The sequence below is a fragment of the Lactobacillus sp. ESL0700 genome (assembly GCF_029392095.1).
Classification (GTDB): Bacteria; Bacillota; Bacilli; order Lactobacillales; family Lactobacillaceae; genus Lactobacillus.
Genome location: NZ_CP113930.1, coordinates 806203 through 863873 on the forward strand (window position 1 = coordinate 806203; position 57671 = coordinate 863873).

General features: G+C 38.5%; 56 protein-coding genes, 2 tRNA genes, 1 other RNA gene and 2 pseudogenes (2 of these 61 only partly in view). 44 read left to right on the top strand and 17 right to left on the bottom strand.

Going from position 1 to position 57671, the window contains the following annotated elements:
* Together OZX63_RS03865 and OZX63_RS03870 are read left to right on the top strand one after the other, a co-directional pair.
* On the top strand, positions 1-408 hold the 3' end of the coding sequence (locus OZX63_RS03865; RefSeq protein ID WP_277144775.1) for an ABC transporter permease. 510 nt of this gene lie to the left of the window's left edge; the window shows 408 of its 918 coding nt (coding positions 511-918); the start codon falls outside the window, past its left edge; the stop codon is at positions 406-408.
* Positions 386-1189: an ABC transporter ATP-binding protein gene (locus OZX63_RS03870; protein WP_277144777.1), complete on the top strand. Its 804-nt coding sequence runs from the start codon at positions 386-388 to the stop codon at positions 1187-1189. The genes OZX63_RS03865 and OZX63_RS03870 overlap by 23 nt, the downstream gene beginning before the upstream one ends.
* Positions 1190-1336: 147 nt before the next feature.
* Here OZX63_RS03870 and OZX63_RS03875 read toward each other — a convergent pair whose 3' ends face one another.
* From OZX63_RS03875 to OZX63_RS03895, 5 genes are all read right to left on the bottom strand, one after another.
* Complete coding sequence (locus OZX63_RS03875; RefSeq protein WP_277144779.1) at positions 1337-2461, bottom strand: hypothetical protein; 1125 nt, start codon at positions 2459-2461, stop codon at positions 1337-1339.
* A gap of 100 nt (positions 2462-2561) precedes the next feature.
* The gene (locus OZX63_RS03880) at positions 2562-3008 is read right to left on the bottom strand and encodes a GNAT family N-acetyltransferase (protein ID WP_277144781.1); all 447 of its coding nucleotides are present in this window, start codon (positions 3006-3008) and stop codon (positions 2562-2564) included.
* 2 nt (positions 3009-3010) lie between these two features.
* Positions 3011-3730: an antibiotic transporter permease gene (locus OZX63_RS03885; RefSeq protein WP_277144783.1), complete on the bottom strand. Its 720-nt coding sequence runs from the start codon at positions 3728-3730 to the stop codon at positions 3011-3013.
* Entirely contained in the window at positions 3730-4461 is a 732-nt protein-coding gene (locus OZX63_RS03890; protein ID WP_277144785.1) for an ABC transporter permease, read from the bottom strand. Before OZX63_RS03890 ends, OZX63_RS03885 begins: the two co-directional genes overlap by 1 nt.
* A 1-nt stretch (position 4462) precedes the next feature.
* Positions 4463-5227: an ABC transporter ATP-binding protein gene (locus OZX63_RS03895; RefSeq protein ID WP_277144787.1), complete on the bottom strand. Its 765-nt coding sequence runs from the start codon at positions 5225-5227 to the stop codon at positions 4463-4465.
* Between the two features lie 181 nt (positions 5228-5408).
* On the opposite strand from OZX63_RS03895, the gene OZX63_RS03900 reads away from it, so the two are divergent.
* The gene (locus tag OZX63_RS03900; RefSeq protein WP_277144789.1) at positions 5409-5963 is read left to right on the top strand and encodes a GrpB family protein; all 555 of its coding nucleotides are present in this window, start codon (positions 5409-5411) and stop codon (positions 5961-5963) included.
* Between the two features lie 40 nt (positions 5964-6003).
* Here OZX63_RS03900 and OZX63_RS03905 read toward each other — a convergent pair whose 3' ends face one another.
* The 4 genes from OZX63_RS03905 to OZX63_RS03920 form a co-directional block, all read right to left on the bottom strand.
* Positions 6004-8784, bottom strand: a complete 2781-nt coding sequence (locus OZX63_RS03905) for an ABC transporter permease (protein WP_277144790.1) — start codon at positions 8782-8784, stop codon at positions 6004-6006.
* A gap of 15 nt (positions 8785-8799) precedes the next feature.
* Positions 8800-9501, bottom strand: coding sequence for an ABC transporter ATP-binding protein (locus tag OZX63_RS03910; RefSeq protein WP_277144792.1), 702 nt, complete (start codon positions 9499-9501; stop codon positions 8800-8802).
* A 28-nt stretch (positions 9502-9529) separates the two neighbouring features.
* Positions 9530-10342, bottom strand: coding sequence for a Cof-type HAD-IIB family hydrolase (locus OZX63_RS03915; protein ID WP_277144794.1), 813 nt, complete (start codon positions 10340-10342; stop codon positions 9530-9532).
* A 130-nt stretch (positions 10343-10472) separates the two neighbouring features.
* Positions 10473-12122, bottom strand: coding sequence for an amino acid permease (locus OZX63_RS03920; protein WP_277144796.1), 1650 nt, complete (start codon positions 12120-12122; stop codon positions 10473-10475).
* A gap of 227 nt (positions 12123-12349) precedes the next feature.
* Between OZX63_RS03920 and OZX63_RS03925 the strand changes: the two genes are divergently transcribed.
* The 10 genes from OZX63_RS03925 (at position 12350) to ssrA (ending at position 19506) form a co-directional block, all read left to right on the top strand.
* Positions 12350-13078: a YebC/PmpR family DNA-binding transcriptional regulator gene (locus OZX63_RS03925; RefSeq protein WP_277134054.1), complete on the top strand. Its 729-nt coding sequence runs from the start codon at positions 12350-12352 to the stop codon at positions 13076-13078.
* Between the two features lie 115 nt (positions 13079-13193).
* On the top strand, positions 13194-14168 hold the full coding sequence (comGA, locus tag OZX63_RS03930) for a competence type IV pilus ATPase ComGA (RefSeq protein ID WP_277144798.1): 975 nt from the start codon (positions 13194-13196) through the stop codon (positions 14166-14168).
* A complete protein-coding gene (locus OZX63_RS03935) occupies positions 14134-15138 on the top strand; it encodes a type II secretion system F family protein (protein ID WP_277144800.1) in 1005 nt (334 codons plus the stop codon). Before comGA ends, OZX63_RS03935 begins: the two co-directional genes overlap by 35 nt.
* Positions 15139-15148: 10 nt before the next feature.
* The gene (comGC, locus tag OZX63_RS03940; protein WP_277134058.1) at positions 15149-15496 is read left to right on the top strand and encodes a competence type IV pilus major pilin ComGC; all 348 of its coding nucleotides are present in this window, start codon (positions 15149-15151) and stop codon (positions 15494-15496) included.
* A complete protein-coding gene (locus tag OZX63_RS03945; protein WP_277144802.1) occupies positions 15471-15908 on the top strand; it encodes a prepilin-type N-terminal cleavage/methylation domain-containing protein in 438 nt (145 codons plus the stop codon). The genes comGC and OZX63_RS03945 overlap by 26 nt, the downstream gene beginning before the upstream one ends.
* A complete protein-coding gene (locus OZX63_RS03950; protein WP_277144804.1) occupies positions 15898-16176 on the top strand; it encodes a hypothetical protein in 279 nt (92 codons plus the stop codon). The genes OZX63_RS03945 and OZX63_RS03950 overlap by 11 nt, the downstream gene beginning before the upstream one ends.
* Positions 16160-16663, top strand: coding sequence for a ComGF family competence protein (locus OZX63_RS03955; RefSeq protein WP_277144805.1), 504 nt, complete (start codon positions 16160-16162; stop codon positions 16661-16663). Before OZX63_RS03950 ends, OZX63_RS03955 begins: the two co-directional genes overlap by 17 nt.
* A gap of 184 nt (positions 16664-16847) precedes the next feature.
* The gene (locus OZX63_RS03960; RefSeq protein WP_277144808.1) at positions 16848-17852 is read left to right on the top strand and encodes a class I SAM-dependent methyltransferase; all 1005 of its coding nucleotides are present in this window, start codon (positions 16848-16850) and stop codon (positions 17850-17852) included.
* Positions 17853-17894: 42 nt separating this feature from the next.
* Positions 17895-19079, top strand: a complete 1185-nt coding sequence (locus tag OZX63_RS03965; protein WP_277144809.1) for an acetate kinase — start codon at positions 17895-17897, stop codon at positions 19077-19079.
* Positions 19080-19138: 59 nt separating this feature from the next.
* Positions 19139-19506, top strand: a transfer-messenger RNA (tmRNA) gene (gene ssrA / locus OZX63_RS03970).
* Between the two features lie 467 nt (positions 19507-19973).
* Here the strand turns inward: ssrA and OZX63_RS03975 are convergent.
* The 3 genes and pseudogenes from OZX63_RS03975 to OZX63_RS03985 all read right to left on the bottom strand — a co-directional run.
* Positions 19974-20156 (bottom strand): annotated as a pseudogene (locus OZX63_RS03975) (site-specific integrase); the annotation flags it as partial.
* Positions 20157-20309: 153 nt separating this feature from the next.
* The gene (locus tag OZX63_RS03980) at positions 20310-21455 is read right to left on the bottom strand and encodes a hypothetical protein (RefSeq protein ID WP_277144813.1); all 1146 of its coding nucleotides are present in this window, start codon (positions 21453-21455) and stop codon (positions 20310-20312) included.
* A gap of 66 nt (positions 21456-21521) precedes the next feature.
* Positions 21522-21875 carry a hypothetical protein gene (locus OZX63_RS03985; RefSeq protein ID WP_277144816.1) on the bottom strand — a complete coding sequence of 118 codons (354 nt, stop codon included), beginning with the start codon at positions 21873-21875 and terminating at the stop codon, positions 21522-21524.
* Between the two features lie 240 nt (positions 21876-22115).
* Here OZX63_RS03985 and manA point away from each other — a divergent pair, with 240 nt between their 5' ends.
* From manA to OZX63_RS04005, 4 genes are read left to right on the top strand one after another with little or no spacing between them, the layout of a single operon-like run.
* On the top strand, positions 22116-23078 hold the full coding sequence (gene manA, locus OZX63_RS03990; protein ID WP_277144818.1) for a mannose-6-phosphate isomerase, class I: 963 nt from the start codon (positions 22116-22118) through the stop codon (positions 23076-23078).
* Positions 23079-23112: 34 nt separating this feature from the next.
* Complete coding sequence (locus OZX63_RS03995; RefSeq protein ID WP_277144820.1) at positions 23113-23508, top strand: hypothetical protein; 396 nt, start codon at positions 23113-23115, stop codon at positions 23506-23508.
* Entirely contained in the window at positions 23505-24236 is a 732-nt protein-coding gene (locus OZX63_RS04000; protein WP_277144822.1) for a response regulator transcription factor, read from the top strand. The genes OZX63_RS03995 and OZX63_RS04000 overlap by 4 nt, the downstream gene beginning before the upstream one ends.
* Positions 24233-25684, top strand: a complete 1452-nt coding sequence (locus tag OZX63_RS04005; protein WP_277144824.1) for a HAMP domain-containing sensor histidine kinase — start codon at positions 24233-24235, stop codon at positions 25682-25684. Before OZX63_RS04000 ends, OZX63_RS04005 begins: the two co-directional genes overlap by 4 nt.
* 48 nt (positions 25685-25732) lie before the next feature.
* Here OZX63_RS04005 and OZX63_RS04010 read toward each other — a convergent pair whose 3' ends face one another.
* The gene (locus tag OZX63_RS04010; RefSeq protein ID WP_277144826.1) at positions 25733-26593 is read right to left on the bottom strand and encodes an SPFH domain-containing protein; all 861 of its coding nucleotides are present in this window, start codon (positions 26591-26593) and stop codon (positions 25733-25735) included.
* 38 nt (positions 26594-26631) lie between these two features.
* Positions 26632-28824, bottom strand: a complete 2193-nt coding sequence (locus tag OZX63_RS04015) for an LTA synthase family protein (RefSeq protein ID WP_277144829.1) — start codon at positions 28822-28824, stop codon at positions 26632-26634.
* A 142-nt stretch (positions 28825-28966) separates the two neighbouring features.
* On the opposite strand from OZX63_RS04015, the gene OZX63_RS04020 reads away from it, so the two are divergent.
* From OZX63_RS04020 to OZX63_RS04040, 5 genes are all read left to right on the top strand, one after another.
* Positions 28967-29590 (top strand): VanZ family protein, encoded by a 624-nt coding sequence (locus tag OZX63_RS04020; RefSeq protein ID WP_277144831.1) that lies wholly within the window; start codon positions 28967-28969, stop codon positions 29588-29590.
* Positions 29591-29672: 82 nt separating this feature from the next.
* Entirely contained in the window at positions 29673-31016 is a 1344-nt protein-coding gene (locus OZX63_RS04025) for a glucose-6-phosphate isomerase (RefSeq protein ID WP_277144832.1), read from the top strand.
* A gap of 108 nt (positions 31017-31124) precedes the next feature.
* Complete coding sequence (locus OZX63_RS04030) at positions 31125-31655, top strand: ECF transporter S component (protein WP_277144834.1); 531 nt, start codon at positions 31125-31127, stop codon at positions 31653-31655.
* Positions 31656-31758: 103 nt separating this feature from the next.
* Positions 31759-33150, top strand: coding sequence for an MFS transporter (locus OZX63_RS04035; RefSeq protein ID WP_277144836.1), 1392 nt, complete (start codon positions 31759-31761; stop codon positions 33148-33150).
* Positions 33151-33374: 224 nt separating this feature from the next.
* Positions 33375-33560 carry a hypothetical protein gene (locus OZX63_RS04040; RefSeq protein ID WP_277134089.1) on the top strand — a complete coding sequence of 62 codons (186 nt, stop codon included), beginning with the start codon at positions 33375-33377 and terminating at the stop codon, positions 33558-33560.
* A 104-nt stretch (positions 33561-33664) separates the two neighbouring features.
* On the opposite strand, the gene OZX63_RS04045 is transcribed toward OZX63_RS04040, so the two are convergent.
* On the bottom strand, positions 33665-34675 hold the full coding sequence (locus tag OZX63_RS04045) for a serine hydrolase domain-containing protein (RefSeq protein WP_277144838.1): 1011 nt from the start codon (positions 34673-34675) through the stop codon (positions 33665-33667).
* A 99-nt stretch (positions 34676-34774) separates the two neighbouring features.
* Between OZX63_RS04045 and OZX63_RS04050 the strand changes: the two genes are divergently transcribed.
* The 3 genes and pseudogenes from OZX63_RS04050 to OZX63_RS04060 form a co-directional block, all read left to right on the top strand.
* A tRNA-Glu gene (locus OZX63_RS04050) sits at positions 34775-34846 on the top strand.
* A gap of 9 nt (positions 34847-34855) precedes the next feature.
* Positions 34856-34927, top strand: a tRNA-Gln gene (locus tag OZX63_RS04055).
* Between the two features lie 806 nt (positions 34928-35733).
* A pseudogene (locus tag OZX63_RS04060) lies at positions 35734-35874 on the top strand (cupin domain-containing protein); the annotation flags it as partial.
* Positions 35875-35927: 53 nt separating this feature from the next.
* Here the strand turns inward: OZX63_RS04060 and OZX63_RS04065 are convergent.
* Entirely contained in the window at positions 35928-37280 is a 1353-nt protein-coding gene (locus tag OZX63_RS04065) for a Mur ligase family protein (RefSeq protein ID WP_277144840.1), read from the bottom strand.
* 145 nt (positions 37281-37425) lie between these two features.
* Here OZX63_RS04065 and OZX63_RS04070 point away from each other — a divergent pair, with 145 nt between their 5' ends.
* The 18 genes from OZX63_RS04070 to OZX63_RS04155 all read left to right on the top strand — a co-directional run bounded on the left by OZX63_RS04070 (position 37426) and on the right by OZX63_RS04155 (position 51411).
* Positions 37426-38037 (top strand): thymidine kinase, encoded by a 612-nt coding sequence (locus tag OZX63_RS04070; protein ID WP_277144841.1) that lies wholly within the window; start codon positions 37426-37428, stop codon positions 38035-38037.
* 5 nt (positions 38038-38042) lie between these two features.
* Complete coding sequence (gene prfA, locus OZX63_RS04075) at positions 38043-39131, top strand: peptide chain release factor 1 (RefSeq protein WP_277144843.1); 1089 nt, start codon at positions 38043-38045, stop codon at positions 39129-39131.
* Positions 39124-39972, top strand: coding sequence for a peptide chain release factor N(5)-glutamine methyltransferase (gene prmC, locus OZX63_RS04080; RefSeq protein WP_277144845.1), 849 nt, complete (start codon positions 39124-39126; stop codon positions 39970-39972). The genes prfA and prmC overlap by 8 nt, the downstream gene beginning before the upstream one ends.
* Positions 39973-40977, top strand: a complete 1005-nt coding sequence (locus OZX63_RS04085) for an L-threonylcarbamoyladenylate synthase (RefSeq protein ID WP_277144847.1) — start codon at positions 39973-39975, stop codon at positions 40975-40977.
* An 85-nt stretch (positions 40978-41062) separates the two neighbouring features.
* Positions 41063-41692, top strand: coding sequence for a uracil phosphoribosyltransferase (gene upp / locus OZX63_RS04090; protein WP_277144849.1), 630 nt, complete (start codon positions 41063-41065; stop codon positions 41690-41692).
* A 119-nt stretch (positions 41693-41811) separates the two neighbouring features.
* Positions 41812-42525, top strand: coding sequence for a F0F1 ATP synthase subunit A (gene atpB / locus OZX63_RS04095; RefSeq protein ID WP_277144851.1), 714 nt, complete (start codon positions 41812-41814; stop codon positions 42523-42525).
* Positions 42526-42544: 19 nt separating this feature from the next.
* Positions 42545-42769 carry a F0F1 ATP synthase subunit C gene (gene atpE / locus OZX63_RS04100; protein ID WP_277132528.1) on the top strand — a complete coding sequence of 75 codons (225 nt, stop codon included), beginning with the start codon at positions 42545-42547 and terminating at the stop codon, positions 42767-42769.
* 46 nt (positions 42770-42815) lie between these two features.
* Positions 42816-43325: a F0F1 ATP synthase subunit B gene (gene atpF, locus OZX63_RS04105; RefSeq protein WP_277132530.1), complete on the top strand. Its 510-nt coding sequence runs from the start codon at positions 42816-42818 to the stop codon at positions 43323-43325.
* The gene (gene atpH / locus OZX63_RS04110; RefSeq protein ID WP_277144853.1) at positions 43325-43873 is read left to right on the top strand and encodes an ATP synthase F1 subunit delta; all 549 of its coding nucleotides are present in this window, start codon (positions 43325-43327) and stop codon (positions 43871-43873) included. The genes atpF and atpH overlap by 1 nt, the downstream gene beginning before the upstream one ends.
* A gap of 14 nt (positions 43874-43887) precedes the next feature.
* Positions 43888-45399 carry a F0F1 ATP synthase subunit alpha gene (gene atpA / locus OZX63_RS04115; protein WP_277144856.1) on the top strand — a complete coding sequence of 504 codons (1512 nt, stop codon included), beginning with the start codon at positions 43888-43890 and terminating at the stop codon, positions 45397-45399.
* Positions 45400-45409: 10 nt separating this feature from the next.
* Positions 45410-46372 carry a F0F1 ATP synthase subunit gamma gene (locus tag OZX63_RS04120; RefSeq protein WP_277144858.1) on the top strand — a complete coding sequence of 321 codons (963 nt, stop codon included), beginning with the start codon at positions 45410-45412 and terminating at the stop codon, positions 46370-46372.
* A gap of 23 nt (positions 46373-46395) precedes the next feature.
* Positions 46396-47835: a F0F1 ATP synthase subunit beta gene (atpD, locus tag OZX63_RS04125; RefSeq protein WP_277132537.1), complete on the top strand. Its 1440-nt coding sequence runs from the start codon at positions 46396-46398 to the stop codon at positions 47833-47835.
* Between the two features lie 11 nt (positions 47836-47846).
* Positions 47847-48284, top strand: a complete 438-nt coding sequence (locus tag OZX63_RS04130; RefSeq protein WP_277144860.1) for a F0F1 ATP synthase subunit epsilon — start codon at positions 47847-47849, stop codon at positions 48282-48284.
* A gap of 70 nt (positions 48285-48354) precedes the next feature.
* Positions 48355-48585 (top strand): DUF1146 family protein, encoded by a 231-nt coding sequence (locus OZX63_RS04135; protein ID WP_277144861.1) that lies wholly within the window; start codon positions 48355-48357, stop codon positions 48583-48585.
* Between the two features lie 82 nt (positions 48586-48667).
* The gene (locus OZX63_RS04140; protein ID WP_277132540.1) at positions 48668-49657 is read left to right on the top strand and encodes a rod shape-determining protein; all 990 of its coding nucleotides are present in this window, start codon (positions 48668-48670) and stop codon (positions 49655-49657) included.
* Positions 49658-49675: 18 nt separating this feature from the next.
* A complete protein-coding gene (gene yidD / locus OZX63_RS04145) occupies positions 49676-49969 on the top strand; it encodes a membrane protein insertion efficiency factor YidD (protein ID WP_277144863.1) in 294 nt (97 codons plus the stop codon).
* Positions 49970-49977: 8 nt separating this feature from the next.
* Complete coding sequence (locus OZX63_RS04150) at positions 49978-50205, top strand: DUF2969 domain-containing protein (protein ID WP_277132544.1); 228 nt, start codon at positions 49978-49980, stop codon at positions 50203-50205.
* Between the two features lie 12 nt (positions 50206-50217).
* Positions 50218-51411 carry an FtsW/RodA/SpoVE family cell cycle protein gene (locus OZX63_RS04155; protein ID WP_277144865.1) on the top strand — a complete coding sequence of 398 codons (1194 nt, stop codon included), beginning with the start codon at positions 50218-50220 and terminating at the stop codon, positions 51409-51411.
* Between the two features lie 64 nt (positions 51412-51475).
* Here the strand turns inward: OZX63_RS04155 and OZX63_RS04160 are convergent, their stop codons facing one another.
* Positions 51476-51937, bottom strand: a complete 462-nt coding sequence (locus OZX63_RS04160) for a universal stress protein (RefSeq protein WP_277144867.1) — start codon at positions 51935-51937, stop codon at positions 51476-51478.
* Positions 51938-53535: 1598 nt separating this feature from the next.
* Between OZX63_RS04160 and OZX63_RS04165 the strand changes: the two genes are divergently transcribed.
* Positions 53536-57671, top strand: partial view of an SLAP domain-containing protein gene (locus tag OZX63_RS04165; RefSeq protein WP_277144869.1) — the start only. The gene runs 10273 nt beyond the window's last position; the window shows 4136 of its 14409 coding nt (coding positions 1-4136); the start codon lies at positions 53536-53538; the stop codon falls past the right edge of the window.

Sequence of the window (57671 nt, forward strand, 5' to 3'; positions counted from 1 at the left end):
AATCCTGAAATGAGTGCTGCTAACGGTATTAAGACACAAAATATGAAAATCTGGGGTTACATGATTTCTAATGGCTGCATTGCTCTTTCAGGTGCACTATTAGCTCAAAACAATGGCTTTGCTGACCTTAATTCTGGAGTCGGTACACTTGTTGTTGGACTAGCTTCAATCATTATTGCTGAAGTATTAATTCGTAATTTAGCAATTGGTGGGCGAATGCTGACATTGGTCATTGGTGCAATTGTTTATCGTTTAATTTTAGCCTTGGTTTTCCAAATGAACGTTGAACCTTCAGATGCTAAACTCGCTTCAGCTTTAGTATTAATTGTTTGTTTGGCTCTACCTAATTTTAAATTATCGCGCAAAAATAAAGGGGAGAATAAAAATGTCTCAAGTACTGAAAATTAAAAATTTACACCAAACCTTTGAACGAGGAACTGTCAACGAAAATCGTGTATTACGTGGAATTAACCTTGAATTAGAAGCCGGCGATTTTGTAACAATTATCGGCAGTAATGGTGCAGGCAAATCTACGTTGCTTAATAGCATTGCGGGAACTTTACCCATTCAAGAAGGCCAGATCATTTTAAATGGAACCGACATTAGTAAATTACCCGTTACTAAACGTGCCAAAAACATCAGTCGCGTCTTTCAGGATCCCAAGATGGGAACAGCTGTCAGATTAACGGTTGAAGAAAATCTGGCTTTAGCAATGAAGCGCGGGCAACATCGCGGCTTTCGTGCAGGTGTTAAAAGACAGGATCGGCAGTTTTTTAAGCAGCAACTTTCCCAACTTGATTTAAATTTAGAAAACCGCTTAGATGCCGAAATTGGTTTACTGTCTGGTGGTCAAAGACAAGCAATTACGTTATTAATGGCAACGTTGCAACGACCAGATTTAATTTTACTTGATGAGCATACGGCAGCACTTGATCCGCGAACCTCAATTACGGTAATGCAATTAACTGAAAAATTAATCAGTGAGCAAAAGCTAACGGCATTCATGGTTACGCATAATATGGAAGATGCCATTCGTTATGGTAATCGGCTTATCATGCTTCATCAGGGTCGCGTGGCATTAAATCTTGCCGGAGAAGAAAAGAAAAAGATGACGGTGCCCAAACTGATGGAACTATTCCAAAAGCACGTTGGTTCAGAATTAAAAGATGATGCAATCTTGCTTGCTTAATTAGTTGTCAATAAAAGTATTCATAAAATTTGCTTAATTAAAAAAAAGGTCTTTGCTAATTGCTGCGCAACACAGCTTTTAGTCAAAGACCTTTTTTAATTATTGGATTTGCCTAGTTTCAGGCATTATTATAATTCTTTAAAACTATTATAAAAAATGACTTTCTTTAAACCAAGAAATGAATTCCTTAAAATAAGGCAAAGTGAAGGTTACAAAACCTCTTTGAGCCGTATCAATTAACTGATCATCTTTAAGTCGCGCTCTATATACAGACAAGTAATTTTTACTCTTATTTAGCTTTTTTTGTATCCAATTGATAGGAACACTATTATTAGAATATTCTGCCATTGCATTAAGAAAATCTCGATCTGTACTAGAAATTTCAGTATATAGTTGTTCGTATGAATTATGGTAGAGATCGTTTTGCGTACGCTTTATTGTTTGTTTAATAACTTTATTATCAATAATGTTTTGGTTACTTTCACTTAGTCGCCATGCATAATAACCAACTGTTTGAAAGGCATAAGGATAACCGCCAGCTGCTTCAGCCAGCCTATCAATATCCATTGGCGCAATTTCTTTATTACCAGCTTTGAACGCTTCTTCATAACTATTAATAACTGTTTCTCTATCGAGCTTTTCTAAGTAAATTCGATTGCTACGATATAAAAAAGTTAGCACTTTGTCTTTTTGTAAATCTGAAACTCTACTTGGTAAGCCAGTCATAATTAATGCTAGGTTTAGCTCCTCACCAATCAGTATCTGATAAAGTAGAGCAAAAGCCCGAACATCATTACTTATTTCAATTTCATCAATTCCTATTAAAACAAAAATCTTTTGTTTTTTAAGCTTCAAGAGCATTTCTTCTAAGATTCCCTTATAATCCAAAGTTTGCTCGTTTTGCTCACTTCTTATGGTAAATCCGATGCCTGCAAAATTTAATTGAGCAGAGAAGCCTTTAAGCACTTGTTCCCAATCGATTTTTCCAATTTTTTGTAAACCTCTAATTAGCTGATTGAGAAGGTTACCTTGGCTTAATGAAAGCTGAACAAAATACCAGCCATCTATCTTTTTAAGTTGATTTCTGACATTAATTAGAAAAACAGTTTTTCCAGCTCCACGAACGCCATAGACAAGAGAAGTTTGGTATTTTCCATCCATATTTTGTAGAGCGGATAAATAATCATTTAAGGTTTCATCTTGATCTAAAACCATTGGCGGCTTTCTACCAAAACCAGGTAGAAAAGGATTCTTGATAATTTTTTCTGGCATAAAAATCAATCCTTATTTGTTTTATACTTTTTTTATACTTTGCATTTTTATTTTATACTTTTTTTATACTTTTAGCACATATTTAAATGGCATACTGTTTTTAATTGAACTTACTTGGCAATTTTTTTGAAAAGCGTTTCTGAGTTTTATCAAAAGAATAACCGATTTTAGCATAAAATTGATGCGCGCCAGTTCGATTAGTACTCGAATTTAAGCGAATTGCTGTAATCTGCTTTTCTTTGGCATATTCTTCAACTGCAGTCATTAGTGCGGTGCCGATACCGCGGTGTTGTGCAGCACTGCTTACCGCTAGCGCCATAATATTGAGCATGGGGTCAAAGTAAGTTTCTTGATAAAGTTCCGCGTGAACATAACCTGTGATTTTACCTGTGTGAGCATCTTCTGCAACTAAAATTAAATGGTGAGGATCAGCGAGCAAGTGTTGCATGCTGGTCTGCGTCTTAATTAGCGGATAGTCATATCCGAGTTGCTCGTAATTTATTTTTTGAATGGCTGAACTGTCTGTTATTTTTGCATGTCGAATCATTGTTAGTACCGGTGTCCTTTAGTTTGCCGAATTTGTTTAAGCTGAATAAGATAGGCGATTAAACCGATAAATAGCCAAATAATAATTGTGAAATAGCTTGCTGCGAGGTTACCTTGTCCAGTTTTAATTAAGTTAACTGGCCCGTAAAAGGGAAATAGCACAGCGATTTTCGCTAGCCAAGCTGGATAAGCTGTAATGATTACCAAAATGCCGGAGACAAGTTCAATTAATGAACTAAACAGATTTTGGGCAAAATATGGGTCATTCATCTGCCACGAAATTGTCCAAGCCGTAAAGCCTAAAATAATGCCATCAATGCAAAGCAATGGTAATAGTGTTAAGGCGCGAGTGATAATCGTTAGCGGTGCGCCAAAGCAGAAGGCCAGAAAGAGGTTAATTATTGCTAGTAAATAGCCAACAATCAAGGCTACGATTGCTTTACTGAGCCAATAGCGCGGGCTAAAGGGACGCTGAGTAATCATTTCAAAATCGATGCACAAGTTTGCATCTTTAACTAGTAACTCATTCATTGTTTGCAAGGATAGTCGTGCGGCATCAATTGCAATTGATGCAATGCCCACACTCCAGTTAAATGTCCCCGTGTATTGCGTTGTAATTAAGACTAGCAATAGGAGGTCGATTAGCGGCGTTAAGAAAAAGTAAACTAGTTTTGTGCGCCAGTTATTTAAGAAAGATAGTGAAGAAAATTGGGTAGCAATCATTAGATAATCTTCAGAGCTCCTTTCTTTCTAGCCAAAAAGTTGACTCTTCTGACAATAACATTAATCAAAAGCAGCCATAGACCTAGACTAACGCTGTACGCTAACCAGTTAAAAGTGACTTGTCGAGTCAATGTCGCAATTGGTGCGGTAATTGGAATTAGCCATTGTGAAAAATTAGTAATGGGTTCTAGGATTTTGCTATCGCCAAATAAGCCAGCTAGTAGAACAATTGGTGTTCCGATTAATGTTTCGTAGACCATTGCATCGGCTGTTAGTGTTAAAAACGAAGCAATTAGCATTCCCATGATGGCCGCACCAAGCCATAATAGAAAAATAATCAAGATTAGTTGTAAATTAACGCTGCCGGTAGCAACGCCAAGTATTTTGGCTAACAAAAAGCTGAGTGGAAAGGCACACAGACCATAGGCAGAAGCGGGCAATAGGAGTGTGATTAGGGATGCACGCTCATCGTATTGATTATTCAATAAATAAGGTAGTGTTCCCTTATATTTTTCAAAACTGATGCAGCCAGCGACTGTTGTACAGGATGACCACATCCCAAAAATGCCGCTTTGCAGCCACAACATGGAATTATCCAAGTTGTGATTGGCGTAGGCAATGGTGTACTGCATTAAAAAAATCGCGGTAGTACTGGTAATTGTCAACCAAACAAAGTATTGGTCAGACAGATAATCTTTAACGTGAAAGAGGAATAAACGAATAAAACGCATGTTACTTCCTCCTTAACTGTGGTGCTAAGGCTAAGTAGGATTCTTCTAGCGTTGCTGGTCTGTCAATGTGACTGACTTTTGACAAGTTAACAATATCGTTAACACTGCCAGTGGCAAAGACTTTACCACCGCCAAGTAAAACAATGTGGTCAGCCAAGGTCTCAACCTCGCTCATTGTATGACTAGTTAGTAAAATACTGATTCCGCTATTTGCCAAATATTTAATTGTGTCACGAATGCTCTTAGCAATTTCAACATCAAGCCCACTTGTCGGTTCATCAAGTAAGAGTAAATTAGGTTGACCTAAAAGTGCTCGAGCGATATGCAATCTTTGGGTCATCCCTTTTGAAAATGTGCCGGCCTTTTTGTCAGCCACATTCGCTAAGTCTACAATTTCTAAAACGCGTTTAATTTCATCTTTTTGCTGGCGATAGGGGATTTTGGCTAAGTCGGCAAAGAAAGCCAGGTTTTGTCTAGCAGTTGCGTTGCGATAAAAGCCCAATTCGCCACCAAAAGAAACGCCCATTCGTGGTCGTCTTTTTGCAGTAGTAATTTCTTGGCCATTAACAAATACCTGCCCAGAAGTAGGAATTAAATAGCCGCCAATAATTGATACGGTGGTGGTTTTGCCAGCACCATTAGGTCCTAAGAGCGAAACAATTTCGCCTTTAGCAATTGTAAAAGAAACGTCAACAAGTGCGTCAAATGACTGTTGTCCGTTTTGATAAATCTTTTTTAAGTGTTTAACTGATAATATATTTTCCAAAAATTATTCTCCGTCAATTAAGTTGTAATTTGATCAATCACTAAAAAGGAAGGTGTGATTATCGATCGGATGATTACAGGTTAATTTGAAGAACAAATTGATGTAACATTAAGTCTATGAGAAAAATTATAACATAGTTTTATTTTTGTGCTAGATATTTTTAATAAATAAGGAGGAGAAGATGACATCATTTAAGTATTTGCAGCACGTAACGATTGGTAAAGTTAAAACAAATCAGCCAATTAAATTAGTTGATTATGATTCTACTTGGCCGCAGAAATTTGCACAGGAAGAAAAAATAATTAAACAAGCCCTTGGCAAGACAGCTTTAAAAATTGAGCACGTTGGCTCAACTTCGATTACTGGACTTGCTGCTAAACCAATTATTGATATTTTATTGATTATTTCAGATCCTGCGGATGAAGCAGCTTATTTACCTCAATTAGAGCAGGTTGGTTTATTTTTACGGATTCGCGAGCCGGAACAAGAAGAGCACAGGATGTTAATTGACCAAGACGAGCAGTTTCACGTGCATGTATATGGACCAGATAGCAAAGAAGCACATGATTTACTGGCTTTTCGCGATTGGCTGCGCAGTAATCCCGCTGATCGATTGAAGTATCAGCAAACTAAACAAGAGTTGGCCCAAAAAACTTGGACGACTGTTCAAGAATATGCCGATGCCAAGGGTCCCGTAATAGCAGAGATTAAGCGGCACATTGACCAAAATTCATAAAAAAAGAAGGATTTCTTATTTCAGAAATCCTTCTTTTGATTTAATCAACAGACTTTAGAGCTGCCAACATGTCAAGATTTTTTAATTTATGATTAACAATAAAGCCGAGTGCAATCGTAATTACACCGACAACGCCTAACGGCCAAAGGAAACTATCGGTAGACAAAGCAGGGTTAAACATTACATTGGCTGGCGGCACAACATAGAGAATGTATTGGTAAAGCAAGTCACCTGTCAAGTAGCCGACCAAAATTCCGATACAAGTCAGCAATATTGTCTCGCGATAAATGTACATTGTCACTTCATTATCATAAAAGCCAAGCACTTTAATAGTTGAAAGTTCACGGATCCGTTCGGCGATATTGATATTAGTTAAATTATACAAAATTACGATTGCGAGCAATCCCGCTACAATTATCAAGACAAGCATAATCATATTCAGCGATTGAACAACGACATCAAGTTCCTGACTGATTGCGGTGTTTTGAACGACACCGCTCACACCGTTTAATTTCATAAACTTGGCGGCCATGGTGCGGGTATTTTGGCGTGAGCCGTTTTTGAGAATGACAAGGTTGGCATTAGGCTTAAACTGTCTGCCAAAGATACTTTGATAAACCGCTGGCGTCATTAATGCAAAGTGTCCCATGTACATTTCTGTAATTGCAGCGACTTTCATTGTGCGCTGGTGATTATCTTGGTCGGTTAAGGTAATGCGCTCGCCAGCTTTGACTCCTAATAAGCTAGCTAGTCGCTCTGAAATCACAATCCCTTGATTAGTCAATGAAATTGGCCGTTTAGTTTGGCGCTGGTCTAAATGCAGATACTGGTGAAATTGTTTCTTATCTTGCGGCACAATCATTGTAATATCCTGTGTGTCGCCGTTTTTGCCAGCAATTTTAGTCAAGGATTGATAATAGATTGGCATTTCTTGTTTGACACTGTCGGCTTTGAGTTGGCGATTTAACGTTGTCTTTTCACTAGCAGAAATCGGCGATTGTTGGGCAACAATCAAATTGTAGTGAATTAGGTCGTTAAATTGGCGATCATTCATGTTACTGATTGAGTTTTTAACAGCAAAACCAGCAAAGAGTAGCGTGGCAGAGCCACAAACACCAAAGATGGTCATGAGCATGCGCTTTTTATACCGAAAAATGTTGCGTGCGGTGACTTTATGGGTGAAATTAAGATGCTGCCAAATAAATGGGATTTTTTCTAATAAAATTTTGGAGCCAGCAGCAGGTGGCTTAGGCAACAAGAGTGCTGCTGGCTTTTCCTTAAATTCATTTCTAGCAGTTAAGTATGCTGGCAGAACCGAGCTGACCCAAGCAAGAAGGAGCGCGATTAGACTGATTTGCCAGTGAAAATGTTCTTCAATTGGCGGCAAGGTTAGCGACTGGTAATAAGCATGGTAAACAATTTGTGGCATTAATGTATGTCCCAAATAGACACCAGCAATCGTCCCGAGCGTTCCCGCAAGAAAACCGTACAGAATGAATTTGTTAATAATGACGTAATCGTCATAGCCGAGAGCCTTCATGGTACCAGAGTTGATTCGTTCCTCATCAATGAACCGGTTCATCGTTGTGAAGGTGACTAGTGCAGCAACAAAATACAGGAAAATAGGGAAGACTTTGGCAAGGTCCTCGACCACTTGTGCCACCGTGCTGTACACAAGATCGCCTTCGCCGCCCGGTATTTCGCGGCGGTTATAAACGTGATAGGTGGGTGCTGGCAATTTAGCGAGCAATTTTTGCGACTGCTTAATTTGACTCTCGCCAGTTGCCAATTTGATTTTTGCTTGGGCAGCAGCGTGAGTTAATTGTTGCTCTTTTTTCTGTAATAGTTGCGCTTTAGCAGTTAATTCCTGTTTGGCCGCAGCTAGTTGTGCTTGTTGAGCGGGCGTAAAATTGTTAATTTGGCTAGCTTGAGCTGTAAGTTGTGCTTGCTGCAGCTGTAGTTCATTTTTAGCAGTAATTAAATTTTGTCTTTCAGTTTGAATTTTAATCTTAGCAGTCGTGATTTTAGCAGTTTGCGCCCTTAATTTTTGCTGAGCTGCGGCAACAATTCTTCGCTTGCGTTTAGGAGCTTCAGTCTTTAATGTGTGTTCAAGCGTGCGCTTGTGGTCGTTAAGGCGAGTGGCATAAAGCTTACCATAAGAGTCAATTCCGCGCAGGTTGTGATAAGTTAAATTAGCTGTTGTATAGATACTCTGGTCAAAATCAGCGGGCAGAACAACGGCGTATCCCTTTAACTCACCCGTGCCGCTATTGCTTTGACCAAGATTGACATTAGATAATATTTGGCTGGAGCGAACAAACCCAACAATCTTAAATTGGTGTCGCCGCAACATTTTTGTACCTAAGAGACTCTTTTTTTCGGTAAAAGCAATTGTCTGACCTAGTTTGTACCGTTTTTGAAAGTGAGCGGCAATGGCAATTTCGTTCTTAGCTCGTGGCAAACGACCAGAGCGCAGTTCGTAGCGACCAATCTTTTGCGGCTTTGAAAAAAGGCGCCAGCTTTCGTGGCTATTTTTTAACACAGCGTCTGTCATGTAGCCGAATTCGACAGTTTGGCTGCCAGCAGCGTGCCGGATTTTCTTAGTATCTTGTTTGTCTAAGCCATAATTGCTGATAACTGTTAGGTCCGGTGTCTTTAGCGTTTGGGCATAATGATTTCCTGTGTCGCGCATATCCGGCCCTGTGACCATCAAGCCCACGAGGGCGAAAGCGCCAATCATCATTAAGCCAAAAATCGATAAAAATTGTCCTTTAGTATGCTTAATTGACTGCCAAAAATCTTGCCAAACCACTTTATTCATCGTGATGCGCCTTCTTTACCATTTAACATTGGCGATTGCTTCAGGGTGGGGATTTTGTTCAATTTGTGTAACTTGGCCATCATGAAAATGAATTACACGGTCAGCGATTGGCGCAATGGTGCTGTTGTGCGTAACAATAATCACGGTTGCGCCTTTTTCCCGGCTCATATTAGCGATAATTTGTAAGACGCTCTTCCCAGTTTCATAATCTAGGGCACCAGTTGGCTCGTCGCAGAGCAAAATCTTGGGGTTCTTAGCAATTGCGCGGGCAATTGCGACGCGTTGCTGTTCACCACCAGATAGTTCGGCGGGAAAGTTATTGATGCGCTTTTGCAAGCCAACATCAATCAATGTTTGCACTGGATCTAATGCGTCCTTAACGATTTCTGAAGCAAGTTCCACATTTTCTTTAGCTGTCAAATTTTGAATTAGATTATAAAATTGAAAAACAAAACCAATATCATTTCTGCGGTAAGTGGTTAATTGCCGTTTGTTATACTTGGCGATATTTTGGCCATCAATGATGACGTCACCGCTAGTGTTGGTGTCCATCCCACCCAAAATATTAAGAATGGTGGACTTGCCGGCACCAGATGCCCCCAGAATAATCGCCAGTTCACCTTGCTCAACAGAAAAACTAACATCATTATTGGCCAATACTTCCGTGTCACCAGTTTGATATTTTTTAAAATTATGTCTTACCTCAATGTAGCTCATGTAAATTCACTCCCTGAAAGAACAAAATTTATTTTAAATATTCTTCTAAAACCTGCAGTACACCCATGTCATTATTGCTTGGAGCTTCGTACTTGGCAATTTTCTTTAGCTTGGGATTGCCGTTTTTCATTGCGTAACCAAAGCCGGCGAGTTCAATCATCTCTTTGTCATTCATGCCATCACCAAAGGCAATTAGTTCCTCTGGTTTAACGTTGAAATAACGCAGAAAATATTTGATGCCTTGTCCCTTGTTGACGCGATTAGGCATGACGTCAATGTTATCGAAGCCACTTGTTGTGCAGTGGATTCGCTCGCTGCTGTTTTGGTTAAACCTTGCTTCAAGTTCACTGGCTAAGTTTGCATCGCAGTTAAGGGTGAGTTTAGTCAGATTGTCGCTAGTTGGCAAGTCAGTTAAGTCTGCGACTTCAATGACATTTGGATAGAAAAAATGCATTGAACTTTTGAATTTTGCGGAAGCTTGTTTACTAAGATATGAACGCTCAAGTCCGCTAGCAGTAATTTCGGTTGCTGGGTAATTTTTTTGGATAAAACTGATTAATTTAATCCCCGCTTGATAAGTAAAAACGTGCCGTAAAATAATATTGTTGTCCTGCGTTAAAATGGAGCCATTGTCAGCGACAATATCAATCCGGTCTAAAAAGCCATAAAAGTCTTTTTGCAGGCGAGATAACGGTCGCCCGCTGGAAGCAATGAAGTGGATATGATGCTTGCGCAATTCGGTTAGAATTTTATCAAAACGTTGGTGGTCAAATGTCTTTTCGTCATTTACAAAGGTGCCGTCCATGTCAACGGCAACGGCCTTAAAAGGAATCTCTTTCATGTTCTTCTCCTTAATTATGTCTTAAAGTTATTATATAGTAGTTGCGATAATATTTTAATTGATATTGACCATTCTTTTGCAAATAAAAACAGCCCCACATTCAGTGTGAGGTTGTTTTTAAAATATTTAATTAATCTTGCGCATTATTTGGCTTTTTTCTACCAACTAGCCAGCAAAGTAAAACTGCTAAGATGGCTTCAATCACAATAATGATAATGTTTAAGCCTAATTTCAATTGACCCAAATTCATCATGCCAATATTGTGACCGCCAAGGTAGAGGTCAAGAATGATTGAGCCGATAATCAGGACAAACATTGTAATCCATTGATTGCGGCTGAAGGCAATGCCATATTCTTCTTCGCGACGTCTAATACTTGGCAAAATCACGCCAAGACCGATTAAGACGACAATTGCGACAATATTAATGATTAATTCATACCACCAATAACTGCTGAATTGTTTAACGTCTAGCGGGGCAATTCCTAAAACAGTTGCGACAGCCGTAACTATTAATAGGAAGAATCCTGCGAGATAAGCCAATTTATCGTTTTTGATAAAGACATAGTCAGACGAAAACTTCTTGGAGTTTTTTCTAATTCGCATGAAGGAATAGAAAATCCAGCAGGTAACACCTGGTGAGATGATACCGTTAAGGTTTAATAACCAGTTAAAAATGTCATTCATGTCAGGTAAGAAAATACCAAGTAACATGATAAAAGCTGACAGGGCAACAGTTAAGATATAACCGTTGATTGGCAAACCATTTTTGTTCTTTTTGCGTAAGAACTTCGGCATGTACTTGTCACCGGTATCAGAAATTAACATTCTGGTCATAGCATCTAGTAAGACGGCTAAAAGAGCAGCGTTATAAAAGACGGATGTCCAAGACCACAGGTAGAGTAGACCTTTACCAAGGCCATATTGTCTACCAACCATGTCGAAGACGTAGTATTCACCGTTCATCTTCAAGTCATTTGGAATATGATTGGCATTGAAATAAATACCAAGAGCAAATGAACCAAAGACAGTTAAGAAGATGGTCATGATTGCTAGGGCAATCATTGCTTTAGGAAAGTCGGATTTCGGCTTCTTCATTTTAGTAACGTATGGCGCAACTAATTCACAACCGTTGAGGGCATAGATTAACATGGCAATGGTAGTCCAGTAATGCATGTCAAACTTAGGAATAAGTGAGTGCCAAGTGAAGTTGGTAGTTGCCATGTGACCGCCGGATTTGCTTAGCCCAACAAAGGCTAAAAAGACAAACATGAAGGTCATAATCAGCATCATGCCACCGCCAATTGTTGATAATACTTCCATTGATCTTGAGAAGTAGTGTTCAACAATAATGAAGATAATGAACATGGCAAAAGTCATCAAAGCAAAGTTCTTGTTTGAAATTTGGTCCTGAAACTTGCCGGAGCCAGTAACGGCCCAGCCAATATCGACGATAATTGTGTTAGCCGAATCAACTGCATAAGGAATTGAGGCTGCCCAGTATGTCCAAGCGGTAAAGTAGCCTAAAAATTCGCCATCTGTTCCGCGGACCCATGATGATAGCCCGCCACCTTCCTTATTAAAGACTGATCCTAACTGACCAACCATTAAAGAATATGGAATCACGTAAAAAATACACATGATAATCCATGAAGTGACAACAGGCATTCCCTGATTTTGGAAGTTGTACATGATATCGTCTAAGCCGATAACAGTACAAAAAGCCATCAGAGTTAATACCGGCCACGAAATATATTTCTTGTTTGAACCTATTTCATCCACTGAGATTATCTCCTTTAAAAATAATTAACGTGTTCTATTTTACCATTATTACAGTGTCTGACTAGACCCAAAATAAAGATATTTAGTTAGAATAATCTTAAAATAATTTAATTTGAGAATAATTTTGGCAAAAAGTTAGCTGAAATTGCTGCTAGTATTGAATTTTGTGCTGCTGTGAGTTAAGATTATTATCGTTAATAACTACAAATAAAGAAAGAAGGATTCTTATGTCAGGACATTCAAAATGGCACAATATTCAAGGCCGCAAGAATGCGCAAGACGCTAAGAGAGGTAAAATTTTCCAAAAACTATCTCGTGAGATATATATGGCTGCAAAGAATGGTGGTCCTGACCCCTCAGGGAATCCTAACTTGCGGATGGTAATGGATAAAGCTCGTGCTAACAACATGCCTAAGACTAACATTGACCGCGCACTTAAGAAGGCTGAAGGAAATTCAGACGAGCATTACGATGAGATTACTTATGAAGGCTATGCACCAGGTGGTGTTGCTGTCTTTGTTGAAGCTTTGACTGATAACAAGAACCGGACAGCTTCTTCAGTTCGTGTTGCTTTTACGCGTAATGGTGGTTCACTTGGTGCTACTGGTTCAGTTGCTTACATGTTTGACCGTAAGGGTTACATTGCAATCGACCGGACAACAACTGATGCCGATGAAGACCAAATGTTACTTGACGTAATGGATGCCGGTGGCGATGACTTGCAAACAAGCGATGAAGTTTACGAGATTTACACTGATCCTAAGCAATTGGCACAAGTTCGTGATGCTTTAGAAAAGGCTGGCTACAAGCTTGCCAACGCTGAGTTAACGATGATTCCTGAGAACACTACACCAGTACCAGAAGACAAGAAGGAACAATTTGCTAACCTTGTTGACGCCTTAGAAGACGATGATGATGTGCAAAATGTTTACACTGCCGCTGCTGATGAAGACTAGGGTTAACATAAAATAACGATAAATCACTCAATTTTTTGAGTGATTTTTTATTTACAAAAAATTTTTCACCTCTTTTGCGTATGTACTTGTAGAGTGCAGGCAAAGGAGGTTTTTTATGCGAATTAAGGAAACGGTCAACTCGTTAATTGAAGAAGCAATTGCCAAGCACGCCAGTGACATGTTTTTCCTGGTACATGATGAGCAAATGGTGGTCAACTTGCGGACAATTGCTGGGATTAGTCAAAAGGCCGTGTTTACATTAAATGAAGGGAAAGAAATTATCAACTTTCTCAAATATGGCGCGCAAATGGATATTGCGGAGCACCGCAGGCCACAGGTTGGAGCACTAACGTATGACTATCACCAAGAAAAATATTATCTGCGTTTATCAAGCATTGGCGACTTTACCGGTTGTGAATCGTTGGTATTACGGATTATTTATCAAGTGCAGTTGGGCCAGTATTTTTTACCTAAGCAAATTGAGAAATTAACGCAGTTGGCTAAACGGCGCGGCTTAATTGTCACAAGTGGTCCCACTGGCTCTGGTAAAACGACGACGATGTATAAGTTGGCGCAAGCTGTTGGGCAGGGAAAAATGGTGATGACAATTGAGGATCCGGTTGAAATCCATCAAGCGACATTTTTACAAACTCAGGTTAATGATGAGGCTGAAATTAGTTATGCACGCTTGTTAGAAGCAGCTTTGCGCCACCGTCCCGATATTTTAATTATTGGCGAAATTCGAAATGCCCAAACGGCACGTCTAGCAGTTGATGCCGCACTAAGCGGACACCTCGTGCTAGCAACTGTTCATGCCAAGAGTACGCTGCAGACAATTTCGCGATTAGAGAGTTTGCAGATTAATCAGAATGAGCTAAGTAACTGTTTAACGGCTGTTTCTTACCAGCGACTCTTGCCGACGATGGCCGGCTTTTCATGCTTACTCGATATTGCCAGTGGACAAGACTTGCAGGATAGTATTGGGCAAACTCAACGAGGGAATTTTGTTAAGTGGACGGATAATTTAGCAGAATTGAAACAGCGAGGTGAAATTAGTGCGCCAATCTATAAGCAATTTCAAGAAGGGTAAGTTGACAGGTCAAGAGCAGCTAGCCTTTCTTGATTACTTACAAAATAGCCTGGCCAATGGCTTTTCTCTCAGCACTAGTTTGGAATTAATGCCGATATTATGGCCGAAACGTAAAAGGCTGCTAGCAGGTTTGAGCCAAAGAATGACTCTGGGTGCTGATTTAGGTCAGGAAATGTGGCAACTGGGTTTTAGTAAAACAGTGGCCACACAAGTCGAATTAGCAATGCAACAGGGAAATTTGCTTGATTGCTTGTCGCAGCTGGCTACACTGAATCGTCTGAAAAATGAACAGATTAAGAAGTTAAAAACCGAAATGTCATATCCGGTAGTATTAGTCGTAATGATGATTGCACTACTTGTCTTTATGCAGACCTTTGTATCAAGCCAATTTTCATCTTCTAACGAGCACACTGGTGATGTCTTGCTGGTAGGCATACTGGGGTTAGGTTTGTTATTTCTCTATTATTTCACGCAAGTTCTAACCCTTTTGCGTAAACAAGATTACCATTCACTAAAAAAACTAGCGCATTACCCAATTATTGGCGCAACGGTCAAAGTGTATGTCAAATATCTCTTAGTTTATGATATTGGCTTATTGGTTGCAAGCGGTTTTTCTCTGCAAAAGATGTGTCAGTATGCGGCAAATCAGGAAAAAGGATCACTGCAGCAGTATCTTGGTGCCAAGGTAAACCGGCAGTTAGCCAAGGGTAAGAGTTTGCAGGAGATTATTAAGCAGGAATTATTTTTGCCAGATGAATTAGTAATCTTGCTTGAGACGGGATCAACTAAGGGTGATTTAGGCAATCGCTGTTTACTACTCGGACAAACATTATTTACAGATTTAACTAGTAAAATTGAAAAATTAATCGTTAATGTACAGCCAGTTTGCTTTATTTTGATTGGGTTGTGCATTATCGGGATGTATTTAAAATTGTTGCTGCCAATGTATGCCATGATGCAGCAGATTTAAGGAGATTATAATGAAGAAAAAGTTTAAACAATATTTATTAAAGATTTTAGCTAAAAGTCGTAAGGCACAAGGTTTTACGTTGATTGAAATGGTCGTGGTCATTGCCATTATTGTGTTGCTACTCTTGATTATTGCACCTAATTTGACTAAACAAAAACAGAGTGCGGCTGATCGTACCGAAGATGCCTTTAAGACAACTTTGCAAACTCAAGCTGATCTTTATGAAGAAGATAAGGATCGCAAGGGTAAAGATATTACTTTCCAAAATATGTTTGAAGATGGTTATTTGACCAAAAATCAACTTGATAAATCCAAAAACTATACGGTAAATAATGGTGTGGTTGAAAAAGGCAATTAAAGTTAAATTTTCTGGCTTTACATTAGTCGAAATGGTTGTGTGCCTAATGATTGCACTCAGCTTAGTAATGCTTGGAACTGTCGAAATTTCCGCATATCGCCAGCAGTTAGTTCTTAATAATACTACTAGAGAAGTTAAAAGTTCTATTGAACAAGCGGCGCGGTACAGTACGATTAAGCATGAGTCAGTTACAATAGTATATCGGCCAGATACAAAGATACTTGTTTTTAATGGTGATGGCTTTTCTCAAAATATCCAGATCGCTTCAACAATTACTATCTACGGTCTTAAGAATACAACACTGATTACAAATGATGGAATACTAGCACCCAAAACTATTACTATTGCTGATGGTCAACATTCACAGAAGATAAAGTTACAAATGCTTTGGGGGCGAGCAATTGAAGAATAGATTTCGACTAAAGGGCTTTTTACTGGCAGAAAGTGTGGTGGCACTTGTTTTAGCAGTGATGGGTGTGACTCTAATTGCGCTAATCGTTAGCGGCAGTATGGTAAATGAGCACCAAATCGAGTTAAAGACAGACCGAACTTATGCTTGGCATGTGCTGAAAGAAAGCAATTTAGATAAAATTACCGTTCATGATCGTGTTTATCAACCTGTAGGAGCAAAAAGCGTCTATGATACAACAGATAAGAAAACTTATGAAATTAAGGAATAAGGGCTTTATGTTATCCGAAGCCATGTTTGCGGTTTTTATAACTTTGTTGGTTGTTTTAATGTTACAAAATTTGTTAAAAAGCATGACCTTGGCCAACAAAGCTGAGCACCATACCGACGATGTGGTGTTTTCTTATGTGCAATTCAACCGCTTTTTACATGATGGTAATACTAAATTGGCCTATGTTGATGCCGCTGCTTCCACGGCAAAAAAGGCAAAGATTGTGAAAGTAGACCAAGATAATAATGAAAATATTTATTGGTTAACTTTTTATAAAAATATGATTCGGGCAACAACTTTTGAAGGCGGACATATGCCACTTTTATTGAATGTTAGTAAAGCAAAGTTTGTGACGCAGTCGCAACAGCTGAAGATTGTTGTGACAGAAGATGATGGCCGCCAGTCTGAATTATATTTTAAATTAGCTAAGCAGCCGGAAAAGAAGGCAAAAAATGAACAAGCTAAAAAAGCAAAAAGTAAAAGCTAGTGCGTTACTTAGTAGCGTTTTGGTATTAATTACTTGTCTGTTGTTCCTACAATTTTATCAGGAAGTTTATCGTTTCAGCATGGAAAGTGACCTGCTATTAATTGAATATCTAGTCAACAATTGATTTGCTTGCACCGATAACCTTCTTTCTATTAAAATGGTAAGGAGATAAGGGGAATCAAGCATGGATAAAATTGAAGAACTTTTTAATAAATTTTTGGACTGTGTTAAGTGTCTGCAGGATAGCTTAAATGTTACTTTTGGTGAGGCTTTAACCGAAACCTTTGATAATCTTGAAACAGGTAAGATTAAGGTTGAAATGGGTGCCCCAGATAAGGACACGGTTGCTAAGTTAAGTCAAAAATATGCGGCACTAGATTATGATCATTTAGCGCAGAAGGACAAAGTACAAATTTTTACTTACCTAGTCCTTAAAGCAATTAATGAAGACGAATTAGACGTCAATCAGATGCCGACACCACCAGCTATTGCCACAATTATTGCAATGTTGATGAAGAAGCTGCTGCCGGCAGATAAGGACTTGACGATTGTCGACCCAGCAGTTGGAACTGGTAGTTTGCTATATGAAGTTGTTAACCAGTTGAAAATGGCTAACCATTCTAAGCTGAATTATGAGTTAGCTGGAATTGATAACGACGAGGAAGTGCTGAACTTTGCCGACGTTGGTGCTCATTTAAATGGGATTAAGATTGACTTGTATTGCCAGGATGCTCTTAGTCCTTGGTTACTTGAAAGTCCAGAGGCAGTAGTTAGTGATTTGCCAATTGGTTATTATCCGATTGATGATAATGCAGCTAATTTTGCAACGAAAGCTGAAAAAGGGCACTCATTTGCACATCTTTTGTTTATTGAGCAAATTATTAAAAATCTGCAGCCTGGAGGCTATGCCTTTTTAGTTGTGCCCAAATCAATTCTTTCTGGTAAAGTTGGGGCTGATTTTATGCCGTGGCTTGCCGAAAAGGTCTTCTTGCGGACGATTGTTGAGTTACCGGATAACATGTTTCAGAATAAATTTAACCAAAAATCAGTCTTGGTATTTCAAAATCACGGCACTGGTATTAGTAGCAGTGAGGTTTTGCTCACAAAGTTAGACTCAATTAAGAAGCAAGAGGAGCTAATTAAGCTTAATGTTAAGCTAAATGAGTGGTATACTAATAACATTCATTAATTTGTGAAAATACAAAGTTACATGTATGGAGGAATTTTATTTATGAAAAAAGTTTTAGCAATCAACTCAGGTAGTTCTTCTTTTAAGTACAAGTTATTTGCTTTACCAGAAGAAAAGGTATTAGCAGAAGGCCTTGCTGACCGTGTTGGTATTGATGGTTCATCATTTGAAATCAAATTAGCCAACGGCGAAAAGCACAAGGAAGAAGTAGCTATTCCAGATCAAGAAACAGCCGTTAACTTGTTGCTTAAAGCATTAGAAGAATACAAAGTTATCTCTGATTTAAGTGAAATTGTTGGTGTTGGTCACCGTGTTGTTGCTGGTGGGGAAGAATTCTCAGATTCAGTAATCGTTGACAAGGACAAATTACAAGCAATTTATGACTTGAAGGAATATGCACCATTGCATAACCCGGCTGAAGGCAAGGGAATTGAAGCATTTATGAAGTTGCTTCCAGAAGTACCAGAAGTTGCTGTCTTTGATACTTCATTCCACCAAACTTTGGATCCAGTACACTACATGTACTCAATTCCTTATAAATATTATCAAGAATATGGTGTACGTAAGTACGGTGCTCACGGTACTTCAGTTCGTTACATTGTTGGCCGTGCTGCTGAAATGCTTGGTAAAGATGCCAAAGATTTGAAGATGGTAGTTTGCCACTTGGGTTCAGGTGCATCAATTACTGCTGTTAAGAACGGTAAGTCTTACGACACTTCAATGGGCTTCACACCACTTGCAGGTATCACAATGGGTACTCGTTCAGGTGATGTTGATCCTTCAGTTTTACAATACATTATGAACAAAGACAACATTGATATTAACCAAATGATTAGTATTTTGAATGACAAGTCAGGATTACTTGGTATTTCTGAAATTTCTTCAGATATGCGTGACTTGGAAGATAATGCTGATAAGAAGGCTAACTTAGCTCGTGAAATCTTTGTTGACCGTGTAATTCAATACATTGGTTCTTACGTTGCTGAAATGGGTGGCGTTGATGCGATTGTCTTCACTGCCGGTGTTGGTGAACACGACAGCAGCGTTCGTGAAAATGTCATGAAGGCTTTTGAATTTATCGGTTTGGACCCAGACTTTGAAGCTAACAAGTCTAACGGCGAGAAGTTCATTTCTAAAGACGGCTCAAAGGTTAAGGCAATGATTATTCCAACTGATGAAGAATTGATGATTGAACGTGATGTTGTTCGTTTAGCTCATTTGAACTAATTAATTGAACTTTTTAATCGTTTGTTGATGTGAATTATGCTATAATTAGAGAGTCTCAAGGGGATGTTTTGGGATTCGACAGGCGTAGATTCGCATTGACTGCGATTTGTAGGTCACGTCTACATTAAAACGTCACAGAACTTTAACTGCAAATAAAGAAAATTCTTACGCATTAGCTGCTTAATTTAGCACTTATGCCTTGCCTAATATTGGATTACTCACGTCTAGTAGTAGGTATCAAATTAGTGAGTTACGTTTAACTACCTCATCTGAATAGTTAAAAAGAGTCCTAAACAGGTTAGCTAGTCCATCCTAGCCCTGTTATATGGCGTTTTGGACTAGTGAAGTTCAAGTAATATAACTATGATCGTAGAGGTCAGTGACGGAATGCGTTTGGACAGGGGTTCAATTCCCCTCATCTCCATTGTATGTCTAAGAAGTCTTGATTTATCAAGGCTTCTTTTAGTTTTAAAGTAATTTCACATGATTATATAATTGAAAACACTGATTTAGTAGCGTTCTTATAAATGGATGTAAATCTTTAATAAATTTTAGTCTGTGAAAAGTCTGTGGAATTTCTATATAGAAAGAAAGTGTCTGGGAAAAAACTCTGATTTTGAAAAAATTAGGTTATAAGTAGCCGTTAAAATCGAATGCTATTGCTAATGTCTTTAAATTTTTGTAACTTTCCAGAACATAATATGAACAAAATATTGTATAAAAAAGGGAATGTTAGCTTTTTATTCTAACATTCCCTTTTGTGCTGAGTTTTTTCCCAGGCACTTTTTAAATGTTTAAAAGTTTGATTGAGTTGATAGTATCTTTCTTATTCTGACTGGTTAGATGGGTGTAAATATCCATTGTCATTTCAATTGTTTCGTGTCCCATTAACATCTGAACTGTTTTTGGCTTAACATTGGTTTCACTAATCAATAGAGTTGCAAAAGTATGACGGAAACCATGTATGGTTATTTGCTTTAATTTGGGATTTGCTTTATAAATTGCATGACGCCACTGGTCAGGTTTACTAAGTGTTAAGTAATTTCCATTTTGTGTGTGAAAAAGTTTATTACTCACAAGGGGTTGGCTTAACTCATAATCACGATATTTAATTAATGTTTTTTGAGATTATCAGATACTGGTAGGGTTCTGATCGACATTTTACTTTTCGGTGATTGAACTATCACCTTGTTATTAAAACCAATAGACAGAGTCTTGTTTACATCGATTTTATTTTGCAATTAATTCGATACCTTGCAAATCAGTATTTAAAATTTCTCCTTTAGTCAATGTAGCTGTAAATTTTGTTATCTGATCATCATCTTTATCAACTGTGGTTCCTAAGATTTCATTGATGTCATCATCATCGTTGCTTCCATCAGAGGAAATATTGCCACTACCTTTTGTAGCGACAATTGTGTATCTTCCAGGCTTAATGTCTTTTCCAACTTCCCAGCTTCCAGCACTTAAGCTTGTTTTATATTGTCTATTAGTAATCGGCGTAAATTTTGTTTCTTCTATATCGTCTAACTCAATTTTTTCTTTTTTCACTAAGTCTACAGTATATGAAGTTACTTGGTCATCGTCATAGTCTTTACCGATAATAGCATTAATTTCTTCATCATTGGATTCATTGTCAGAAGAAATATTGCCACTACCTTTCACAATTGTAATTTTATATCTTCCGGGTGCGATATCTCTACCAACTTTATAGATTCCAGCATTCAAAGTAACTGTCTTAAGCTCAGTTACTGTATTATTTTTTACAAGGGAAGATGTTTGATTAGAAGATGTTTGATTAGAAGATGTTGGTTTAGTAAATTTTATCTTGGAAAATACGAAAAAGCCGAGAAAAACAATAATAATTATTCCAGAGCCAATAGCTAGGTACTTATATATATTAATTTCCTTTTTAGAATTATTAGAAGTGTTAGACTTAACATTGTTTTCCGAATTAGTTTTCTCATATATTTTCGGATCAACTTTTGTGTTTTTCTTGTTATTAATGGTTATATGATCATTGTCTTGGGTTAAGACAACCACATGCCATAAAAAGAAAATTAAACCAATTATAATAGCTATCCAACCATAAAATGAGAGATCAGTAAAGTCTCCGTGAAAGTTTAAATCTAAAACCCAAGTTAAAGCCATAATAATTAAACTAATTGCGTCACCGATAATTTTTGGATCTTTTCTTGTAACAATATAAATTGTTCCAGAGACAACGTATAGTAATGCTGTTAATGTTCCAAGTGCAGCGTTTTTAGCACCTCCAGTAGCTACTATATTTGCCATTCCAACCATGAATGATTGAAATAAAATAATAGCTGCAAAGACCATTTGTAGAATTCCTACTACTAATTTTGTGGTTTTCATTTTAACTCCTTCAAAGTATTATATTTCTCGCCATAGGTTTATTGTCACTGGCTTTGTGGACGTAGATTATTTGACTAATTTATACCAGTGCTTTGGAAAATTCCCAGTTTCCCAAAAATAATTGCTAGAGTTGAAATAGCCATTTGCTAGACCTTTTTTCTGAACTATCCAAGTATAACTAGCAACATGTTGTATTTTGAGTCGTGTGCCTTTTTTAAGAATCTTGTGACCTACACAATGTGACTTATAAAGTGGAACTTCTTTTTTAATTTTATTAATTCTTACGGATTTAACAACCTTAACTTCACGTGGCTTGCACCACCATGCAAAACTATGCGCTGAAGTGATTGATGAATTATTAACTGTTCCCAGTAAAATAGCAACTAATGCTGTAACTACTATAATTATTCTTTTTTTCATGATTTCTCCTTTTTAAACAAATAAAGTTGTTCTATACAATTTATTTCAATTTTAAAGCTAATACCCGTATAAGTCTATTCAATATTTCATTTGTTCCAACCTAAAAACACCACCCGTTAATTTGGATGGTGTTTTACATTTACACATAAAAATCTATATAATAAGTCACATAATAAAGATTTAATAAAAATATTCCTTTTTTATCCGATAAAAGTTTAAACTAAATATGAGGTGATTAGAGTGGAACCAATATTTTTAACACCGTATTTCAGACAAAAAATCTGGGGTGGGAGAAAACTACAAACAATTTTTAATTATGATATTCCAGCTGGCAAAGTAGGCGAAGCATGGATTATTTCTGGATATAAAGATGATGCGTCGCTGGTTAGCCAAGGCCCATTAAAGGGGCAAACGTTGCGGCAAGTATATCATGAACATCCGGACTTATTTGGCAATCCTGAGGAAAAAGAATTTCCATTATTAGTTAAATTTCTGGATGCTAATGATAACTTGTCAGTGCAAGTTCATCCCGATGATGAATATGCTAGAAAAGTGGAGAATGACAGTGGCAAAACTGAGAGCTGGTACGTTTTACAAGCCGATCCAGATTCATATTTAATCTATGGTCATACTGCCAAGACGCGTGATGAATTAGCCAATATGATTCATCAGGGGCAGTGGGATAAGCTTTTGCGTAAGGTGCCGGTTAAGGCTGGCGACTTTTTCTATGTTCCAGCGGGAACAATTCACGCTTTAACTAAAGGAATTATGGTAATTGAGACCCAGCAATCCAGCGATGTTACTTACCGATTATACGATTATGATCGAGTTGATGAGAAGACAGGCAAGCAGCGTGAGCTGCACACACAGAAGTCGATTGATGTTACCACAGTGCCACATGTTGACCCAAGAATTGACGTTAAAGTAACTAACGAGCAGGGAGCAACTATTAAGACTTTAGTTGAGCCGCCAGTGTCACCACATTTTTATTTATGGCAAATTGATTTAGATGGTCAGTGGCAAACTAGCTTAAATGGTCACCCTTACCTATTAGTTTCGGTTATTAAAGGAGAGGGACAACTGCAAGTTGGCAATCAGACTTATAAGCTAAAGGTTGGTACTAATTTCATTATTCCTAATCAGATGAAAGACTTCTCGTTCATTGGTAAAATGAAAATAGTAATGTCTGCTCCTGCTAAGTAGAATTAAAATTCATTAAAAAAGGAAAATAAGAAGTATGATTTATATTGCTTGCGGCGCAATTTTACTTGTTGTCGGACTTATCTGGTTAATTAAACCAGCCAAAAAGGCTAATCCACTATATGGTTATTTGTCATACTTAGCACAGGTTAACCGAAACAGTTTTGCTTTTGCCCAGAAAAAGGCGAGTATGTATTTTGCCTTTTTTGGCTTACTGCAACTGCTAATTGGAATTGGCATTCATCTGTTAAAGTGGGATCGGTATTTTTTAATCTGGTTATTGACGTTTTACTTCTTTATTTTGTTTCCAATTGTTGCGACCGAAAAAAGTTTGAAACGGTTTTTAATTAAGCGCAATGAGTTGCCACCAGATTATGTTGATCCAGATAAAGTCAAGCACGAAAGAACTAAAGGATTTAGGGATCGAAAATGAAATTAAAAATTTTGATGGTTGAAGATGATAGTTCTGTCGCTGAAATGATGGGGATGTTTTTTGCTAAAGAAGGCTGGACAGAAGATGTTGCCGTCGATGGCGTGCAGGCTGTTGAAATGTTTAAAGAACACGTTGATGAATACGACTTGATTACTTTGGATCTTAATTTACCTAAAAAGGATGGTATCCAGGTTGCTAAGGAGGTACGCGCGCTTTCGCCAACAGTACCGATTATCATGTTAACGGCTCGTGATAGTGAGGCCGATCAGATTTTGGGATTAGGTGTCGGCGCCGACGATTATGTTTCTAAGCCTTTTAGCCCGCTGGCATTAATTGCGCGGATTAAGGCATTGCACCGCCGAATTATGATTGAAGATAATCAAAGTCATCCTAAATTAGCTAAACGAACGAGTGATTATGATGTTAATACCAAGCATGTCAAGATTTCCAAGGCTCGGCGTGAAGTTTTATTTGATGATAAAAAGGTGGCCAATATAACGCCCAAGGAATTTGACTTGCTTTATACAATGGCCCAAAAGCCCAAGCAAGTTTTTTCACGCGGCCAGTTGCTTGAAGCTGTCTGGGGCTATGACTATTTTGGCGAAGAACGAACTGTCGATGCCCATATTAAGAAATTGCGGCAAAAATTGGAAAAGGTTGGTGCTGATGTGATTCAAACTGTGTGGGGTGTTGGCTATAAGTTTGATGATGAGCAGGTTAAGAAATGAAGCTAATCTATCAACACTTACTTAGTTTTTTGCTAATTATTGTGACGACGGTATCAATCATTGGCTATGCCGAGATTAAATCGGTGACAGCCCAATCTTATGAGCAAAATTATCGGCGCATGGACGATTATGCTTCATCATTAGGTGACTTAGCTGCTAATGACCAAAAGAATGGCACTATCATGCTTAACTCGGAATTTTTGGATCAATTGCAGTTTGTCTTGCGTGGTGATGACCTTCACCTGCATATTTTTAACAGTCAGGGGATGCAAATCTATCCTAAAAGTCGCCGCTTACTCCGCTTAAAAGGCAATGTTTTTGCCGCGTTAAGCCACGGTGAAGAAATTCACATTAGAAATAATAATGAAGAAAAATCGTATTTGTGTCATACGAAAAATGCGTATACGGGTGTAATTGTCCCGTGGATGAGTGGACATAAGATTGTTGGGGCAATTTGGCTAGGTTCGCTTGTCAAAGATGTTGAGCGGCCAATTGACACAGCCAAACGCAATTTAATCAACGCGTTAATTATTGCCTTATTTGTCGGGCTAATTATGAGTGCCATCTTGAGCTATTATTCAACCAATAAGATTAATCGCCTTTCACGAGCAATCAAAAAAGTGCGCTCTGGTAATCTTGATGTGCAGATTGAGCAGACGGGTAATGATGAGATTGACCAGTTAGCTGATAGCTTTAACAAGATGGTGCAGGCATTAAAAGAATATAATCAAGAAGTTAAATCACAGGAAAAGCGCCGCGACCAATTTATGGCTGATGCAGCCCATGAAATGCGTACACCGCTTACGACAATCAATGGTATTCTGGAAGGATTGCAGTATGATGCTATTCCGGAAGAGTCCAAACCGAAATCAATTGACCTAATGCGTCGGGAGACCGAGCGCTTAATTCGCCTAGTTAACGAAAATTTAGATTACGAAAAGATTCGTAATAATCAAATTAATTTAAGTAAGACGCAATTTAATGCCAGCAAGGTTTTAGAAGATGTGATCATTCAACTAAAGCAAAATGCCGATAAGGTTAACGATCAGCTCGAGATAGAGGTACCATCTGAATTACCAATTTATGCTGATCGTGACCGGTTAACCCAAATTATTGTCAACTTGGTGCAAAATGCAATTCAGTTTACTACTAATGGCCACATTTTGCTTAGTGGTCGCAGAATTACTCACGGAACGGAAATCGCGGTCAAGGATGATGGGATTGGGATGAACAAGGAGCAAATGAAGTATATCTTTGAGCGCTTCTTTAAAGCCGATCCGTCACGTGCTCGTCTGGGAACGGGTGAATCAGGTCTGGGGCTAGCGATTGTTTCCTCTCTTGTTAAGCAACACGGCGGCAAGGTATCGGTAACTTCCGAAATGGGCAAGGGAGCACAATTTACGATTACAATTTATGATCAAGGTTATGAACAATATTTAACTAAATAATAGATAAAAAAAGAGAACTCCAAAATGAAGCTCTCTTTTTTGTTATAGTTATTTTTCTTCAGCCTGATGCCAAACTTTAGCAGCAGCTGGTAGATTACCCAGATTGGTTATTTCATCCTTGTTGACGACAATTAAATTATCTGGACCAGCAGCCAACTTATTGAAGCTGTCTAGACTTTGATTTCTAAAGTAGCCTTCGCTAGCATCTGCCAAACTAGCTTGCAGCTGGTTAATTCGATATGCTTCAGCATCCGCTTTGGTTTTGATTGCTTGTGCGTTAGCCTTAGCCGTTGCAATTAAAGCATCGTTTTTGGCTTTGGTTGTCAATTCAATATTTTTAGCTTCACCTTCAGCCTTTTCAATTGCAGCAATCTTTTCACGATCAGCCGTTAATTGCTTGTCCATGGCTTTTTGAATTTCAGGACTTGGCAACAATTCATCAATATTGACCCGGACAACGCGAATACCATAAATATCCGTTAAGTCGCCAATTGCTTCAGCTAATTGAGTGTTAATTTTACTTGTTGAACCTAGGGCCTCATTTAAGTCCATTCGGCCAATAATATCACGCAAATGTTCGCGGATTAATTCAACCATGGATTTAACTGAATCAGTGTTGTTATAAAAGTACTTGTAAGAATCAGTTACCAGATAGTTTAAGGTTAGGCTCGTTGTAATTTCAGCATTGTCTTTAGTAATGATCGAATATTTGGAAATTTCAGCGGGGAACATCGCCAAAGAAACGCGCCGCATCTTTTGAATAAAAGGAATAATGAAAACAAACCCTGCTTTAACAGTTTTAGAATATTTGCCTAAAGTTTCAATTAAACCCTCATTATTTTGCGGAACAACGCGGCAACCTGCAATAAAAAACGCAATTAGTAAGATAATAATAATTATCAATTTCATTTTAAATTTTTCCTTTCTTAACTAAATAGCGATAATTATTAATTATATGCTTTTTTCTTGTTTTTACTAGATTTGTTTTTCTTTTCGGTAAGGTGATTGCCACGGACGGATTCAGGAATGGTAGTAATTTCGTCTTCATGTCCTTCAAGTTCTGGAGCATCGGTTTTGTATAGTTTAGTTGTTGAACCGTGGTGCAAATTAATCAGCGCCGTCGACTTTTTCTTTAACTTAGTTTCGATTTTTTCCATTTGTTGAAAATTGGTTAAGTAATCAAACTGGTTAGGATTAACTGGCTTAAAGCCTTGCGGGGTATAGAACCGCAATAAATTATGGTTATTTAACAAGTCGGAATATTTTAGAGATTGTTTAGCCTTCTTGGCAAGTCTAGCAATTTCAACTTTTTCCTGCTTGGTAAAGTTGATGATTTGCTTGCCAGTTTTGCGGTCATAAACAAGGCCCTTTTTCCCCTTGGCGCCAATAATCACGTATTTTTTACTGATAATGGTACCGTTACGAAAGACAATCCAAGGCTTGTAATGTCGTGACAAAAGATCGCTGCCGAATTGCACGTAGTGCTTGTTGCTGATTCCTAGAAGGTGCATTAATGTCGGCAAGACGTCGATTTCGCCAGCAACTTCGTGGTTAATTTTGCCTTTTAAATTAGGCGCATGAATCATAAAGGGCACACGCTGCATTTGCGCATCATTGTAACTGCTCCAAGTATCGGAACTTTCGCCGACAATCGGTGCTAGAGTTTGATTTTCGGAGTTGGTTAAACCATAATGGTCGCCGTAAATTACTACCATCGTGTTCTTGGCCAAGCCGGATTTTTTCAGATAAGCAAAAAATTCTCGTACTGATTCGTCTAAATAATGAGCTGTTTCAAAGTAATTGTTAATGGTCTTATCGCTAGTGTCAGTTGTTTGAAACTTGGGATCGAGGTCCTGCTCATCCATTGAAAACGGTGTGTGGTTGGTTACCGTGATGAACTTGGTGTAGAACGGCTGCTGCATGCGCTCTAAATACTTGATACTTTCAGCAAAAAGCAGCTTATCTTTGACGCCGTATTCTTTTTTATCATCCTTATTATTACTGAAATAATTCTGATCGAAGAAATAATTGTAGCCCAAGTTTTTATAGACATCGTCACGATTCCAAAAAGTACCGACGTTACCGTGGAAGACAGCGGAAGTATAGTTGCCGTGTCTGCGCAAAATTTGCGGTGCGGCCTGGAAAGTGTTTGAACCGCCAAGAGCCGTAAAAAGTGACCCGTCAGAAATGCCATAAGTACCAGTTTCCAGCATATTTTCTGCATCACTAGTGCGACCAATGCCTACTTGATGGTAAAAATTGTCAAAGCTGATGGTGTGCTTGTTATGGTAGATTGAATTAAGAAACGGGGTGACTTCCTTGCCATTGACCTTTAACCCAATCAGAAATTGCTGGAAACTTTCCAGGTGAATTACGATGACGTTTTTACCTTTTTCTTTACCAAAATAGTTGGCATTAGCAGGTATCTTGTTTTTCTTAGTAAAATTAAGAATTTTATTTAAATCGGCGGCGTTGGCATTACGGTTAACCTGCTCCGTTTGTTCATTTTTAATACCGTCATAAATGGTATAGGTGTCAAGCCCCAGATATTTCACAACGTAGGCACGATCAAAGGTGTTTCTTAAGAGGCGCGGTCTGGATGATTCGGCCAGAAAAATATTTAACGTCAAAACAAAAAAGCCGAATGAGGTAATTGTAAACGGCGTTAGGAGTCCATAAGACTTTTGATCGATTTTTAATTTATGCGTTACTAAAAGTGCAATGACCAGAATTAAATCTAGCCACAATAGAATATCCGATGGCTGCAATAATGAAACGGCACTTTTGCCTAAGCCAGGCGCCACTTTGCCGGCATTGGCGATAGTTTTAACCGTAATAAAATCAGAAAATTCTCGATAATAGAGGATATTAGCAAATAATAGACAGGTATTAGCAAAGTCCATTAATAGCATGACACAATAGGAAACAATCGGTTTAGGAAAATAAAAACCGATGCTCAAGAGCAAAATTGCCGTGCCCAGGGGACTAAGCCACATGATGATGTGCTGGTAGGGGTCAGATATTCCCAAATTGAAGTCATGATATGCCGCAAAGATGTACTTTAGGGCAAATAGCAAGACGAGCAGAACAAAAAAGCCTGTTCGAGATTGCATGAAGTTTGCTAGATTCTTTTTTTTCAAAACGAACGCTCCTTTAACAATGATTTTAAAGGATTAATAAGCGTGAGACAATCTTTTAGCGATTATTAGTCTTTTTTTAAGATTTGTATACGCAAAAATGAGTATAATTTAGATAAACTCTATTTTTAGGAATTGATTAAGCATGATTTTTTTAGGACCGCTATATAACATAATTGCGCAAAACTTCGCTACCAAAATCAACCATTTTGCGTTGATTAAGCTGACAATGCTAGCAATTGATAAAACTATTTTATATTTTTTATTATTTGCCGTTGTCCGCTTATTTTGGTTAATGGCAATTAGGTGCAGGCGATCAATCAGGTCCGAGGCTGGTGTGTGGGTGTTTGCATTTTATCTTATTTTAGTGTTAATGCTCACAACTTTTCGAAATACGTATTTTCCGTGGCAGCTAACCTTTTATTTTAACCGACCATTAACCGAAATCAACTTGGTATTTTTAAAAGAAACATGGAAATTATTGTATGCTCAGAGTCGGCTCGACTTTTTTTATAATTCGTTTGGTAATGTGTTGTGTTTTGTGCCTTTTGGCTTTTTAACACCGCTTGTTTTTTCCAAAAAGCAAACTTTCAAAAGGGTGCTTGTGGCTGGGATGCTTTTTTCAATCTTGATTGAAGGGATGCAATTTTTGCTTGAAACTGGTGTCAGTGACATCGACGACGTCTTCTTTAATAGCTGCGGCGCCGCCATCGGATATTTACTTTACTGGGTGTTTAAGTCTGTGCGTAATAAGTTTGCAAAACATTAAAGAAATCACTGGAATTTACAAAATAAGATTGTTAGAATATTCTTGTGAAATAAATATTTTGTTTAGTTAAGGAAGCGTACTTATGAGTTTAATTAAATTTGACAGCACTAAATTGACGCCATTTGTTCATAAAAATGAACTTAGTGAGATGCAAGCATTGGTTAATGCTGCTGCTCAGGAATTAAAGGATGGCACCGGTGCAGGAAATGATTTCTTGGGCTGGATTGATTTGCCTGTTGATTATGATAAGGATGAATTTAGCCGGATTAAGAAGGCGGCTAAGAAAATCCAAGGCGATTCTGACGTTTTGATTTGTATTGGAATTGGTGGCTCTTATCTTGGTGCTCAAGCTGCTGTTGAGTTCTTAAACGGCGCATTTTACGGCAAGGGTAAAGACAAATATCCAACCATTGTTTTCTGTGGTAACTCACTTTCAGGATCATATTTGCATGACTTAATGGTTTGGCTTGGTGACAAGGACTTCAGCGTTAACGTTATTTCTAAATCAGGAACAACCACTGAAGCCGCAGTTGCTTTTAGAATTTTTAAAGACAAGTTAATTAAGAAATATGGTAAAGAAGAAGCCCAAAACCGGATTTATGCCACAACTGATCGTGCTAAGGGTGCATTGAAGACCGAAGCTGACGCAGAAGGTTACGAAGAATTTGTTGTTCCTGATGACATTGGTGGTCGTTACAGCGTCTTGTCAGCCGTTGGTTTATTGCCAATTGCTGCTTCAGGTGCCGATATTGACCAATTGATGCAAGGTGCAGCTGATGCTCGCAGTGATTACCAAGATACTGATGTAACCAAGGCTACACCATATCAATATGCTGCTTTGCGCAACATTTTGTATAGAAAAGGTTACACTACTGAAATTGTTGAGAATTATGAGCCAACTTTGAGAATGTTTGGTGAATGGTGCAAGCAATTAATGGGTGAGTCTGAAGGTAAGGATAATAAGGGAATTTGGCCATCAAGCGCTAACTTCTCAACTGACTTGCACTCACTTGGACAATACATTCAAGAAGGTTTACGTAACTTGTTTGAAACAGTTATTCGCGTTGAAAATCCAACTAATGATGTTGAGATTCCTTCTGATGATCGTAACTTGGACCAACTTAACTTCTTAGCTGGTAAGAGCTTGAATTATGTTAACGAACGCGCTTATGAAGGCGTTGTTTTGGCTCATACTGATGGTGGTGTGCCGGTAATGACAGTTAACATTCCTGATCAAACGGAACATACACTTGGTTATTTAATTTACTTCTTTGAATTAGCAATTGCGATTTCCGGTTACTTAAATGGAATTAATCCGTTTAACCAACCAGGAGTTGAAGAATACAAGCGCAATATGTTTGGTTTGCTTAACAAGCCAGGCTATGAAGAATTGCACGATGACTTAACTGCACGCTTCAATAAATAAATTAAACAGACTTTACTTTTAACTATAATTGGTTTTTAATTAAATAAATATTAAAATATTTAATCATTCTTTGAATAATGAATTATAATTGTTTTGGAGTATTTAATTATGGCAGATAATAGTAAAAGTAAATTAACACTTGGGCAATTGGTCTTTTTAGCATTGTTGACTGCCCTGAACGTTGTTCTAAGCCGAATATTAATTATTCCAATTCCTGCAACTCATGGTAATATCAATTTTTGTGATACCGGAATTTTCTTGGCAGCAATTGCGTTAGGACCAGTTGCGGGATTATTAGTCGGTGGTTTATCCGGCTTTTTACTCGATTTACTTTCAGGATACGCACAGTTCATGCTCTTTTCACTCGTTATTCACGGGCTAGAGGGTCTACTTGTGGGACTGTTAGTAAGAAAAGCAGCACGAGACAGACGCAAGTGGTTCCAATATATTTTGGCACTCGTGGTTGGCGTGGCTGTGATGGTTGGTGGATATCATTTGACCAACTGGATTTTGTATTCGACAGCAGCCGGAGTTTTAGGACTCTTGACTGATACCATTCAAGGAATAGCCGGTGCTATTGTTGCTCTTATCTTGTTACCAGCTTTACAAAAAGTTTTACTAAGATATTGGCGATTGTAGTTTAATAATCTGGTTATTTAATATAACTACTTTTTTAAGCAGTTAGAGAAAGGGCAAAAGCATAGAAATGCTTTTGCTCTTTTTATAATAAGGAGATGTTTTAATGGAGAAAAATGTAGTGACACCAAAGCATGTTGGGGCAATTATTAGTTGTGCATTAATGGCCTTTGTCTCGATTTTGACAGAAACGAGTTTAAACGTAACTTTTCCAACGATGATGAAGCAATTTCATATTGGCTTAGGTTTAGTGCAGTGGACTACCACTGGCTATTTGTTAGCAATTGCGATCATTATGGTTTCAAGCTCGTATTTAAATGACCGTTTCTCAGCTAAACAGTTGTTTTTAACAGCGGCAATTAGCTTTATTGCGGGGTCATTTGTTGCAGGAGCAGCCACTAACTTTTGGGTGCTTCTTGCTGGACGCCTGATTTCATCACTTGGAGCTGGGCTATCAATACCATTGATGTTTAATTTGGTAGTTGAACTGATTCCGCAAAATAAGTGGGGCTTTTATATGGGGATTACTGGCCTTGTAGTTATTTTAGCCCCGTCTCTTGGACCAACTTTTGGTGGAACTATCGTTTATTTCTACGGCTGGCCATTAATCTTTGTGATTGCGGCAATAATCGGCTTAATAATTTTAATTTTAGGCTTATTTGTAGTTGAACAATATCATGAGAAAAAGCACCCGCAATTTGATTGGCGCAGTTATATTATTATTGCTGCAGCGATGATTATTTTTAGTTTAACTTTTAATCAAATTGGTCAAGGATTGACTAATATTTGGTTTTGGCTGGGGATGCTGATAGTTGCTGCTTTGGTTTGGCTGTTTATTAAGTCAGTTAAAAATAGTCAAAAGCGGTTGCTTAATCTAGCCGTCTTTAAAAACAAAGCATTTATTTATGCACTAATTTCGTATTTATTATTACAATTTATTAATATTGGTACTAGCTTTGCATTACCAAATTATGTTCAGATTGTTAATCACTCGAGTTCATTAATTGGTGGCTTGATTTTACTGCCGGGATGTATCTTAAGTGGTGTGCTCAATCCATGGTTTGGTCATATTTATGACCAAAAGGGTGCTAAACTACCGCTTTTGACTGGAGCTATTTTGTGCATGATCGCCTGTGTTCTGTTTGCAATGTTTAGTTTGAAAATTTCGACAATGATGATTGTTATTTTCTACGGGATTATGATCATTGGTCGACAGTTAGCCTTTAATAATACGATGGCAGAAGCTTCTAAACTGCAGCCGGACGAGCTGCACACTGATGCAACTGCAGTCTTTCAGACAGGCCAACAGTATGCTGGATCACTCGGGACAACTGTTATGGCAACGATTATTTCTGCTTGGCAAAAGAAGCCGGGTAATTATGCGCTAATGACGGCAAAGGGTAGCCAAATTGCATTTATTGTGTTGATTATTGCAAGCATTATTATTCTATGTAGTTACCTAAGAATGTTTAAGCTAGAACATCAAAATATTAATTAAATAACAGCTAAGAGAAATAGATAATTTTATATTGATGATTTTGGGAGAAAATAAAATATTTTAGTGTATGCTTACAGCTGTAAACATTTGATAACAATGCTGATTATCGGTGCAAAATTATATTTAGTTATCAAATCATAATTAAAAAACAAGAAAACCGCTTTCAATTACGGTGAAAATGGGTATAATTGAACTAGTTGGTTAAGTAAAAGGAGTTTTTTAACATGATGTGTGATAATCTAGTTATCAAAATTATTAACGTAATCGTATTTGGACTTGCAGCATACTATACTTTTACCCCAAATGGGATGATGTGGGCAATGTACTGGATGGCCGGTGGCATGCTGTTTGATGCTGTTGTTGACCTGATTTGGCACTTTATTCCTGATAAAAAAGATTGTTCAAAATAATAATATTGATTAAAAGCAGTCGTTATTGCGGCTGCTTTTTTCGATACTTTTAAGCATAATTAATGATATAAAAAGGCTACCTGATTGCAACGGGTAGCCTTGTTTTATTTATCATTTTCAATTAAAAAGCTGCGAATTATTTTTTCTCGCATTGTTAGAAAAATTTGATTGTGACCAGTCGGATGTACGCGATTAGTTAGCAAAATTAAACCAGATTTTTTAACTCGATCAAGTAAGATTAAGGTTCCTGTGTAGCCGGTATGGAGAATTAACGGGTAGTGATTTTCGGGATCAAATCGTAAGTCCCAGCCCCAAGATCGCGGCTTCAAGCCTGCCGGATTTTTATTTTCAAAAAGTTGACTGACAACATCTTGGTCGAAGGGCAAAATGTTGGGGTCAAGGCCGAGGTAGCCTTTGCTAATTTTGATTAGGTCTTCCATTGAAGAAAATAATCCAGCAGAGCCACAATCACTGCCTAGCTGCCGCGCTTTGGGGTCATGAGGGACACCCTGAAGGATTTTTTCATTAAGTAGGGCAGTTGGAACACAATCAGCAATAACGGGCTTAAAAGTCGTTTCAGTAAGTCCAGCGGGTGCAAAAACTTCTTTTGTCGCGACTTCTTGGACAGGTTTGCCGTAAATTTGTTTAATTACTAGCCCCAATAAAATGAAATTAGTGTCTGCATAGCGCATCTTGTGCTCAAATTCATCGGTGACAGGTAAATGGATAATTGCATCAAGCAGTTCATCGTGATTTAGGTCGTCACGATGCTTAATCCAGCCGCGAATGCCGCTAGTATGGGTGAGAAGATGAAACAAACGCACACGCCGGTCACTAAACTCGGGAATAAACTCGTGTAGCGGCTCAGAAAAGTTAAGTTTGCCTTCAGCGTATAATTTTAGTAAAATATTCTCAGTAGCAAGGACTTTGGTCAAACTGGCCAAGTCATACTCCGCGAACGGACTAAGCTGACTAACTTGAGGATAGATCGTGGCAAAGCCCACTGTTGAAGTGAAAGTTTGTTTATTTTTAATTAAGACGTAATTAACGCCTGGCACGATCCGTTCGGAAACCATTGATTCTATAAGGTTTTGGGTGGTTGAGTAATCAATCATGAATATCTATCCTTTTAAAAAATTTATCTTATTAATTATTATAACTAAAAATCTCTTGACAAGAACAACTTTTACAAGCATAATAATTAATGTTGATTTTGCCCGTTGGTCAAATGGTTAAGACGCCACCCTCTCAAGGTGGAGTTACGAGTTCAATTCTCGTACGGGTGATTTTATCAATGGGATATAGCCAAATGGTAAGGCACAGGTTTCTGGTTCCTGCATGTTTCGGTTCGAGCCCGGATATCCCAATATTCATGATTTGTCTTAGTTTCAACTAGCTTAAAGCGTTGATACTAAGGCATTTTTATTTTTTACGATTTTTTGAAATTAACTGAAATCAACCGAAAAAGCATAAATCAGTGCAAAATTCGGTGCAAAATTTTTGGCAATGATGGATTAATCAAAATATCTTAAAATTGGTCTAGTTGCATGCTGAAAAGTGCTATAATATCAAGTGTTCAGAGATTTAATTATCTATTAGCTTAGATATCTCAAGAAGCCTAAAAAGGCTTCTTTTTTTGTCAAAAATCGGCGATTAGGTTACAACATTAGCTGCATCCCTTTAGGGTGTTAAATTGTTTACAGGGGGCCTGTGATTTACCGCCCCCTATCGCCGTAAACCTTGTGGGGCAACGAAACGTTACTGTATTATTTTACACGGTATCAAAAAATCCTCTGCGTTAACAGAGGATCATTTTAATGATTGCCTAAAGTAATCGGCTTTAGGACTTTACAAGGTTTGAGCCTTGCAGAGCTTTATAGTTGGTTTAGTATCTGGAATACTCGCCAACATTATTTCTGAACTGATTTTGGATTACTTCCAAAATCATAGTAAGCAATAATTTTTAAAGGGATCATGTGGGTAATACCACTGTTCCTTTTTATGATAGCAGAAATGGTATTTGAGAGATAATAATTAGATGCAAGTTCCCTTTTATCTAGTTTCATCCATGGTGTCCCATCTTGGCCAAATATGCCACAAAATTTTCATTTTCGGTAATTCCCAGTTTGCTTTTCTCCGTCCCAATTAATCTTATCGTTTAAAATTTGCACGTGATGCTGTCGTTATTCATGATGGGGCTAAACATTGGCATGGCGTTGCTAAAGATTCATGGTTTAGTCACTTGGCAATTACGACAGGCTCAACGCAATGGCTTGAGCCGGTTGCTAATGATGAATATAACAAGTTGCCATAAATTTATTCTAAAAAAATGCAGTTCTTCATAAAGAGAGCTGCATTTTTTAATTGTTACATACCTGCCTTAATGATTTTCTTTTCAGCCATTGTTTTACGCAAGGCGAGAAGAGCAGTATAGGTTGATAAAATATAAACTTTTTTAGTTGGCAATTTGGCAATTTGCGCAATTAAGTCGTCATTATTTTCAGCTACGGTCATGTTAGCGGGATTAAAACCAGCAACTTCTAACCTGAAGTGCATATCTTTACGACGCAATCCGCCAACAAGTACCTGCTTAATTTGCTTATGGTTAAGGTCCTCAAACTGGCCATCCCAAATCCAAGAGGTGTCAATCCCATCTGCGTGGTTGGCATTGAGCAGAGCGACCAGCGAATAATCTTCAGGCTCCGTGTTTAACATGTGGAGCACCTCGTCAAGACCCACAGGATTTTTAACTAAAATCAGATCAATGTCCTTACCAGCATAATTAATTAATTCCTGCCGGCCAAAGACACGTTTGTTTTTGGCAAATGATTGTGCAACCTCATCATCGCTTAGACCAAATTCACGAGCAACAGAATATGCGGCTAGAGCATTATAAATGTTATAAGTCCCGCCAATGTTGATTGTATAATCCTTAGCCCCCATTTGAAATGCCAATTGGTTAGGCGTTTGCTTAATAATTTTATTAACCCGATATTTTAATTCAGGCCGCTTGTAGCCGCAATGTGGGCAGAAAAAGTCACCTAGGTTAGCATAAATGCGGTCATGAAAGTGAATAACATGGTCGCACTTGGGACACAAGACGCCGTCAGTGTTCACTGGCGCCTTAGTATCGCTATCTTTTTGTTCAGAATCCAACTTAAACCCGTAGAATACCTTTTTATTAGGTAAGTCAACTGATGAAAAAATGCTGGCATCACCATTAGCGATAATTGTTGCTTGCGGCGCCAACTTAATCCCAGCAACTATTTTGTCATAAGTGGTGTAAATTTCGCCATATCTATCCATTTGGTCGCGAAAAATGTTGGTCAACACGTAATAACTTGGGTGAACTAATTCAGTAACCATTTTGACATTGGCTTCATCAACCTCTAAGACCGCGATTTTGCGCGTCACCTTTTTCTGCTTATGGGCCAGGAATGCTGTCACAATTCCTTGCTCCATGTTTGAGCCTGACGGATTAGTTAAAATATCGCCATATTTTTGCTTTAATGCGGCCACAATTAGAGATGTCGTCATTGTCTTGCCGTTAGTCCCAGTCACAATGACAGTTTCATAATCCCGAGCTAGAGCCTTTAACACCTGTGGGTCAATTTTCATTGCTAATTTACCGGGGAAACTGGTGCCGCCTTTTAATACATTATGAAGAAACCAATAGCTTGATTTACCAGCTACCTTGGCAATTCCTGATTTTAGATTCATCTTTATCCCTCACTTTAAAATCATTATAACTATAGCATAGCACCGAGGTGAAAACGAGTTTTCACGACAATTTAACTGCACATAATTTGATTTTCATCTATACTAGTTAAGTTAGGTGAATTTAATTTAAACAAAGGAGCAAAAAATGGCACAATTATTTTTTCACTATGGCGCGATGAGTAGTGGCAAAACAATTGAAATTCTTAAAGATACGCATAACTATGAGGCCCAGGGGCGAAAGATTGCGCTGATGACGAGCGGTGTTGATAATCGCAGTGGTGTTGGCACAGTTGCTTCAAGAATTGGTCTTCACCGTGCGGCCGTTCCGATTGAGCCAGAGACGAATATTTTTGAATATATCAAAAAACTAAACGCTGAGGACCAAAAGCGCGGCGATGGTTCGATTGCCTGTGTCTTTATTGATGAAGCGCAATTTTTAGAGCGGCATCATGTCTTAGAATGTGCCAGAATTGTTGATGAACTTAAGATTCCGGTAATGACTTTTGGACTTAAGAATGATTTTCAAAATAAATTGTTTGAGGGTAGTAAAAACCTCCTGATTTTTGCAGATAAAATTAAGGAAATCAAAACAATTTGCCACTATTGCGGCCGTAAGGCTACAATGAACTTGCGGATTCACGATGGTCAACCTGTTTATGAGGGTGAGCAAGTGCAAATTGGTGGCGACGAAAGTTATTATCCTGTTTGCCGGTTTCATTATTTTCACCCGGGAAAGCTTAGAACAAGAGAGGAATAGATAATATGGATAAAGTTATGGCGCAGCTTGAAGGGCTGGTAGCCCATTATGAAGAGCTTCAAGAAATGATGGCCGACCCAGAAGTCATCAGTGATACCAAGCGCTACATGGAAATCTCAAAAGAAGAGGCAGATTTGCGCGATGTCGTGCAAAAATACCAAAAATATAAGGCAGACAAGCAAGAGATTGCCGATAATAAGGAAATTATTTCAAGTGAAAGTGACAGCGACCTAGTTGACATGGCTAAGGAAGAAAATCACGATCTTGAACAAGAAATCGGCGAATTGGAAGACCAAATCAAAATATTGATGCTGCCAAAAGACCCTAATGATGATAAGGATATTATCATGGAAATTCGCGGTGCTGCTGGTGGTGACGAAGCCTCATTATTTGCCGGTGATTTGCTCAGAATGTATGAAAAATACGCTGAACGACAAAATTGGCAAGTATCAATAGTTGATAGTGAACCAACAGAAGTAGGCGGCTATAAGCGGATTGCCATTATGATTACCGGTGACAAAGTTTATTCTAAGCTCAAGTACGAAAACGGTGCGCACCGAGTACAACGGGTACCGGTAACTGAGTCACAAGGTCGGGTTCATACGTCGACTGCGACTGTTGCGGTTATGCCTGAATATGAGCAGGTAGATTTGGATCTTGATCCTAAGGATATTCGGGTTGATGTTTATCGTTCAAGTGGTGCCGGTGGTCAGCATATTAACAAGACTTCTAGTGCCGTTCGAATGACGCACTTGCCAACGGGGATTGTTGTTGCCATGCAGGATCAACGTAGTCAGCAACAGAACCGGGAAAAGGCGATGCAAATTCTGAAGTCACGGGTTTATGACTATTATGAAAGCCAAAATCGTGACCAATATGATGCTAAAAGAAAGAACGCCGTTGGTACTGGTGACCGTTCAGAGCGGATTCGGACTTATAATTACCCGCAAAACCGGGTAACTGATCACCGAATTGGTTTTACTTTAAATAAACTTGACCGAGTAATGAACGGCGAACTGGATGAAATTATCGATGCTTTAATTTTATATAACCAAACTAAGCAATTAGAGGAGCTGGCTGATCAAAATGCCTAAAATTACAACACTGCGAGATTTACAAATTTGGTCTGTTGAAACTGCACCAGATGCAAGGCCTGAAGATGTGGAATACTTGCTGGCTGAAAGATTAAATTTAACGCCCAGTGAGTATGCCCTAAAGCATGATTTACAATTAACGCCTGAGCAATTGAAGCAAGCACAAAAAGATGTTAATAAACTAGCTAAGGGAATGTCGCCGCAATACATTTTGGGCTATGCCTGGTTTTACGGCTATAAAATCATGGTTCAACATGGGGTTTTGATTCCACGCTTTGAAACTGAAGAGCTAGTTAACTGGGCGCTAGATCATCTGCAATCAGGTGATAAGGTGTTGGATTTGGGGACAGGCTCCGGCTGCATTACGGTTGCTTTAGCTAAAGAAGCTGCAAGCAAGGGCATTACTGACCTAGATTTATACGCTTCAGATGTTACCGATGCAGCATTGCGAACTAGCGAGGAGAACTTTGTCACCTATGACCTTGACGTAACAACACGTAAAGCCAATGTCTTAATTGGCCTTGAGAAGTTTGATCTGATTATTTCTAATCCTCCTTATATTAAGGAAACAGAAAAAAATCTCATGGACCAAAATGTCTTGCAAAACGAACCTAAAGAAGCACTATTTGGCGGGAAAAATGGCTTAGACTTTTACCAAAAATTTGCCAAACAAGTTCGGGAGCATTTAAATAGTCATGGTGAGTTCTTCCTAGAGTATGGCTTTAGCGAAAAGGAGCAGTTAAGCGAATTATTTGCTAAAGAGTTGCCAGACTTTACGGTTGAGTTTAAAAATGACATGGCAGGTAAGCCACGCATGGTTTATGGAAAGTGGAATAAGTAGATGGAAACGAAAATTTTTTCAGAAGGACAAATTGATGATGCAGTCAAATTGCTAGCTGCAGGTGAATTAGTCGCTTTTCCAACGGAAACGGTTTATGGCCTGGGAGCAATTGCCACTAATGAAAAGTCCGTCAAGGGTGTTTATGCAGCTAAGGGGCGACCAAGTGACAATCCGTTAATTGTGACGGTTTCAGACGCTGAAATGATGGCAAGATATGCCAAAGAAGTGCCAGAACGGGCAAAAAAGTTAATTAAGCACTTTTGGCCAGGCCCATTAACATTGTTGCTTTTTGTTAAGCCTAGTAGCCTGCCTAGCGCTGTTACTGGCGGTCTTGACACAGTTGCCTTTCGCTGCCCCGATGACAAGCTGACCCATGATTTAATTGCCAAGTTGGGTTATCCGATTGTGGGGCCGTCAGCCAATACATCAACTAAGCCTAGTCCGACAACTGCACAACATGTTTATCATGATCTTAAGGGCAAAATTGCTGGTATCATTGATGGCGGAGAGACAAGAGTTGGATTAGAATCAACGATTATTGACTTGTCAGTTGCGACTCCGATTGTTTTGCGTCCCGGCGAGATTACTCCGGAAGAGCTAAGTGCAGTTTTGGGAGAAAAGGTACTGATTAACACCGGCAAGGTTTCTGATCAGGATGTACCAAAGGCACCAGGGATGAAGTACCGGCACTATGCACCTGCTGCTCCTGTAGTGGTAGTTGATGATGCTAAAGACTTTGCGCAGATTAATTTTGATAAAACAACAGGCGTGATGGCTCTTGATGCTGAATTAGCTAAAATTTCTGCACCAGAAGAAAATAAATTTAGCTTAGGGCAAAATTTAGCCGACGCTGATCATAATTTGTTTGGCGGCCTACGTTATTTTGACGATAAAAAGGACATCAAACAGATCTTTGTCCAAGGCTTCAGTGGTAGTGAAGCAACTTTAGCTTATATGAATAGACTAAATAAGGCTGCTGCTGGGCACCACTACCAAGCAAATTAAAAAATTACTAGCAAAGGACTTTAAACCCTCTGCCGTTTTGATTAAAATACTTGTTAAGTATGATTTATATTTTTAGGAGGAAATTATGGGCAAATTTACAGTTTTGGATCACCCATTGATTCAGCACAAGTTAACCATTATCAGACGTAAGGAAACGAGTTCTAACGAATTTCGCCGGATTGTCGGTGAAATTGGTGGTCTTATGACTTATGAAATCACCAGAGATTTGCCATTAAAGGATGTTGAGATTGAAACACCAATTGGCAAGACTACGCAGAAGGAAATTGCCGGCAAAAAAATGACGATTGTGCCAATCTTGCGTGCTGGTATTGGGATGCTTAACGGTGTAATGGAAATGATTCCGTCAGCTAAGGTTGGCGTTATTGGGATGTACCGTGATGAAGAAACTTTGAAGCCACATGAATATTTCTGCAAGATGCCAAAGGATATTGCAGAACGTGAATGCTTGGTTGTCGACCCAATGCTTGCCACTGGTGGTTCAGCTAATATGGCTATTGGTGCTTTGAAGAAGCGCGGCGTTAAGGATATTAAGTTAGCTGTCTTAGTTGCTGCACCAGAAGGTGTTAAGGCAATTCAAGAAGAAAATCCAGACGTTGATATTTATGCCGCAGCCGAAGATAAAGAATTATTGCCAAACGGCTATATTTTCCCAGGTCTTGGCGATGCTGGTGACCGGCTATTTGGAACTAAATAGTCTTGCATTTGGCAAATTAATTTTAGAATTCGCTTACAATTTTTCACAAAATTAATGTTTGGTGTTAATATTGTATGAGTGTTCGATAATTGAGCACAGGAAGGGAGGTCCGCGAAGTAATGGAGAAATCATTTGTTTTTAAATTCTTGGGCTTAACCTTTGATCTTACTGGGATCATTGGCTCAACTTTAATGGCAGCAGTGGTTTTATTTGTCTGTATTTGGCTTTCACGTAAAGTTGAAATGAAACCAAACAAAAAGCAAAATGTGCTAGAGTATCTACTTGATTTCACAGATAACATTGTTAAAGATAATGTTGGCGATCAAGATGCACAGAAGCACTTGTCACTTTATGCTTTTGTTTTGTTTCTCTTCATCTGGTTTATGAACATGCTTGGCTTGTTCATGGAAGTCAAAGCTGGTGACTACATGTTTGTTAAGTCACCAACAGCTGACCCAGTGACGACAATGTCGTTTGCAATGATGACCTTGCTTCTATCATTCACGTTTGGAATGCAAAAGTTCGGCGTTGGTGGATATTGGCGCAATTACGCTTCACCAGTTGGTTTTTTGTTCCCAATCAATATGATTGAGGAAATTACTAACTTTTTGACGTTGTCCTTGCGTTTATACGGGAATATCTATGCTGGTGAAGTTTTGCTAACATTAATTGGAAATAGTTTAGCTCCAAGCTTTGGTATTTCTACGTTAATTTTAGCTGCGCCGCTTGCAATGATTTGGCAAGGTTTCTCTGTCTTCATTGGCTCTATCCAGGCATATGTTTTCGTAACTTTGTCAATGGTTTACATTGGGAAAAAGGTTACAAAGGAATAATTTTTTTGGAGGTTAAAATATGTCACAAGCTTTTAAATATTTAGCTGCAGCACTTGCAGCAGGAATCGCTGCTTTAGCTGCTTCTTGGGGTAACGGAAAAGTTATTACTAAGACAATTGAAAGCATGGCTCGTCAACCAGAAAGTGCTGGTAATTTAAGATCAACAATGTTTATCGGTGTTGGTTTGATTGAAGCCGTTCCTATTTTGGCAGTCGTTGTTGCGTTCCTGATTCTCTTCCTTTAATTTTTTTACTAAAAGATTTAGGTTGAAAAAGAGAGAAGGGCAGTAAATGACATTTCAAACTTTATTTGCAGCCTCAGGTCATATTTATCTTGGTAATACCCTTTGGTATTTAATTGTTTTTGCAATTTTGCTTGCTTTAGTTAAGCATTATGCTTGGGGACCAGTCTCCGACATGATGGAGAAACGGCGCCAAAAGGTAATTAATGATTTGGATTCAGCTGCAAGCGATCGTAAAAAAGCTGAAATTTTAGCTAATGAGCGTGAAGCTGCCTTGAAGAATTCAAGACAAGAGGCAACTCAGATTCTCTCTGATGCAAAGGCTAATGCGGAAAAGACAAGCAGCAAGATTGTGGCTGATGCCAATAACGATGCTGCTTCAATTCACGATAAAGCTAAGGCTGATGCTGCTCAAGCAAAAGTTGATGCTTTGAATGAAGCACGCGGTCAAGTTGCAGATATTTCTGTAGCAATTGCTGAAAAGGTAATTGCCAAGAATTTATCTGCTGCTGACCAAAAAGATTTAGTCGATCAATTCATTAAGGGGCTGAATGAATAATGGCCTTAAGTAGAGAAGAAATAGCTGCACGTTACGGAACAGCACTGTTCGGCTACGCACAGGATATGAATTCTTTGGATGCTGTTCATGCGGATTTACAGGAGTTAGCGCAAGCTGTTTCTGCTAATCCGCAGATCTTGAGTGTTTTTAGTGATCCGATTTTTAATAGCGATGAAAAAAGGGCTTCACTTGCGGTGATTGAAAAAGATCTCAACGCCGAAGTACAGAACTTTTTGAATTTTCTACTAGAATATGATCGTTTTGCGGATTTGCTTGATATTATTGATCGTTTTAACGATTTATATGATCAGAAAAACAAGATTACGTCAGGTACTGCAACTACGGCAGTCAAGCTTGACGATGCGCAATTAGCTGCTTTAAGTAAAAGCTATGCGCAAAAGTACGGCTTAAAGGATGTTCGACTTGAAAATAAAGTAGACGAAAGCATCTTAGGCGGTGTAGTCTTACGCATTGGTGACCGTTTAATTGACGGCTCCGTTAAAAACAAGCTGAAGAAGATCCGCGTTCAGTTAATAAATAAAGATTAAAAGAGGTGAAACCATTGAGCATTAAAGCAGAAGAAATTAGCTCTTTAATCAAGCAGCAACTTGAGCACTATGATGACAAGCTCGACATTAATGAAGTCGGGGTTGTAACATACATAGGTGATGGTATCGCCCGGGCTCATGGACTAAACAATGTTTTGGCTAATGAGCTGTTAGAATTTGACAATGGTTCTTATGGGATTGCTCAAAACCTTGAAGCCAATGATGTTGGTATTATCATTTTGGGTAATTTTGATAACATTCGTGAAGGGGACCAGGTTAAAAGAACTGGTCAAATCATGCGTGTTCCAGTTGGTGACGCATTAATCGGCCGGGTTGTTAACCCATTGGGTCAACCTGTTGACGGTTTAGGCGAAATCAAGACAGACAAGACGCGACCAATCGAATCAAATGCCCCAGGTGTTATGCAGAGACAATCTGTTAACCAACCATTGCAAACGGGTATTAAAGCGATTGATGCATTGGTACCAATCGGTCGTGGTCAACGTGAGTTAATCATTGGTGACCGTAAGACCGGTAAAACTAGTTTGGCAATTGACACAATTTTGAATCAAAAAGGGCAAGATGTTATTTGTATTTATGTCTTCATTGGTCAAAAAGAGTCAACTGTTAGAACTGAAGTAGAAACTTTAAAACGTTTCGGCGCAATGGATTATACTATTGTTGTTGAAGCAGGACCTAGTGAACCAGCACCGATGCTGTATATTGCACCTTATGCTGGTACCGCGATGGGTGAGGAATTCATGTACAACGGTAAGGATGTTTTGGTTGTCTTTGACGATCTATCCAAGCAAGCCGTTGCTTACCGTGAACTTTCCTTGCTTCTCCGTCGTCCGCCTGGTCGTGAAGCATATCCTGGTGATGTTTTCTATTTGCACTCACGTTTACTTGAACGTAGTGCTAAATTGAGTGATGAATTAGGTGGCGGTTCAATGACTGCATTACCATTCATTCAAACTGAAGCCGGCGATATTTCTGCCTATATTCCAACTAACGTAATTTCAATTACCGACGGTCAGATTTTCTTGCAAAGTGATTTGTTCTTTGCCGGAACTAGACCAGCGATTGATGCCGGAAACTCAGTTTCTCGTGTTGGTGGTAGTGCGCAGATTAAAGCAATGAAGAAGGTAGCCGGTACTTTACGTACTGATTTAGCTGCCTTCCACGAATTAGAAAGTTTTGCTCAATTTGGTAGTGACTTGGATCAAGCGACCCAAGCTAAGTTGAACCGCGGTCGTCGGGTTGTTGAAGTTTTGAAGCAACCTTTGCATGATCCGATTCCAGTTGAGAAGCAAGTTTTAATTCTTTATGCCTTAACGCATGGTTATTTGGATTCAATTCCAGTTGAAGATATTGCGCGGTTTGAAAAGGAAATGTATGACAACTTTGATAGTTCTCATGCTGATCTTTTGAAACAAATTCGCGAAACTGGTGAATTACCAGATGAAAAAGAATTACAAGCTGCAATTAGCAAATTCGCTGATAGTTTTTCACCAAGTAATAAATAGGAGGTAGCTTATGCCTGCATCTTTACTTGAGTTGAAGAAAAAAATTGCTTCAGTTAAGCAAACTGGTAAAATTACGGAAGCCATGAGAATGGTTTCTGCATCAAAGTTAAATCAAACCGAAAAACGTGATAAAGGTTATACAATTTATAACGATCATGTTCGGCAAACTTTGTCGCGGCTAATGAGTAGACAAGTCGTTAACCACTTGCATAAAGAAATGGTAAGTGCTGACGAGGATAACATCAGTAAGATTGATTACGAAAATGTGTTTGGTCTTGGAATCGTTTCCGATATGGTGCAGGAGCGCAAAGAAGTTAAGTCAACTGGTTATTTGGTAATAACTGGTGACCGCGGACTTGTTGGCTCTTACAACAGTGCTGTCATTAAAAATATGATGGGATTAATCGAAGATTCGAAAGCCGAAAACAAGGATATTAAAATCTTAGCTGTTGGGTCAGTTGGCGCGGACTTTTTCAAGAAAAACAACCTTAACGTTGTTTATGAAAATGATGCGATCACTGATGTACCGACTTTTGATGAAGTTTTACCAATTGTTTCAACCGCAATTAAAATGTATCTGAATGGCGTTTATGATGAGTTGTACGTCTGCTACACGCACCATATTAACTCGCTGTCATCTGCATTTAGGGTTGAAAAAATGCTACCAATCGTTGATATTGATATTGGCGTTGAGGAAGCTGAAGTACATAAAGATTTAGAATATGATATTGAGCCAGACATTAATACTGTCTTGTCAACTTTAGTACCGCAATATGCGCGTTCAACAATTTATGGTGCCATTTTGGACGCCAAGACTGCTGAGCATGCTAGTTCAATGACGGCAATGCAGAGTGCGACAGATAATGTTAATGACTTGGTATCGAGTTTAACTACTAAATTAAACCGTGCAAGACAAGCTGAAATCACCACTGAAATTACTGAAATTGTCAGTGGTGCCGAAGCTTTGAAATAAATAGAGAAAAGGAGGTAGATGTTTTGAGCGAAGGTGAAGTTGTTCAAGTAATCGGCCCAGTTGTCGATGTTAAATTTCCACTTGATAAAAACCTACCTGATATTAACAACGCATTGCGCGTAGTTATATCAGAAGATACTTCTGTTGTCCTTGAAGTTACACTTGAGCTTGGCGATGGTGTTTTAAGAACTATTGCCATGGAATCTACTAATGGTCTCAGACGCGGGATGAAGGTTGAAGACACTGGCGGTCCAATTTCAGTACCAGTTGGTAATGATACTTTGGGTCGTGTGTTCAACGTTCTGGGCAGTCCAATTGATAATGGTCCTGAATTTAGTAAGGATCATCCGCGCAAGAGCATCCACAGGGAAGCTCCTAAGTATGCAGAACTGACAACTAGTCAGGAAATTCTTGAAACAGGAATTAAAGTTATTGACTTGCTCGAGCCTTATGTTCGAGGGGGTAAAGTTGGTCTGTTTGGTGGTGCCGGTGTTGGTAAAACCACGATCATTCAGGAGTTAATCCACAATATTGCGCAAGAACATGGTGGTATTTCCGTGTTTACTGGTGTTGGTGAAAGAACTCGTGAAGGTAATGACCTTTACTTTGAAATGAAGGCTTCAGGCGTTTTAAGTAAGACTGCTATGGTCTTTGGTCAGATGAATGAGCCGCCTGGTGCCAGAATGCGGGTTGCTTTAACTGGTTTGACTTTAGCTGAGTACTTCAGAGATGTTGAAGGGCAAGATGTTTTGCTCTTTATTGATAACATTTTCCGGTTTACTCAGGCTGGTTCAGAAGTTTCCGCTTTGCTTGGTCGGATGCCTAGTGCCGTTGGTTATCAGCCAACGCTAGCAACAGAAATGGGCCAATTGCAGGAAAGAATTACTTCAACAACGAAGGGTTCAATTACTTCAATTCAAGCCGTTTATGTGCCAGCCGATGACTATACCGACCCAGCGCCTGCTACGACGTTTGCTCACTTGGATGCTACTACCAACTTGGAGCGTAGCTTAGTTGAGCAAGGTATTTATCCAGCCGTTGACCCACTTGAGTCAACTTCTAGTGCTTTGGATCCAGAAATTGTTGGTAAGGAACACTACGAAGTTGCAACTGGTGTACAGCATATTTTGCAACGTTACCACGAATTGCAGGATATTATTTCTGTTTTGGGTATGGACGAGTTGTCCGATGAAGAAAAAGTAATCGTTAGTCGGGCGCGGAAGATTCAGTTCTTCTTATCGCAAAACTTCTTTGTTGCCGAGCAATTTACTGGTGTTCCCGGTTCATATGTTCCAATTAAGGATACAATCAAGGGCTTTAAGATGATTTTAGATGGTCATCTTGATGATTTACCTGAAGATGCTTTCCGTAGTGTTGGTCCAATCGAAGATGTCCTTAAAAAGGCACAAAAGATGGGTGTTACAGCTAGTGACCCAGCTGCAAAAGCATTATTAGAAAAGTAGGGTGATGTCAAATGGCAGATCCAGAGAAACTTTTTTTGGTAAATATTGTTACTCCTGATGGCGTGATCTACTCGCATCATTCCAGTATTGTGGAAATGCGGGCAATTGATGGTCAGCGTTCAGTTATGTACAATCACTTGCCGATATTAACTCCACTTGCAATTGGTGAAGTTAAGGTTAAGCGAAGTAAGGAAATGAACCAAGCAGTCAATCATATTGCTGTAAGTGGCGGCTATTTTGAATTTTCAGATAACGTTGCTACAATCATTGCCGATAGTGCTGAACGTGCCAAGAACATTGATGTTTCGCGGGCACAAGCTGCTCGTGATCGAGCACAAAAGTACATGGCAGAAGCAAAAGCTCAGCATGATCAACGTTCATTACAGAGAGCTCAGATTGCATTAAGACGAGCTGTAAACCGGATTAGTGTTTACAATTCTAATAATTAGTAATACGAGTTTTAAACGGATGCACGAGAGTGTATCCGTTTTTTGTTAATAATAGAATGCGAGAAATAGAATGTTTCAACTTGGAGTGCATGCGTTAATCAGCATTGTAATCTATTTGATTACAATTGGATTGTCTTTTCAAATTATGAAAAGCATCCAAATTGAAAAAATTATTCGCAAGGGTAGAACCTTTGAAGCACAATTATTGCTGATTTTTGCAGCAATCGGACTTGGCTTTTTAGTTGGCAATTTCTTTGTAACCTTAATTGATACGTCATTGCAATTAAGCAATTTCTTTTAAGACTTAGTAAAAAGGTTAAAGTCAAAGGAAAAGCTGTTTTCTTTATGGTAAAATGAACAATGAATATTTATGGAGGATTATCGTGGCACGAGATATAGGAATCGATTTAGGGACAGCAAATGTGCTTATCAACGTCTCCGGCAAGGGGATTGTATTAAATGAGCCATCAGTAGTTGCTGTCAACACAAGTACAAATAAAGTGGTAGCAGTAGGAACCGAAGCATACAAGATGGTTGGCCGGACTCCGGGCAACATTCGGGTTATTCGTCCGCTCAAAAATGGCGTAATCGCTGACTTTGACATTACTGAGGCGATGTTGTCATACTTTATTGAAAAGTTAAACGTAAAAGGCTTTATGTCCAAGCCAAATATTTTGATTTGTGCACCAACTGGTGTAACTTCAATTGAGCAGAAAGCAATTATTCAGGCAGCAGAAAAATCTGGTGGCGGTAAAGTTTACCTTGATTTTGAGCCGAAAGTTGCTGCTGTCGGTGCTGGCTTAGATATTTTTAAGCCTCAAGGTAATATTGTGATTGATATTGGTGGGGGGACCACTGATATTGCAGTCTTATCAATGGGCGAAATTGTTACCAGCCAATCGTTGCGTTATGCCGGCGACCACATGAACCAAGCAGTTGTTTCTTACATTAAGAATAAGCACAATTTGCTAATTGGTTCACGCACGGCTGAACAGATTAAGATTGAAATTGGTAGTGCATTTGAACCGGACAAGGAAGAAACAATTACGGTTCGTGGCCGGGATATGGTAGATGGCTTGCCTAAGCAGGTTACTGTTTCTGCACCTGAAATTCAGGAAGCCTTGCATGATGGTCTGATGACAATTATTGCTTCAACCAAGGAAGTCTTGGAAAAGACACCGCCAGAGTTGTCTGCTGATATTATTGATCGCGGCATTATGCTTACTGGTGGTGGCGCACTGCTCAAGAACATTGATAAGCTAATTTCGTATTATTTGAAAGTTCCTGTTTTAACAGCTGACCATCCATTAGAAGCAGTTGCTTTAGGAACAGGTACATTACTTAAAAATATCGAAAAGCACCAACGTCATTAATTCGCGGGGGAAATTGACTTGCGTAAGATTTTGATTTTTTTAGTTAAAATTTATCAGAAACTGATTTCACCAATTTTGCCACCAACATGTCGGTATTATCCAACGTGTTCAACCTATATGATTGACGCTCTTAAGAAGCACGGACCGTTGTTAGGACTAATAATGGGAATTTGCCGTATTTTGCGTTGCAATCCGTTTGTTCGCGGCGGCGTTGATCCAGTTCCCGATAAGTTTACTATTTTTCGTAATCCTCACCCTGAAAGGTATGAGGATGAGATTATTGCAAGAAAATTTCACCCAAATGTGAAGTAGGAGATAAAATGTCAAAAAAACCAGAAAATATTAATATTGAAATTAATGAAGTCAAGGGCAAAGAGGTCCCGACTTGGGAAGTGGTTATCCCGAATAAAAAGTCAATTGGCTTAATTGAAAAGATTGATGGCCGTTATCGTGCCACTACTGGCAAAACTAGTAATGTTTTATACGCAAAGACGCTTGAAAGTAGTGTCAATGACCTATTATCATACTTTGCGTTACATGAAAAATAGATGTGATCATTAATGGTAAAAGTAGAAAATGAAACGGATTTGTTTGACCGGATTGCATGGAATGTAGTTGTTCCGGTTATCCTGCTTGCATTAGTTGGTCTGTATTCGATTTATTTTGCGGCAGTTGACGATCCTAGTCACATGGGTAGTCCGATGAAAGCAGTGGTTATGCAGGGGTTGTGGTATGTCATTTCTCTTGCCATTGTTGTTTTTGTCATGCAATTTGATGCAGAGCAACTGTTGCGCGTCGCGCCGTATATTTACGGCTTTGGGATTATCTTACTGATAGCCGTCCTGTTTTTCTATAATCGTAGTGTAGCGGGAGATACTGGTGCCAAGAGTTGGTTCAAATTGGGGCCAATTTCGTTTCAGCCATCAGAAGTCATGAAGCCGGCATTTATTTTAATGCTGGCACGAGTTGTTCATGAGCATAACAAAAAATTTGCGCATACAATTAAAAATGATTGGCTGCTAATTGGTAAGATGGCAGGATGGTTATTGCCAGTTGCAATTCTGTTGAAATTACAAAACGACTTCGGAACGATGTTGGTCTTTATTGCCATTGTTGGCGGTGTTGCATTAGTTTCAGGTATTTCGTGGAAAATTATCGCGCCGATGTTTGCAGCTGTATTTGTTTTAGCTGCAAGTGTGATTTTTATGGTAACAACAGAAGGCGGCCAGGCTTTTCTGAGTCACTTCTTCCAGGCATACCAGTTTAAACGGATTATGTCTTGGCTGAATCCGGCAACTGACACCTCCAAGGGTGCTTATCAACTATGGCAAAGTATGCAGGCTATCGGCTCAGGACAGCTCTTTGGTAATGGCTTTGGTAAATTGAGTGTCTATGTTCCCGTTCGCGGCTCAGACATGGTTTATTCGGTTATTGGCGAGTCATTTGGCTTTGTCGGCAGTGTTGCAGTCATTCTGCTTTATTTGTACTTAATTGTTCAAATGGTTAAGATTACCTTTGATACTCGGAATGCATTTTATTCTTATGTATCCACAGGGGTTATCATGATGATTTTGTTCCACGTTTTTGAAAATGTGGGCATGAGCATTGATCTGTTGCCGCTGACGGGGATTCCACTACCGTTTATTTCACAAGGTGGGTCTGCCTTGATTGGTAATATGATTGGTATTGGGATGATTTTATCCATGAAATTTCATAATAAGGATTACATGTTTAGCCAAGCTGGCGACTTTTAAAATTTATAACAATCAAAAAAATGCATTTACTTTAGGGTAAATGCATTTTTTGTATTAACAATAATTATTTAGTTAGAGCTGAGTTTTCTCTTGAGCGGCAAACGAGAACGTCACAGTTGGCAGTTCTTGTAACATATTCAGTTACACTGCCGATTAGCAAACGCTCAACGGCATTAAGTCCAGTAGAACCAAGGACGATTAGGTCAACGTGATGCTTCTTAGGAAATTCATGCGCAATAATTGCTTTTGGCGAACCAAATTCGATTGAAAAATGAACGTCCTGCACACCTGCTTGTTTAGCATCTTTGTAATATTGTTCCATTTTTTCTTTTGCGTCATTGGAGACCTGTTCAATCATCTCGGAGTCAAAACTCGAGACATTTTGAAATGATCGCGTATCAATTACGTGCAAGATTTCTAGTGTTGCGTCATTGCGGATAGCAGCCGAAACTGCTTTTTTGAAGGCCAGGTCAGCCTCTTTAGAACCATCAACGGCGACTTGAATGTGGTGATATTGTTTCATCATTAGAACACCTCTTTCACCATCTATTTTACCAAATTTTTGGTTAGTTATTCATTCTTTTGATTAATTAATAGACTAAAAATCAAAATAGTGAGTGAACTAAAAATCAAAGTAATTAAATTTAGGTAGCGATTAACTTGTAATAATAAGAAAATACCGAAAATTGTTTCAACAAAAAGCAGTATCGCCGTCCAGCGCATAATTTCCTTGAAATTATTTGTGCTTTTGCTGTTATAGATTAGGAATTGATTGTCTTGACAGTGCCAGAGGTAGAGGGAAGTTATCAGTAAAATTAGCAGATAGATTCCCATAATAATTTTAATAGCCATAAAAACTCCACAAAAAAAACGGTTCAACAACCGTTTTGTAAAATCTCAAAATAAATCCGAGTTGACAAAACAGAGCATAATGACGCTTGTTGAACCCGCAGTGTTCAAAAATTGAGTAGTAGCGCAGCGAATATGGATCCTATTCTATGATAGTTTTCCGATTCGGTAGTTATTTACTTACTCGCACGTCTTTAGTTTGATCGGTCAACTTTAATACATTTAAGCTTGTCGATCAACTCAGATCAACTATTATACTACCCAAGATCATTATGATTGTCAAGAGTTTAAGTCGCCTTATTGTTAGCGCTTTCTAAAATTAATTAATTTATCATGTTAAATTCGAAAGTTAAAAGCTAGAGCAGGTAGTCTTTATTTGAAAGTAGGGCCATTATAGTGTTACTTGATAAAATCGGGCAGCAGACTAATTTCATTTAAAGTTCAGATTAAATTGTCACATTTCGAATTGTTAGAAGTAGCAGTTTGAAATGTTTTTGCTTTCAGTTAAACTATATAGCTACTTTGACAACGTAAATCAGCTTTTGCTTTGAATACTTATAGACCTATTAATTAGATTGATTTTTGAGCGATTTGTTGTCGATTAACAAGTTATATAGATATAAAAATGTAAGCGAATAAAATATAGCTCCTAATTAATCGCTAATAGAAATTCTGATAAATCAAGGATTTAAGCAGAGAATGATAAAAAGATACATTCATAAACTCTATATTTTTATGATTTATTTAATCATATTAATAATAAATTTATAAATTAATTAAATTACATAGATAATTTTATCTAAAATTAGAAACAAAATTTGTTATGAATATTATTCGAATTGATAATTACTTATATTTTGTAAGTGTTTATTTGATTATCATATTATCATTTACTACAGAAAGAATAACGCTGTCAAAATAGCAAAAAATATTCCTGGTTTTAAAATTATTTATTATTTTTATAAGCTAAATATAAATACTAACGAGTATTTTAGACATCGTAGCTATATTTCTTTGATAAAACAATCAAGACGTTATCTTATTTAAAATATCAATTATACTTATGAACATTGAGGATTGAAAAACAACTTTGTTTTTTATTAAATTGCTTTAATGAATTGATGTAAGCCTTCGTTATTTATAAAAACACAAAATGGTTCATATATTATATTTATAATTATGACTGACTGATTTAAAATATTTTTTGTACGTTTTTTTATTTAACAAGGAGAACTTATGCTAGGGAAAAATAATTTCAATGAGAGATTAAGAAAAATGGAAATGCAAGCAAAGCATGACCGTTTTTCAATCCGTAAATTAAGTATTGGTGCTGCTTCAGTACTACTTGGCTTTACCTTTTTTGGTATGGGTAGTCAGAGTGTCCAGGCTGATACTGTGACACCTGAGACCCAATCAACTTCTGTTGATACTGAAGCTAATAATGAGTCAGTTGATACGGCCAAAAAGGCAGTTACATCTTCAAAAGATAGTAACAAGCCACAAGTTAAGAAAAATAATAAAAAAGAACAGAAACTTGATACTTATGCCAAGTTAAGCAAATTTTTGCGCGACGATAGTGCGACAGTTGCGGCTAATGATGGTGATAATGCTGCTTCAAGTAAACCGACAGCGGCCAAACCTGATCAAAAGCCAGCTGATACTGCAAGTCAAACACCTGCAGAAAAGCCTAACCAATCAGCAAATAATACTAATTCAGGAAGTGATATTACTGGTAATAATTCTAAGCCAGCAAACACTAACCAGGCTGGCGAAGACAAGGTACCAGAAGATGCAAATATCACATCTTCCACTGCAAAACCTGGCCAAAAGCCAGTTGATTCTGATCCTGCTGCATCTGCAGCCGCTGGTGTAGCAGTTACTAACGGTGAAAAGCCAACTGCTCCAGATCAGGATGATAAAAAGAAGCCTGCTGCTCAAGGTGATAAAGGCAAGACTAGTGATGGCTTATCTTTGTCAACTACTCATGACAGTACTGTTTATATCAGCAGTTGGTCAGACTTAATGGAGGTATTTAGAAATACCAACATTACAACCGCTTACTTAACGCAAAGCATTGCTGATGATGATTATGATGGCGTCTGGGGTAATGATGGTTGGGGCTCAGGGTCTGCCCACTCATCTGCTGGTGATAGGTTTATTGCCTCTAGAAAAGGTGGCTTAACGATTGCGTCAGATCCTGCCAAAAAGCAAAGATTTACAATTGACTTTAAAGGATTACAGCCAAAACCTGAACCAGCCAGCAAATTTACAGGTCAATTTTCAAGAGGTCATGGTAATGGTGATAACGGTACCAATGACCGAATGTTTCTGACTTATGATAATCTTGATCTTTGGAGTGAGACGTATTATGGTCTTGCTGAAACAGAAGAGCTTGCGACAACATTAGTTTTTAATGATGTTTCTTTCCATGGAACCCAGATGTTATTTACGGGTAATAATACTGAGATTCATTTTAGAGGTACTGACACAGCTGAAGTTATCAGAACGCCATACATTGGCCCAGTTGATCACGATGATGCTGAACAAACTGGGAATGCTACTACTCAACAATTATTACAATTTACTGGGACAGGAACTAAACTATACTTTGACGAAGGATGTAATTTTACTGGGTCAACATATCAAGGTAATGTTATCGAAATCTCGGGTAATAATAGTATCGTTTCAATAGCTAAAGATGCTGTTGTTACTTTGAACCCTACTGGTACGGCTGATGCTAATGCAAGTGCTAACGGTGCTGAAAATACAAATAAGCCTAGTGGCATTGTAGTTACTGGTGGTGGTAAGAATGTTATTACTGTTGCTCAAGGCGGTAAACTGATTATTAATGTTGGCGGTCAAGATGCTGCTACCAGAAATGCTTATAATGGTAAGCTTGATTACCACCAAGCTGCGGCTATTTTGTTGGAAAGTAGCGGTAGTGAAATTGATAACGATGGTATTATCGAAATCAATACTAATGGTGATATCAGTAAGGATGATGAGGCACAGACAAACGTGCTGCTTTATGACAACGGTAATTTAAATGTTGGTTCTGGCGGTGAACTAAATATTATTGGTTCGAATATGCAGAACTATTCTGGTACCCTTGTCCAAATTAGGGGAAACGCTGACCTAGAAAACTCTAAATTCAGTATTAAATTGACTGGTACTGATGGTCAAACTACTGCAGTCCCAGGTGCAACCAGTGGTGGTACTGGAAAAGTTACCTTAATTGATGTTAATGGTAAATTAACAATCAATAACCCTAAATCATTAGAGATCGATGCTCACTTAAACAGTAACCCTAACTCTTCAATTATTGGTGATAACAAAGTTACGATTACCAATGTTAAGCAGGTCTTGGACTTAAACGGACAAAAGATAGCATTACCACCGTTTCATAAGTTAGTTGTTCATCATGCTAGTGGTCCAAATAGGATTTTGGTTGATCAAATTGAACTGTTAAACGGTAAGCGAAAACTTGATGCTAAGCAATTAGCTAAATTACAAGCTGATCCTAACTTAGCGGCGGTTATTGGTTCCTTCCCTAATTTAGGCACTCAACTTCAAAGTTTTATTGGTAAAACTTTTGACGAAATTTTTGCTAATGTGATTATGGCAGCACTTAAGGATCCTAATAGTCCAGGCTTTAACAATATTGCCTTTATTCCGGCTAATGATGAAGGTTTCTTAAATATTGCTAATGCTACAGTTACCGAAAAAGAAGACGATGATGGTTCAAGAATCATTTCAGGACATCTTAATAACTATAGCCAAGATAAAGATGGCCCTGGAAGCGACGGTATTTTTAACGTTCTTCTGCCAGGTGGTACCAATGCTTACATTATTGCTACGATTGAAGACAAAGGTAATACTAATTATGATGGTCACACTTGGTCTAATCCTGAGTTAGCAGCAAGTACCGATCCAGCTGATGACCCATATTCTGACACTGACTTATTCACGATAAATTCTTCAGGTAAGGGGACATATCCGACTAATCAAACTAGCGACTCAACTTTACCTCGGAAAGTAAAATTTGCAGCTAAAGTTGATGAAAATGGTGACTTTAGTTTCACTTTGCCGCCAGAATATGTGGCAATGCTAAAGAAGGGTGCAAAAGTTCGCTTGACACCAACTGCGAACTTTGTTGGTTATCAAAATTCGCAGCAAGAACCATCTCTTGATCTGAATATTAAAAACACTGAAGATTACCAGAGTGAATACGCTAATAAGATAAAAACTACTGCAGGTAATGCAATTGATGCAGTTAAGCAAGCTGCTGCAGCTGATCCTGACCAAACTCCAGAACACCAGAAGAAATATCAAGATTACATTGCTGAAATTAATGATGCTCAAGATAAGGCTTTAAACCAATCACCAACAGCTGATGATACTGATTCGATTTATAATCCGAATAATAAGCTTCCAGATATTCAAAAACGCAGAGATGCTGCTTTAAATAAGATTAATACAGCAACCAATAAGGCGCAGGCTTACAGCGATGTTCAGCAATATCTTGCTGCAGCTAACAAGGATTTGAATAATGCTGGAATTGATACTGCGGACTTTGCCGGTCAAGGTTCTGGCTTTAGCGACACTGACATTGATAATGCACTTAGCGCAATGGCAGCTGATGGTTCTAACAAGACTGATCTTGAAACCCCGCTTAAACAAAAGATTTTTGATAAATACAAGACAAGCTTGTCTGCCGCTATTACAGATTATGATGGTACAAAGGGTAAAGAATTAGCTGGTCTAACTTTACCTGCTGGCACGCATTATCAATCTGATATTGATAGTTCTAAGAGCAATATTGCTAATGATTTAGCATATAAGGGTGACGGCACTGAATTTACTGGCAGCGCAAATGTTACTGCTGCAAAAACCGCCATTGATTTGTCTGTTGCCAAGGCAAATGCAGCTTCTGAAGTGCAAAAATATGCCACCAGTATGGCTGCTGCTTATCCAAATTCTGCTAATGCGATTAATCAGGCAAATGCCGACCATCAAAAGATTATTGAGAATGAAACTAGTCTTGCAAACTTACAAGATAGTACCCCTGCTAACGCTAATGCAAATAACCATGATCAAGTTAAAGACGTTAAAGATGGTATAGCAGCAATTGATGTGGCAATTAAGAATTATAAGCAGGGCTTAAAGGATCACCTTAACAATCAAATTAATGGTGGTAAGGATGCAGACGGTACTGCACATGACAGTTTAAATTCTGCAGTCGAAAATCTGCAAAACAGCTTGAATGATGCTGGATTTGGCAACGATCCTGATATTATTAAGGGAATCAACAAGCTTAAAGATGAACTGAAACAAGCAGGAAACATTGCTAAAGATGGCGGCGATATTGATGCTGCTGATAGTGACCAAGCTGCTGCCGATAAGAATAAAGA

Coding starts and splice junctions, on each gene's coding strand:
- OZX63_RS04035 (WP_277144836.1), top strand. CDS start 31,759: ATGGAGAAAAATGTAGTGACACCAAAGCATGTTGGGGCAATTATTAGT.
- OZX63_RS04160 (WP_277144867.1), bottom strand. CDS start 51,937: ATGATGAAACAATATCACCACATTCAAGTCGCCGTTGATGGTTCTAAA.
- OZX63_RS04065 (WP_277144840.1), bottom strand. CDS start 37,280: ATGAATCTAAAATCAGGAATTGCCAAGGTAGCTGGTAAATCAAGCTAT.
- OZX63_RS03955 (WP_277144805.1), top strand. CDS start 16,160: ATGAAATTAAGGAATAAGGGCTTTATGTTATCCGAAGCCATGTTTGCG.
- OZX63_RS04045 (WP_277144838.1), bottom strand. CDS start 34,675: ATGATTGATTACTCAACCACCCAAAACCTTATAGAATCAATGGTTTCC.
- OZX63_RS03910 (WP_277144792.1), bottom strand. CDS start 9,501: ATGAGCTACATTGAGGTAAGACATAATTTTAAAAAATATCAAACTGGT.
- comGA (WP_277144798.1), top strand. CDS start 13,194: ATGCGAATTAAGGAAACGGTCAACTCGTTAATTGAAGAAGCAATTGCC.
- atpB (WP_277144851.1), top strand. CDS start 41,812: ATGGAGAAATCATTTGTTTTTAAATTCTTGGGCTTAACCTTTGATCTT.
- OZX63_RS04085 (WP_277144847.1), top strand. CDS start 39,973: ATGGAAACGAAAATTTTTTCAGAAGGACAAATTGATGATGCAGTCAAA.
- OZX63_RS03945 (WP_277144802.1), top strand. CDS start 15,471: ATGGTGTGGTTGAAAAAGGCAATTAAAGTTAAATTTTCTGGCTTTACA.
- OZX63_RS04135 (WP_277144861.1), top strand. CDS start 48,355: ATGTTTCAACTTGGAGTGCATGCGTTAATCAGCATTGTAATCTATTTG.
- OZX63_RS03900 (WP_277144789.1), top strand. CDS start 5,409: ATGACATCATTTAAGTATTTGCAGCACGTAACGATTGGTAAAGTTAAA.
- OZX63_RS04010 (WP_277144826.1), bottom strand. CDS start 26,593: ATGAAATTGATAATTATTATTATCTTACTAATTGCGTTTTTTATTGCA.
- OZX63_RS03995 (WP_277144820.1), top strand. CDS start 23,113: ATGATTTATATTGCTTGCGGCGCAATTTTACTTGTTGTCGGACTTATC.
- OZX63_RS04155 (WP_277144865.1), top strand. CDS start 50,218: ATGGTAAAAGTAGAAAATGAAACGGATTTGTTTGACCGGATTGCATGG.
- OZX63_RS03890 (WP_277144785.1), bottom strand. CDS start 4,461: ATGCGTTTTATTCGTTTATTCCTCTTTCACGTTAAAGATTATCTGTCT.
- OZX63_RS03925 (WP_277134054.1), top strand. CDS start 12,350: ATGTCAGGACATTCAAAATGGCACAATATTCAAGGCCGCAAGAATGCG.
- OZX63_RS04150 (WP_277132544.1), top strand. CDS start 49,978: ATGTCAAAAAAACCAGAAAATATTAATATTGAAATTAATGAAGTCAAG.
- OZX63_RS03915 (WP_277144794.1), bottom strand. CDS start 10,342: ATGAAAGAGATTCCTTTTAAGGCCGTTGCCGTTGACATGGACGGCACC.
- prfA (WP_277144843.1), top strand. CDS start 38,043: ATGGATAAAGTTATGGCGCAGCTTGAAGGGCTGGTAGCCCATTATGAA.
- OZX63_RS04130 (WP_277144860.1), top strand. CDS start 47,847: ATGGCAGATCCAGAGAAACTTTTTTTGGTAAATATTGTTACTCCTGAT.
- atpF (WP_277132530.1), top strand. CDS start 42,816: ATGACATTTCAAACTTTATTTGCAGCCTCAGGTCATATTTATCTTGGT.
- OZX63_RS04025 (WP_277144832.1), top strand. CDS start 29,673: ATGAGTTTAATTAAATTTGACAGCACTAAATTGACGCCATTTGTTCAT.
- OZX63_RS03885 (WP_277144783.1), bottom strand. CDS start 3,730: ATGATTGCTACCCAATTTTCTTCACTATCTTTCTTAAATAACTGGCGC.
- atpE (WP_277132528.1), top strand. CDS start 42,545: ATGTCACAAGCTTTTAAATATTTAGCTGCAGCACTTGCAGCAGGAATC.
- OZX63_RS04070 (WP_277144841.1), top strand. CDS start 37,426: ATGGCACAATTATTTTTTCACTATGGCGCGATGAGTAGTGGCAAAACA.
- prmC (WP_277144845.1), top strand. CDS start 39,124: ATGCCTAAAATTACAACACTGCGAGATTTACAAATTTGGTCTGTTGAA.
- OZX63_RS04020 (WP_277144831.1), top strand. CDS start 28,967: ATGATTTTTTTAGGACCGCTATATAACATAATTGCGCAAAACTTCGCT.
- upp (WP_277144849.1), top strand. CDS start 41,063: ATGGGCAAATTTACAGTTTTGGATCACCCATTGATTCAGCACAAGTTA.
- OZX63_RS03870 (WP_277144777.1), top strand. CDS start 386: ATGTCTCAAGTACTGAAAATTAAAAATTTACACCAAACCTTTGAACGA.
- OZX63_RS04030 (WP_277144834.1), top strand. CDS start 31,125: ATGGCAGATAATAGTAAAAGTAAATTAACACTTGGGCAATTGGTCTTT.
- OZX63_RS03875 (WP_277144779.1), bottom strand. CDS start 2,461: ATGCCAGAAAAAATTATCAAGAATCCTTTTCTACCTGGTTTTGGTAGA.
- comGC (WP_277134058.1), top strand. CDS start 15,149: ATGAAGAAAAAGTTTAAACAATATTTATTAAAGATTTTAGCTAAAAGT.
- OZX63_RS04040 (WP_277134089.1), top strand. CDS start 33,375: ATGATGTGTGATAATCTAGTTATCAAAATTATTAACGTAATCGTATTT.
- OZX63_RS03985 (WP_277144816.1), bottom strand. CDS start 21,875: ATGAAAAAAAGAATAATTATAGTAGTTACAGCATTAGTTGCTATTTTA.
- OZX63_RS03960 (WP_277144808.1), top strand. CDS start 16,848: ATGGATAAAATTGAAGAACTTTTTAATAAATTTTTGGACTGTGTTAAG.
- OZX63_RS03880 (WP_277144781.1), bottom strand. CDS start 3,008: ATGATTCGACATGCAAAAATAACAGACAGTTCAGCCATTCAAAAAATA.
- OZX63_RS04000 (WP_277144822.1), top strand. CDS start 23,505: ATGAAATTAAAAATTTTGATGGTTGAAGATGATAGTTCTGTCGCTGAA.
- OZX63_RS04120 (WP_277144858.1), top strand. CDS start 45,410: ATGCCTGCATCTTTACTTGAGTTGAAGAAAAAAATTGCTTCAGTTAAG.
- OZX63_RS03965 (WP_277144809.1), top strand. CDS start 17,895: ATGAAAAAAGTTTTAGCAATCAACTCAGGTAGTTCTTCTTTTAAGTAC.
- OZX63_RS03905 (WP_277144790.1), bottom strand. CDS start 8,784: ATGAATAAAGTGGTTTGGCAAGATTTTTGGCAGTCAATTAAGCATACT.
- atpH (WP_277144853.1), top strand. CDS start 43,325: ATGGCCTTAAGTAGAGAAGAAATAGCTGCACGTTACGGAACAGCACTG.
- OZX63_RS04005 (WP_277144824.1), top strand. CDS start 24,233: ATGAAGCTAATCTATCAACACTTACTTAGTTTTTTGCTAATTATTGTG.
- OZX63_RS03980 (WP_277144813.1), bottom strand. CDS start 21,455: ATGAAAACCACAAAATTAGTAGTAGGAATTCTACAAATGGTCTTTGCA.